This is a genomic window from Microcoleus sp. B9-D4, assembly GCF_036705105.1.
In the GTDB taxonomy this organism is placed as follows: domain Bacteria; phylum Cyanobacteriota; class Cyanobacteriia; order Cyanobacteriales; family Microcoleaceae; genus Microcoleus.
Genome location: NZ_JAUBTS010000062.1, coordinates 1 through 48,026, shown reverse-complemented (window position 1 = coordinate 48,026; position 48,026 = coordinate 1). Strand labels below are relative to the sequence as shown.

Genomic DNA, 48,026 nt, shown 5'->3' with positions numbered 1-48,026 from the left:
ATTAATAATTTATAACTCTGCAATTATACATTGCTCTGCCAATTTTAGCAATTTTTTCCTATCATTCAACACTTCTGGTTTTCTACTTTCATCTGGGATGCTTTCTGCATATGCTGCTGAATCCTGATTTGAGCGTTCATCTATCTCGCCAGTTTACACTATTTTTGGTGATGATTGGTTACAGAATAGCGAGCGCAATTAAGGCATTTTCGCGGCTGCGATTGGGTCACGGATACGTCATCAACTTGGTCTTTTGCCGAGCGCAATTTTAACTGGTATCAGATTTAACTCATGCCCTCACTTCTGTTGTCAGGAATTTTTAACGCTCGCGATCGCTCGCGCGGTCGCAATTATTGAGTATTTTTACTCACGCTTTGTCTCGGATGATTCACTTTTACCCCCTCAATCCGCGTATGTGCCAGTTGGGGGTGCGGAATGTGGGTTTAAACCTGGGAATCAGTAAAGACACGAGTGAATTTGCTTGTGAATCGATTAAATTATGGTGGGTTAATTACGGAAAATTTATCTACCCTCAAGCCAATTCAATTTTGATAAAATGCGACGGTGGTGGCAGTAATAATTCCAATCATCATATCTTTAAATCGGATTTACAAAAATTAGTTGAGGAGCTAGGAATAGAAATTAGAATCGCACACTATCCCCCCTATACATCGAAGTATAATCCGATTGAACATCGTTTGTTTCCTCACGTAACCAGAGCCTGTCAAGGAGTAATTTTTACTCCTCTTGAGTTAGTGAAAAAACTCATGGCAAAAACTCATACTAAAACCGGGCTTTCTGTGGTAGTAAATGTGATTGATAAAATTTATGAAACTGGTCGAAAAGTAGCTAAGGGATTTAAAGAAACAATGAAAATTATTTTTGATGAATATTTACCAAAATGGAATTATCGTGCAGTTCCGACTATTTAGCAGACGCTAAAGTTATTAAATTTTCATTCCTAAGTTAAACGGAAAAACTTTTTGACTCCAACTTTTCACAACTGATAAAAAAATTCCACACACATCTGCGGAATGTGGGTAACAAATTTCGGGCCGAACATCCAGCCCGCCCCACCTTCTCCAAAAGCCCCAAAACCATTCACTTCACCCAGGCAGGATGAGCCATCAAAGCTGCAAAAGGCTGCACTCCTCGCAACTGATTTGACAGCGGCAAATGCCCTTTCGGCGCGCTCAAATCCCAGATAAACTCTTGGGGGTATCGCGTCCAATTATTTCCCTTCTTCCAGCCAATTAGCGGCCACAACTTATCCCAATTCTTCCCCGAACCGAGCCAAATTTCCCGCTGCACCGAAAAGCCAAATTTGCCTTCGGAATGAACTTTCCACAGGGTATTAATTGTTTGCAAATCCGCGATCGGCAAACTCTCAACTTGCGTAAAATACAGCCACTTTCTCACCGAAGCTGTATCACCTGCCAATTCACAAAGCTTGTCTAAAGTCAAGCGATCGGCTTCTTGAAATTCCTGTAACGCCAATAATTGTTGCAGCGGAGTGTAATCAATGTTAGAGTCCGATCGCAGCGGCACAACCCCAGTGGGAAAATTCGCTTGCAAAAACTCCGCCGCTCTCGGAGAATTAGCAGTGTAAAGAATTTGGTAAGCCTTACCCATTACCGCAGTCGGTGCCTCTGACTTGCGCTCTAATAAAAATTCCATCAATACATCCCAACCGGAATCTGCTATTTGTTGTTGTAGCAGTTGCAGTTGAGCTTTTTCCGAACCCGACCTCAACTGAGAGCGGAGTTCGGCTGTATCGGCCGCCGAGTCTAGAGGAGAAGTAGAAATCGAGTCAGTCATGAGAAACTATCAGCTATCAGCTATCAGCTATCAGCGATTAGCTGAAGCCCTGGTTTTCCCCCATTGTACAATGGTACTGACTCCGATTCACTTCTCTGTACTCGGATGCCTGCGCGCAACGCCGCCTGGTTTAGCCGATCGCCCCCACCCTCTTCGCCAATGACAGCAATCGCAAATAAGTCTACCATCTGAAATTTACGATCGATGCCATGTCAAAGAGTTTTTCTTGAACCTAGTCGTCCACGATCGAAACCCATGCAGGGAAGGAAGGCGGAAAAAAGTTTATGTCATATTCCGAGTCTTCCCACTCTTTGACCCAAAGCGGCACGGCGCCGGGGCTAGGAGTTGCAGAAAAGGTGCGTTCTTTGACTTCGATCGAGTGAAATAGCTGTTTTAAAGTATCTCCCCGATCCAAAGCTTCGCTGAGGATGTCGTCCAAGTCAGGATCGACCCGTTTGACACGGTTTTTGTCGTCCTCCAGCCACAAAAGTTTCAAAGACTTCAGATCTCTGGGACTGAGGATGCTCTTGTAGTACACGCGCTTAAGGGTCGCTACGGGCTCCAATGAGCGTTCGATCCGGCGAATTTGCTGAACTCGCAGGTAGTGCCATTCCGCTAAACGCTTGCTTTCCGAAGGCGGGAGAGTACCCTTGCCCGCTGCGTGTTTGTAGTCGTATTTAATCAAACTGCAAGCCATATTGGCTAGCAGGTGAATCAACTGTTTTTCTTTGGGTGTCGCCTGACGCCGTTCCTGGGTTCTTGTCAATACGCGCTGTCTGCGGGTAGTTTCGAGAGTATTTTCCATTGGGTTTTTACGAGATGAAATACGATTGTGCCAGATCCAAATCCCGAACATCAGAAGGTAAGGAAGTTGATAGGCGGGGAAACTCCACCGACAGACTCGCCTTACCTGTTTATTTTCCCATTCACCGTTCTCTGAAACTGACCCCCTCCGGGATTAGGTAGACTGATATTGGGCTCTAGTTTTAACCGCCTCGATTAGAGGCCGTTGCGACAACAAACACCACCACAACTAAAACCACAACCACAACCGCACAAGAGCGAACCACACATGAGCGCCAATTATTTCCTGCCTTTACCGGTTTTTACCTCTTCTTGCTCCCCATCCTCATTCGTTCCAGTGTAGTTAAAGTCGGGACGACTCTCCCAAGCCGTCAAACTCCTGGCTGATGAAGGTTGTGGAGCGAGCGCCGAAGCGCTGGCGCTGCCTGCCTGGAAAAAGCCGAAGCCAGCCGAGGCAATTACCCCTAATACTAAGATGCTGTTTTTCATGTTCGATGACCCTGATTTGCGTAGATTGGCACTTTTTGGCTAACCCGATGTATCAGAAATGGGTTGATGCAATAACCCACTTGTCTTCTGATAAATCTGCCTGCCATAATCAATTCAGACAGGCACACCCGCTTGCGATCGGAAACGCCGGAAGTGACGTGTTACTAACGTCCACGATCATCCACCAACCTGATTTTTTTGGGTAGTGGAGCGAAAGCCATCAGGGCGTCGATCCATCAGGGAGTTATGCCATCAGGGTGCTAATCCATCGGGTAGTTAAGCCATCAGGGCGCATCTTCTACAATTAGCCACAGACTTAACTTTTATAGTTGAGTGAGTGGTTAGCCTGGTACTGACAAAGCCTTTAAGAATTAAACTTTTTGTGGATGCATCCTGAAAAGTTTGTTCTTAGGAATCCCCGAACGCGAAAGCCCGGGGAAAGTCAGCAGCATGGAATTCCATGCAATCTAAGTCAACTAAAAAAACGCAGATTAACGATATCTCCCACTCAAGCAGTCCTCAGCAAAACGCTGGGGTTTTTTATTGGCAGCCATTGCGATCACGTTTTTCTCCGGCATCCGGCAGGCGGAGCTGAAGGCAGAAGGTTGACGGCGCTGTGGTTAGGAGTTTCCCTGCCCACATCATACCACCGGGTGAATTTTAAAGTATTATTGTAAAAAAATGTGAAAAAAACGGCGTTTTAGCGTTTTAAATCCGATCGAGTGAAAATTCATCTAATTATGTGAACGAGTGTAAAAAATCCAGGGGCGGGCTACAATTGGGCCGATCGTAGGATTTGGGGCGAACGCTTGCAAAGATACGGTAAAGATTGACAAGGAGAAAGCTGAGCTAGTAGATAATAGAAAAAGAGGAACAAAAATTTTCCACCATAGTAAGCTGACAATAATTGCAATTTGTAACCTTTTGATCGCACAGCATAGGGGCGCAGCATCTTGATGAATTCCCAGATGACAGCAGAAGTCAACTCAACGTACCAATATCAAGTCGGAGGATATTTGCCGGCCGGTGCGCCCACCTATGTCAGACGATCGGCAGACAGCGAGCTCTACGAAGGACTCAAAGCCGGAGACTTCTGTTACGTGTTGAGTGCGCCGCAAATGGGAAAGTCCAGCCTGCTAGTGCAAACGGCCAAAAGGTTGCAAGCCGAAGGTACAGTTTTTGCCGCCATCAACTTGAGAAGCATCAGCAGCCCAGATATCTCCACCCAAAAGTGGTATGGCGCAATCATGTACCGCATGGCAAGCAGTTTACACATCACAAACAGGTTGGATGCCATCAAGTGGTGGAACGATCGCGAACTGCTATCTCCGGTGCAGCGATTGGAAATATTTATCGAAAAAGTTTTGCTCAAGTCACTTCAGCAAAATCTGGTAATTTTCCTAGATGACATTGACAGCATCAGCAGCCTAAATTTCAGTACCAGCGATTTTTTTGCTTTGATCCGGGCTTGTTACTCTAAGCGGGCAGAGCAACCGGAATACGAGCGCCTGACTTTTGCTGTTATGGGAGTAGCAGCCCCCTCAGAATTGATCCGAGATCCAAGATGCAACCCTTTTAATATTGGACGGCAGATTCATTTAAGTCGATTCCAACTGCATGAAAGTTTGCCGCTAGCAAAAGGATTAGCCCTGAAAGCTTTTCGCCCCCAAAAAGTGCTCCAAGAAATATTAGCTTGGACGGGCGGCCAACCGTTTCTAACTCAAAAAGTTTGCCAGTTGGTACTTGAATACGGGCCTTTCATTGGCAGAAATTCCGAAGCTCAGCAGGTTGAAAAACTGGTCAAACACAGAATTATTAAAAATTGGGAAGAAGAAGACGAACCCCAACATTTGACCGCCATACGCGATCGCATTTTCCATAACCACTGCGACCTCACGCGGCTGTTAACGCTGTACCAGCAAGCTTTGCAACCGCCCCAGGCAAAAAAATCCGGGGAATCGCAGGGAGTACCAGCAGATTACTCTCCCGAAAAAATCGAATTGCAACTGTCAGGACTGGTTGTTAAATCTCACGGTAAATTAGTAGTTGCCAACCTAATTTATCAGTCAGTTTTTAATCAATTTTGGGTAGAAAAAGAGCTGGGAAAATTGGCTCCGTACCGCTTGGCCCTAGCAGCATGGCTGGCTTCAGACCGCGAAGATGAATCGCTGTTATTGACAGGGGAAAGTTTGCAGTCAGCTTTGGATTGGGCGGAGGACAAACAATTAAGCCAAGAACACTATTGGTTCTTGAATCCTGATCGAACTTTTCGGGAAAAACCGACAGTCGTTGTCGCACAAGTTGCAGACAGCAGCGTAGACACAGATGCAGACAGCAGCATCCTCACCCCGCCCTCAGATAGTGTTCCAACTGCCAGCAACGAACAGAGATTGTACGATCACATCGTCTCCTGCGTGGAAACAGAATCCCCCGCACAGGTGATCGAGCGGTTCCGAAAGCTATTCATTGACGGCATGGGCTATCCCGATCGAGAGATTGAAGCAAGTTTGTACAGTATAGTCTCCGTCAAGCGATCGGATCAGGACTTTAAATATCTCCTCCACCGCTGCTGCTACATCCCGATCAACCGCTGGCAATTGCAATCACAAAATCAGTTCGCGATCGCCAAGTTGGTAGCTTTATTTAAGCAGACTTCTCCCCGATTCGGGATGGAATTTTACATAGTCAAGCGCTTGCAAGAACAAATAAATTTCTTTACTAAAAGTGAAGAATTCCAGACCATAGAGCGCTTAGTAAAAGCCTTAGATAGAGAGGCGGAACAGCAGAAACAAGATACAGATTCTCCTTTGGGCGAATTGATATGTCGGTATCCTTATTTGTACGGCTATTCTCTACTGAGCAAGGACAGCATTGAGGAAGACCAACAAACCATCCAAAAACTGGCATTTCAAAGACAGCGACAATTTGAAACACATTTGTCTAAATATTTGAATTATATGGTTGAACCGAGAAATACAGAAATAGGAATTGTGCAGCGGGCAGCTAATCCCACACTTTTGAACGATGCAGAACTGCACTTAGCGGTCAGGGAATTTGCGGGAAAAGTAGCAGGCGATCGCAGCTACAAAGAAGCGGCTCAATTTTTCTTGAGAGATTCCCGACAAACTCCATCTTACGCATCATTTAAAGGAGATTTATATGAATATTTAATATCCTCGGTAGAACCAGAATACGGGGGGCGTCAATTTAATGACCGTTTGTACAAACAAATCAAAAATACATTGCGAGAAAATGACTCGGTGAAATTCAATAATCGCTTGTTAGTTCGTACTTGCAGCCAGTTGTTCAACTTCTTAGTAGTGGAAAATTCTCAACATCCCAGCCACTACGTTTTTTACGACTTGGTGTACAACCTCGGCGCTAGTAGGACAATGGGTTTACTGCTGAAACTTGTGCTGCTTTCGGGCAAAGTCAAACCAGAGTTGGAAAAGCGATTTTCTATTTTGTTCAATCACTATGAAGGTAAAGCTTCTAATGAAATTATGTGGTTTGTCAAATCGTTGGAAAATTTCAATGTGGCTTTGGTTGTGAATTTTGGTAAGACGGATTTGTCTTTGGTTAAACAGCAGCTTATTTTGACTTGAGAATAACAAAATCGCTCGAACTCGAACAGGGTTATATAATAGTATTAATTTAAAAAAATTCAGGAGAAACAAATGAAAGCCTTTGAAGTCACAGGAACGATCGACGAAAAAGGTCAATTAATTCTCGATCGACCTTTAACCGCAGAAACTCCCGGCCGCGTGCGAATCATCGTTCTTCTTCCCGAACCTACAGATGAAGATGAAGACGACCCCGACGATACTCCAGTTGAAGAAGTAAAAGCCAGTCTCAGAAGAGCGTTGCAGCAAGCCAAAGCCGGACAAACCCGACCAATCTCGGAACTGTGGGAGAGAATCGATGCCGAATGAAGCCGAAGCAATCACAATCAGATTTGCGGATGACTTTGAAGCAAATTTGTATGCCCTCGCGAAAAGATATCGCAGTATCCGCAATGATGTCCAGCCCGTAATTGAACAAATACAGGCTGGCAATTTTATTGGCGATCGCATTCCCGGAATGGGCGAAGATTATATCATCTTAAAAGTCCGAGTGAAAAACAGCAACATCCAAAAAGGAAAAAGTGCAGGATATCGCATGATTTATCAGATTGAATCGCCCGTCAGCGTACTTTTGTTAACCATTTACTCAAAATCAGATCGAACAGATATCAGCCTCAACGAAATCCGCAACATCATCGCCGAGTTTGACGAAAACGAATAGCGGTGTATTATAAACTCTATGATTAGCTATCTCAAAGGCACAGTAGCCGATATCGCCAAAGGCAGCAACCGCGTCATATTGACTCTCGAAGTCAATCAAATTGGCTATGAAATCCAAATTTTGCCCCGCGTGACTGGTCAACTGCCAGCATCCGGCGAAGTCGCCCAAATTTTTACCCACCAGCAAGTTAAGGAAGACCAAATCGTATTGTACGGTTTTGGCAGCGCGGCAGAACGCGATTTGTTTCGGCAGTTGACGAGTGTCAGCGGTGTGGGTGCTCAACTGGCGATCGCACTTCTCGATACTTTAGGATTGCAAGATTTAGTCCAGGCGATCGTCGGCGGTAACACCCGCATCCTCGCCAAAACTCCGGGCGTGGGTACAAAAACCGCAGAACGTCTCGCCCTGGAACTCAAAAGCAAACTCTCGGAATGGAGACAGCAAGCAGGTTTGACAACTTCAGTCGCCGCCGGAGTCCCCCCAGCTATTCAAGAAGAAGTCGAGATGATCCTGCTGGCGATGGGATACACTGGGGCGGAAGTCTTGCAAGCGCTGCAAACCCTCAGTCAAGACAGCACTTTGTCCGCCAAAGGTGATGCGGATGATTGGATACGTGAGGCGATCGCCTATTTGAGCCGATAATGGTCTACAATGATCATCCCCTACAATATCTAGCCGCCGGGAATAAAAACCCAGGACGGGCGGGACGCCCATCCCACAATTTTTTTTCCTGTGGGATGGGCGTCTCGCCCGTCCTAAGTATGTTTACAATTCAAGTCTATTCTGCTCAAAAAACAAACCCATCCGTGGGAAAAATTTTATCGTTATTATGCTTCCCCTGTGATAACATAGGAGATTGTGACAATCGTACAAAAAAAACTAAAATCAATTCATGGCTCTTACACAACAGCGCAAACAAGAAATCATGGGCGACTTCCAAACCCATGAAACCGATACAGGCTCAGCAGATGTCCAAGTCGCCATGCTGACCGATCGCATCACCAAACTCAGCGCCCACCTGAAAATCAACCAAAAAGACTTCGCCTCCCGGCGCGGTTTGATGATGATGATCAGCCGCCGCAAGCGCCTGCTAGCATACATCCAAAAGGAAAATGTCGATCGCTACAAAGCATTGATTGCCCGTCTAGGCATTCGCGGCTAAACACCAAAGCCAAAATTTGCGACAATATTCTTTAATCTTGGACAAACACCAAGACTTATTGAAAAATGTTCGAGATTTCAGGTTAGAGATAAAATATGTCCTCCGAACCACCCCGCAAGCGCTTGCCCTTTGAACCGGCAACAAATCGTAAAAAAACGCCTAAAAAGCCCCCAGAACCCCAAGCAAGCCTAGCCTTAGAGTCGGATTCTGCCGACAAGCAGCCGAAAGCTAACAAAACCGGAAAAGAGTCGCAATCCATCCCAGAAGTAGTCAGCCAACGCATGATATCTCGCATAGCGGTATTCTGCGGCATACCGACAATGCTGGGAATTTGCACATTTTTTGTCAGCTATTTGGTAGTCAGCAAAGGCTTGTTTGATCTGCCCAACACAGCAGTATTGCTGGTAAGCATGGGCTGTTTTGGTCTAGGCGTTCTGGGATTAAGCTACGGAGTCCTCTCAGCTTCCTGGGATGAAGAAGTTTCAGGAAGCACTCTGGGGTGGGAAGAATTTAATACAAATTTTGGACGGATGCGAGAAGCGTGGCGCGCCGCGAAGCCAAAAAGTTAGTCATTAGTTATTAGTCAGCAGTCATTAGTCATTAGTCAGTAGTCATCGGTGTCAACTTAAGGTTAAACCCAGTCAGAGACTTCTGTTTGACGATTAGCCCCAGATCCCCCCTAGCCCCCCTTAAGAAGGGTGGGACAAGAACTTGCTCAAAGTCAACCCCTACTCCCCTTCTTAAGGGGGATTTAGGGGGATAGAGGCTTAGGTAAAAACGGGATTTTTCGCATTCCATCCGTGTCATAATCCGTAGTCTAGCCCAACAGAAAAGGCAAAAAAAATATGATTATAGTAATGAAAGCCGGCACTCCAGAAGCCGAGATCGATCGCATCGACGAAGAGCTCCGCACTAGCTGGGGTTTGATACCAGAAAAAATTGTCGGCCGTTACAAAACCGTCATGGGTTTGGTGGGCGACACCGTTGAACTCGAACCGATGCAACTGCGCGAAATGAGCACCTGGATTGAAGAAGTGCTGCGCGTGGAAAAACCCTACAAACGCGCTTCTCTGGAGTACCGCCAAGGAGAAGCCAGCGAAGTAGCGGTTGCTACTCCTTTAGGAACTGTAATGATCGGCTTGCATCACCCGATCGCGATCGTAGCAGGCCCTTGCTCAGTCGAAAACGAAGAAATGATTGTCGAAACGGCAATGCGCGTCAAAGCTGCTGGAGCTCATTTTCTCCGTGGTGGCGCGTACAAACCGAGAACTTCCCCCTACGCTTTCCAAGGTCACGGCGAGAGTGCCTTGGGATTGCTAGCAGCAGCCCGGGAAGCTAGCGGCTTGGGAATTATCACAGAAGTTATGGATGCGGCCGACTTAAGTGCGATCGTAGAAGTAGCCGACGTGATCCAAGTCGGGGCGAGAAATATGCAGAATTTCTCACTGTTGAAGAAAGTCGGAGCTCAAGACAAACCTGTTTTGCTGAAGCGCGGCATTTCCGCCACCATTGAAGAATGGTTGATGGCTGCTGAGTATATCATGGCTTCTGGCAATCCGAACGTGATTTTGTGCGAGCGCGGAATTCGCGGGTATGACAGGCAATATACACGCAATACGCTTGATTTGTCGGCGGTGCCAGTATTGCGGACTCTGACTCACTTACCGATTATGGTTGACCCCAGTCACGGCACCGGTTGGGCGCAGTTTGTACCGTCAATGGCGTTTGCTTCGATCGCCTCTGGTACTGATTCGCTGATGATTGAAGTGCACCCGAATCCGAAAAAAGCTTTGTCTGACGGGCCGCAATCTTTAACACCGGATCAGTTCGACAAGTTGATGGAAGAATTGGCAGTGATTGGTAAAGTCATGGGACGTTGGCCGCAGCCCGTGCCAGTTTTGGCATAGAAATCGCAGTCATAAGTAGGTCATTGCCAAAAAAACCATAGTATTCACAAGGTACTATGGTTTTTTTGTGCTTACCCGTTACTCATTGAATTAGCCAGCACTTTGATTTAAGATTGTTTGAATTTGATTTTGTACTTGTTCAAGTTCCCGACGTTTGTCAGCCAGCCAAACCTTTTCGGCTTCGCATTCTGCTTGATTTTGGTGATCGCGCTTTTCCTGCTGTTCTAACAAATTCTCCCACAGCGAGATAGCTTTTGACATCGCATCGCTATTCGCATCAGCGCGATCGTTAAATACTGCAATAACTCTTTCTTGTACCTTCTCAAAAATAGACTCTGCCGATTCACCAAATTTCTCAAAGCCTAATTCACAAACTTTTTCCTTAATCTGGTTATGAATTCCATCAACATCTAGCATTCCCAATCCAAATGCACCACCTCCACCAGCAGCTAAGGCACCCAAAATAATTGGAATAATACCAACTCCTCCAAACAGCAATCCCGCCGCTACTAATCCACCAAGGCCTAAACCGCCAAGATAACCTCCAGGACCTCCAATATCTGAGATCGATGAAGCGATACCGCTTCCACCGATCCCAATTCCGCCCAGATCACCTGCGATCGCCAAATTATTAAATTGACTGACAAGGTTACTACTCAGTTGCTTATCGAAATTTTGAAACTCCAGCCGAATTGCATAAATATCTTCATTGATTTGGTTATTTAAAACAGCCACATTTTGTTGTAAAATTGCTTTGACTTTTTGACTTGCCCAATCTTCTATTTCTTTGGTCATGTCTAGGACAAATTGATTAGAATAATCTTTAATCAATTTGTTTTGACTCCAAATATGGTTATGTCCGGAAGTCCAGCGATGACTTTTTGATCCCAAACGTTGTCCCAATCCTTCCGCCCATTTATGCCAAGATTCAATAGCTTCTTCTAAAGACTGCTCCATCAATTCATTAGCTAAAAATCTAATTTTAACCTCGCGACCGCTTACTTCCGCCATTTGTTCAAATATTTTCTGCTTATCTCCTTGATCAACTGTCAATTTTCCCTCTAACATTTCCTCCCATTGATTCAATTCCTCACAACCAGTGTCAATAATTTGCTTAATTCCGGCGGCGGACTGCCGAAGTGCGATCGCCCCCCGTTCAACTGTCAGAAATTTCTCAATCGAATCAGTAAAACCCTGAAAATATTTTAGATAATCATCATTTTCATTTCCTTCTAAAATCGCCTCCAATGCAGATTGAGCAGAAATAAAATGAATCCGGTTTTCACCAGCAATTAAATTTTGACTTTTAACAATTGTTTCCACCCTTTTTCGTACCTGCTGGCGACTCTCTTCCCGCCGCAGCAAATCGAAAAAATTAACTACCATAAAAATATTACCCGCGCCTTCCTTATTACCATAATTTAGTTCTTTTTTCAAGTACAAAAGCAGTTCTCGCTCTTTCTCGGTTAAAGCATTTTGAGCATGAGTTAAGAAAATAACGGCATCAGTTGTTTTGAGTACCTGTTGGGTGATTAATGTGCGTTCTGCTTGTTCGTTCAACCCAGGAGAATCAATAATTTCTACCCCATTGCGGCACAACTCTAATTCGGGATGCTCAAAAACAATTTCGGCAATTTCCGACTTGGCAATTTCCTCGGCATAAGAACCATAAGCCGCTTCTTCCGAAATCGAAGCTTTCTCTTGATATTGTGCAGGTGAAATTTCTTCCTCCAGTCCATTTTTGTAGCGACAAATAACCCGGCGCTGCGAACCATATTTCAAAATAGTCACATTACCGCTACAGGGAATATCCCGCACTGGTTGGATTTCCTCGCCGAGTAAGGCATTGAGTAAAGTTGATTTGCCTTTACTAAACTCGCCGACAACAGCAACGCGAAAACATGGAGATTGCAATCTCTGAGATACTTTCGTTACTTCTTCTGCTAAAGTAGGAGATAGCACATTGCGCTCGCTTCCATCTTGCAGAGTTAAATAAAGTTTTCCACAAACAGCATCCAGTTGTTGTCGGTACAGTTGAAATTTTTTCAACTCCTGATAGGACGAAACTGACAGTTTTTGATTTGTTTTGTATTTCGGTTTTGCTGGTAAGTGTCCGATAATGTGACTGGCAGCACGGACAAACATAGAATCGAGAGATTGAAATTGCGCTGGATCTAGTAACGAGTGGAGTTCTGTTAAAGCTGCTGTATCGCTTATTGCTTGACTGCTAAAACTGGCTTCCAAAACAGTCAAAAATCGCCCAGCGATTCCGAGTTTGTTGGCGACAATCGTCAAATACTCTTTTTCGCGTTTATCTATTGTCCCATCTGCCGCCGACATTTGATACCCAAAACTAATCAGCAGCAGTTTTTCCTCCTCAGAAAAACACGCTGTCAGCGCCAGCAACGCGGTCAATTTCTTGTAAACTTGCTGTTCCCGCACGCTCTTAACCATCGGCATTACCAATGGGCGCAAATTGTTGTTAGCGGGAATAAGTTCCGTAAAAGTTGTCCGCAATCGCTGCGTTTCCTCAGCACTTACCGTACCGTCGGCATGAATGACTCCCAGCAACACCGTTATCAGCCCCGCCAGGAAAAGCACAGGCGGAGTAATATCCTCTTTTCGGAGGTTTTGCCCTGTCAGTCGGGAAATAAGCTCAACCGTTTGTGAACTAATTAGTGAAGTGTCCATTTTCGGCGTCTATTTATAATTTTTTTTATTTAATCTATCATAAGAGATAAGTTATTCTTTGGTATGCTACCGGGGTAAAAAGTAATGATGAACTTTGTATTTCCCGCAGCGGTACAGGCTGCGATCGAGGCTGGCAAGTACGCACAAGTGTTTACATCCGCTGGAGTGCCGATCGGCATGGCCAGAGATGAAGCGACGGGACAGTTCGTAGCCCATGCCGTGGGCGCGGCCCTCAACAACAGCCCGCTATCGCCGTTAGTGTCGCCGTTGCAGTTTGCGATGCAAGGCTTGCAGATGCAGCAAATGCACATGGGCTTTCAAGCCGTCCAAGCGAGTTTGGGCGTGCTGCAAGCGACAACAGCCGTCATTGGTGTGGGAACTGTGGCTGGGGTAGCCTTGTCAGCAGTCAATTTGCACCAGACATTGAAACTCAAAAAAGCTGTAGAAAGGCTGGAAGTCAAAGTAGAAAACGGTTTCATCAATTTAGAACAACTTTTAAAATACCAAGGCGCGGAAATTAAGCAACAAATTTCGGAAGTTGTCGAAAAGATGACATTTGAGAATCATCGGCTAGTTTTAGTGCGGGCTTACGGGTTATTTACGCAAGCAATTCAACGAATGCGATCGGCTTTGCAACTGCAAGATATCAACCGCCGCAATGCTGAAATTGATGCAGCGCGGGGGATGTTGTTTCAGGCTTTAGCAGACTACAAAAATCCGCATTTATTAGAAGAAACTTGTGCGGCGGGACAGTTGCGCCGATTAGAGTGCAGTTGGGCGATCGAGCAAAGTATTATTGGCACGTATCAGGTGCAGAATGAATTTGGTGCTGCGGGCGATCGGCTTTCTCAGCTTCAAAAACAAATCCGTCAAGATGGCCTCGGTATTTTACAAGGCTGTGACTCTGACGAAGAGCTTGATTTTCTATTTCCTGAAATCACCCGAATTCACAATCACGATTTAGCTGCCTTAGACATTTGGCTTCATCAGATTGAATGGATTAAAGATTTGTCGCCAAGTGAGTTAAAGGAGTTGCAGAGTGCTGATTTGAGTAAATCAGACTTAGCTGTTATGGGGGATAAAAATTCAGCCACAACAGCTTTAGCGATACCGGATGAACAGTTGTTTTATGAAAATTTGCGGCCGAAGTCTCATTTTTATGCGCTTCGCACTCAACTGCAATTAATGCTCGATCCGCAGCAGCGTCCAGAGTATGAAAATTATATTATTAAGCAAGGGGAAATAGCGGGTCATAAAAGTTTAGTATCATCGAACTTGGAAAAAGCCTCAGATTTGGCTGTTGCTAATCTTTTTTACTACTTCCGAGTCCGGGATGAATCGGAAGACGAATCAGAATTAGATCCTGATGAAACTACCACTGATACCACTACTCCTAACGTTTTTGCTGAATCTTCCCCAAGTGGTAAGCTTAAGCAGCAAATCTATGAAAAACTCAAAGCGGTTATTGTCAAGCAGCTAGCAGTTGATGCAAGTGAAGTCACCATAAACGCTAATTTTGCCAATGATTTAGGAGCCGATTCTCTCGATGCAGTAGAGCTAATTATGGCAATCGAGGAGGAATTCGACATTGAAATTCCCGATGAAGCTGCCGAGACAATTACAACCGTTGAACAGACTGTTGATTATATTTACCAAAAAGTTGATGTTTAAAAACCCAAGACAGTAACCCAGTTCAAATTCCTGAAACAACAGAAGCTCAGATTCAAGATGATTCCCAAACTATGGAAGAATTTGGGTTGACTTCAGAGTCAGGAATATTTAATTGCGATGATAAATTCTCAGAAAGGTGCATCCTACTCAACTTTTCAGTGCACAAACTGACCTAAGTTGTAATTTGCTTTAATTTTATCCCTGTTTTGATTATCCATCAATTACTATCAAGAACTCAAAGACATTCATTCAGTTGTTTCATATCCCCTTGCGGCTGCACTTGCTTGTGCAAACTAATTTTGTCGCCCACTTCATACCCCGAATTAAAACCCGCCGCGCTGCTGACTTGAGAATCTGTTCTCGTTCTAATTTTAACCCCTCGGCCCTCTAGATAATCCGCGATCGCCTGTTGATTTTTCTCAAACATCGATCGCACTACAATCGCTGGAGTCGCCGCCACATCGCCCGAACCCGGAATCCCCGACTCTTCCATCTCCTGTTTTTGTTCCAACAATCTTTGTCTCAACCTCGTCGCGCATCCAACCCGAAAAGCATTCAGATACGCCAACCCCCTGCCGTTTCCTTTGCGGTATTTAGCCCTTTTTTCAATTGCAGAACTCAAATACTCGTACAGATGTTTGCAAACAATCAGGTTTGTAGAAGTTCCCACCAAAAACATACTGCCATTATAAGTGTTTCGCATGGCATTGCAACCGTTAGCGTCGGCAATTCCCGAAAGCAGCATCATTTTCCAAGTAACAAATTTCGATGTTGTTTCAACTGAGTCTTCGTCAATCTCTTCTTGGTGATTTGGCCCTAAATCCGCAAGGCTGAGATTGTACTGGGCTAGTAAAAGGGAAGCTTTTTCGGCTGCTGCAGTCGATTCGTTTTCATTTGATGAGGTGGCGAGGGCTAACAGCTTTTTGATTCTTTCGACAATACTTGTGTCTGCCATTTTTCAATCGGTTTTAGGGTGAGACTACGCGGTGGCAAGGATTTGGGTGAATTCCTATTTTAGTATAGCTGGGAATGTGCGAGGTTTTTTGAGGAGGATTTTTTTGAACCGCAGAGGGCGCAGAGGGCGCAGAGAGAGAAACAAAACAGTAGACTTATTTTTCTTTAAACTCTTGTGGGGTGGGCTTCTAGCCCGCCCTAAAACTTAATTTTCAATGCAGAATAACTTACTATTCGAGGACTTCTAGGACTGATTTGGGCAACAATTTATCTTTAAACCAGACTACTTTGGCTGGCACGTCATTTACATTCACCCCGGCTTTTTCTAAATTCAGCCGTTCGGAAATAGCTAAAATCAAGTTATCGCATTCAGACTTCTGTACTTGTGCAAATTTCTTTTGCAAATACTCCGGCCGCCAATAGCCAACTATTTCTAATAAAAATACTCGCCCGTCGGGATGCACCAACCGAAAGTCGGGAATCATCACACTACCTGGAATCGGAATTAAATCAACTTCTCGCTCTAGTTGCCACTCGGTTTTTGTGGAATTCCATCTTTCAGCAAATGCGGCTTCTAACATACTATCATAAGGCTTGCCAGGGGGATAGTGGCTGACTAAACCGCAGTCGGAATTGAGGGTGAATTTACCTGTTTTCAAAACGCCGCTAAAAGGGTCTTTTGTGTGCAGTGTCGAGTGCATACTCCATTTGGTGACGTGCAGCAGTGCGGGCAGCATTTTCGCCAGGGCTAAGCCGTAGCGGGTGCTGGGTTTGAATAAGCTTGTAGGCCCGTCTATTGTGAGTGTAAAACCGTGGTCTGCATCGCCTTCGATGTAAGTCATTAATTGAAATAGTTTCAGATAGCGAAATAAGAGCTTGTATTCTCCCGGATCGTTGCGGTGGGCGGTTAATTGGACTTGACTTGCTCGGTAAAATATGCCTTGAACTTGAGAAAGATTGTATTTGTGAAGCAAGTTTTCGGGAGTTGGTGCATTAAACTCAGTGAGGATTTTGTTTTCGTTTAAATCGGCGTATAAACCTGTAGTGATTTCGTGAGGCAAAACTTCTCTGTTTAACTCTTGGCTGAGTTCACTTGCTACTTTTTCCAGGGTTAATTGGGTGGATTGAGGGCTGGGAGTCGATCGCGCGGACAAGGCAAAAACCCGCTGTCTCAACTCTGAGGGTTCTAGGGGACTGATGACTTCCAAGGTGCAGAAACCGCCTTTCAGCAGGTGCGCTAATCCCCGTTTCAGCCGATAATCGGGGCTGTCGCCTTCTAATTCTAGCAAGCGTCCGTCGAGATCGCCTTGGGTTTTGCCGATCGACTCTTGAAAGCAGTTGATCATTTCCGTAGCTGCTTCTAAGTTTTTAGCATCTATCTTGAGGCGGAGAGGAATAATTGACTCTCCGTTTTGGCGGTGACTTAATAAATCAGTGGGTAGCATTTGTTAATAGTTTTTTATTTTTAACGAACCGCAAAGACGCGAACAACGCGAAGGGAAGAGAGAGAAAAAAGAGAGTGTTTAGAAATAGTTTAGGCTTGCTACCAGGGAATTTCATCATTGTCTTCTCCCCATTTTGCGGGTGATTCTGCTGCTTTTTTAGTCGCCTCTCGGTTGACTCCGTAAATGGGTGTTGGTTTGACAGTTTCTAGTTTATGATATTCGGGCTTTGGCGGTTCTATTTGTGTTTGTGGTTGGGGTTTGTGAGGCTGCATTCCTCCTCGGCGGCGTTGGGATGTTCTTTCTTCGCTGGTGTCTTCTGTGACGACTTCGTAGAGAATTGCTAACTTGTTTACATCGCTGCTTTTGCGGAGAACTCGACCCAATCGCTGGATGTATTCGCGTTCGCTGCCGGTACCTGACAATATGATAGCAATTCGGGCGTCGGGAACGTCCACTCCTTCGTTGAGGACGTGGGAGGCGACGAGGGTTTTGTATTCGCCGCTGCGAAAGCGATCGAGGATTTCGTGGCGTTCTTTTACTGGGGTTTGGTGGGTAATTGTGGGGATGAGAAATTCTTGGGAAATTCGGTAAACTGTGGCGTTGTCTCCGGTGAAAATTAGGGTGCGCTGGGGAGAGTGTTCTGCTAGTATGTTGGCTAAAATTCGCAGTTTTCCTTCGGTACAAAGGGCGATTTCTTTGGCTTGGCGGTGGGCTAGCATGGCGCGCCGTCCCAGGGGCGATCGCGCGCTTGCCATGATAAACTGTTTCCAACCTTCGAGGCTGGATATTTTGATGTTAGACTGTTTTAAGAAGTCGTTGCGAATGTTGATTAATTCGGCGTAGCGGTCGGTTTCTTCTGTTGACAGTTTTACCATAATTTGAACTATTTTATGGTCTGCTAAAGCATCGCCTGCCAAATCTTCGGGTCTTTTGCTAAATACTGTCGGGCCGATCAGGAAATGCAAATCACTGTGGCGGCCATCTGTGCGATCGGGTGTAGCTGTAAGTCCGAGTCGAAAAGGCGCGATCGCATATTCGGAAATTACTCGATAAAAGTCCGTTGGCAAATGGTGGCATTCGTCAAAAACCAGCAAACCGTATTTATTGCCCAAGGTTTCTGCATGAATACTTGCACTGTCGTAGGTTGCGACTAAAATTGGCGTTTTGTCCCGCGAACCTCCGCCCAACAATCCGATTTCGATGTCGGGAAAAGCTGCTTTTAAATTAGCATACCACTGGTGCATTAAATCGAGAGTTGGTACTACAATTAATGTACTGCGACCAGTGACTTGCATGGCTAATTGTGCCAGATAAGTTTTGCCGGAAGCGGTGGGGAGGACGACTACTCCTTGGCTTCCTGCTTCCTGCCAAGCTACGAGGGCCTGTTCTTGATGTGGGTAAGGCTGCATTTCCACGCTGGGTACGAGTTCGAGTAGTTCGTATGCCCTAGCTTCGTCGGTGAAGTGAATGCACTCGGCTTGGAGGCATTCTACCAGCGGGCGGTAGTGAATGGCTCGAATGCGGTATTTTTCCACGCGATCGTCCCAAGTCGCAAAGTCCACCCAGTCTCTGCCTTTGGGCGGCGGGTGTAGCAGCAGCGTTCCGCGATCGAATGTTAAGGTAGGTGTGCGTGGCATTTGTTTAGATAGGGGGGCGAGTTATGCCTGTTAAATTATAAGTGACAGATCAAATATATTGACTCTTCTTGAAATTATCTGCGTTACTCTGTGTTAATCAGCCCTACATATGTGGTGGATCTATCAATCAAAAAATTATGTAATTCAAGTCTAAATTGAGGAAATTGCGATCGCACTGGCTGAAAATCCCACAAAAATTCTCCTAGCCCACCCGGATTGCCAAATCTAAAATCTACAATGGTATTGTCCCGCTGGGGATTGTTTTTAGGTTAGATTCGATCTACGTATGCCTGAGATTAGAGGTTATAGATGGAAATAGGCGTCCCCAAGGAAATCAAGGATTTAGAGTTTAGAGTCGGGCTTAGCCCCACAAGTGTCCGGGCTTGTTCGGACAAAGGCCACACAGTTTTTGTGGAAACGAATGCTGGTGCTGGGGCCGGTTTTGCGGACGAGGACTACGTTGAAGCAGGGGCTAAGATTGTTTTAAAGGCTTCAGATGTCTGGAATCGCGAACTAATTGTTAAAGTTAAAGAACCGCTGCCTGCTGAGTATCCGCTGATTCAAAAAGAGCAGTTGCTGTTTACATATTTGCACTTGGCGGCCGATCGCACATTAACCGAGCATTTAATTAGCAGCGGAGTCCAGGCCATCGCCTACGAAACCGTCGAACTCCCGGACAGAAAATTGCCACTGCTGACGCCGATGAGTATTATTGCAGGGCGTTTGGCCGTGCAGTTCGGAGCTCGGTTTCTGGAACGACAGCAAGGTGGCAGAGGAGTGCTTTTGGGTGGTGTACCGGGGGTAAGACCCGGTAAAGTTGTGATTTTGGGCGGCGGGATTGTCGGCACAGAAGCAGCCCGAATTGCTGTAGGAATGGGCGCGAGAGTGCAGATTTTAGACGTAAATGTCGATCGCTTAGCCTACTTGGAAACTCTGTTTGGTTCCAGAGTAGAATACCTCTACAGCAGTCCTTTGCAAATTGAAGCAGTTGTTCCCGATGCTGATTTGTTAATCGGTGCGGTTTTGGTTCCGGGCAAAAAAGCTCCGGTGCTGGTTTCTCGCGAATTTGTTGCGAAGATGCACCCCGGTTCTGTGATTGTTGACGTAGCCGTTGACCAAGGCGGCTGCGTGGAAACTTTGCGGGTAACTTCTCACACAAATCCTACTTATGTTGAGGAAGGAGTTGTGCATTACGGCGTGCCAAATATGCCCGGTGCCGTGCCTTGGACTGCGACTCAAGCTTTGAATAACAGCACTTTGCCTTATGTTTTGCAGTTGGCAAATAACGGGATTAAAGCTTTGGAAATGAATCCGAGTTTGGCGAAGGGATTGAACGTGCAGAAGCACCGATTGGTGCATCCGGCCGTGCGCGAAGTTTTCCCCGATTTGGCTGATTAGATTTCCACTTTTTTTAAAGTAAGCTATCCCGCATCTAAATTGTATTTTGGTGCGGGTAGGAGCAACAGTCTCGATCCCCCTAAATCCCTCTTAAGAAGGGGGACTTTGAGTGAGGATAGTTGAATGGCTTGCTCGATGCGATCGAGGTCATGAGATAAAATATTAGGCAGCATAGTTCAGTCGTTGCGCTAGTTGCTGATGCAGCCCTTGGTTGAGAAAAAGGAGTAAAGGGATCTCGCCCTTTCATGCCAAAAAAAGCGATCGCCCTTCTCCCTAATTCACAAGATAATCACTCAGAGTTTTTAGTAAGCGTTGATGTCGCTCTGAGGAAATAGCTCCAATAGAACCGATAATTTGATTGCGAGGCAATACAGCTAGGAAACCTAACCGAATTAACGATTGAGACCGTAAACCACTGGCAGCAAAGTCTGAGTCTGAAGGGGAAATAATATCGTCAAAATCTGGAACCTGTTGATGTAGTTGGGTGCTAACACCACAAACTAAAAAATCTCCATAAGGAGGTAGTTCCCTCAGAAGGATGAGTGGACGATTCTTAATTGTCCCGTCAGCTTGAGGAATTGGGGTGAGAACAACATCAGCTTCCTGCATAGTCAGGATTTGGTGTTTTAATTGCATCGAGCGGGTAATCGTCGTTCTGATTGTAGGCATTGTTTAGTTGATGCCTTGACAACCGCAACCAGGCTTCGCGTTCTGCTAATTGTTCCGGGAGGACTGTGACAATGAGTTTTATGTTTGGTTCAAGCTTATAGGGTTCATCTAGCTGAATAGATTGCCCATCAAAATGTGCTGACAAAGAAATAAGCTTCATGGCTTGGATATCTTGAAGGCGAGTGCTTTTAGTAAGTTTATCATATTTTGACGCTCTAGGGACACAGGCTTTGACCCGTTTTTCTACCATTAATTTGCTCCATTCCTCAGAACAACGATCGCCCCTCCTCGAACCAAAAAGCGAGATTCCTCGATCGAGAAAAGCGATCGACCTTTCCATACCAAAAAGAGCGATCGCTAACCCACTGGACGCGAATAGTTGTATAATAGACAAACTAGGCAAGCGCAAAAAGTGAAAACCTATGTCACAGGCAATCCTCAAACAAATTGTTAATCAGCTTGAAATGCTGGAAGTTTTAGAGTTACAGGAACTCGAGCGCGTAATCTGGAAATATCTGGCTGACAAACAGCAAGCTACTCAAAAATATCTACTTCAAAAATCTGCTAATAAAAAACAATTATTTCGAGAATGGGATGACATTTCTGATGAAGAAGCTGCGATACTAAAAGCTGAGTTTGCCGCCGAGGATTTAGCTTTTGCAGAAGTCGCCTTAAGTGATTATCTGCCTCGACTTCAGCAACAGGATAAAATCTGATGCTAGGAGATATTTATTTGGCAGATTTGAATCCTTCTAGAGGGTCAGAACAAACAGGAATTAGACCAGTCATTATTGTACAGCGAGATACATTAGACCGCTTTACTACAACAGTAGTCGTAATTCCGGTAACAAGTAATCTGCGACGTGCTAAAATACCAGGGACAATTATTTTACCGACTGGTGAAGGTGGTTTAACACAAGATTCTGTCGTGCTTTGCTATCAAATAGTAGCGGTAGATAGAGAGCGATTAATCAAAAAATTGGGCACTCTTTCAGCCGATTATGTATCAAGATTACAGGTAGCATTGCAGTATACACTGCAAATGGATGAATTTGAGAATGTAGAATAATATAAAGAGCGATCGCTCTTTTTGACTTATTCCAAAAGGGCGATTGCTCTTATTTGAGAAAGAGGAATTAAGGGATCTCGCACTTTTTGACTTATTCCAAAAGGGATCTCGCACTTTTTGACTTATTCCAAAAGGGATCTCGCTCTAGTTGTCGAGTAGACATGGTTTGGGATAAACTAATATTGTCTCCTTGGCTCGGCTATAATAGTCCTCGTATCATTCTTTAAAAAACCTTTATGCCAGAAGTTGCACGATTTTACGGAATAATCATCAAAATTTTCTTTGGGGATCACCCACCTCCTCATTTTCACGCAGTTTACGGTGAGTACAACGCTTTGATCGGTATTGAGTCTTTAGAAATTATAGAAGGAGATTTACCGAATCGGGCCCAAAAGCTGGTAATAGAATGGGCTACGTTGTACCAGAAAGAACTGCTGGATATGTGGAATAGCCAAGAATTTAGTAAACTTCCACCATTAAAATAACTCCGATATGTTTATGATACCTGAACGCATTGTTTCTGCTAAAGCTATTGACGATCGCACATTGATGGTTAAGTTTACCAATCTAGAATATAAAAAATACGACATCTCTAAGTTATTAGATAATCCGATGTTTACGACCTTAAGTAATCCTGTGTTTTTCAGAAATTTTACAGTTGAACCTGGTGGTTATGCACTGGTTTGGAATGATGAGATAGATATCAGTGAATATGAACTTTGGCAGAATGGAATTAGTTGCACAGAGGAGGAAATTGAGCGATATATTGAATCTATTCATCATGTTGCTCGCTGAGAAATAATGCCCGATTTTTCTGAGCGATCGCCCTTTCGATGCCAAAAGGGCGATCGCCCTCCCCATCCCAAACAAGCGATCGCTCCTTCTACTATAATTTCCATTAACATCTTGTCCCCCCCTTCTTAAGGGGGGTTAGGGGGGATCGTACCAGAATCATGCCACAATTAAACGACTCCACATTCCACCTACCATACAATCCAAAACTCATCCCCATCGCCAAGGAACTGCGGAAAAATCCAACTCCTGCGGAAAAGAAACTTTGGCAGGATTTTCTGAGAAATTTCCCTTTGCGAGTTTTGAGACAGCGCCCGATCGACAATTTTATCGTAGACTTTTATTGTGCGGCTTTACTGTTAGTAATTGAGATTGATGGGGAGAGTCATTTTACGGAACAAGGGAAACTATATGATGCAGAAAGAACCTGGATTTTAGAGGGGTATGGATTGAAGGTTGTCAGGTTTACGAATGTTGAGGTGTTGCAGAGTTTTGAGGGGGTTTGTGGGGAGTTGTTGGGTTTGATTGAGGGTGATTGTTGAGGCTAGATCCCCCCTAGCCCCCCTTAAGAAGGGGGGGACATGAGGGAGGAGAGTTGAATGGATGGCTGGAGGCGATCGAGGCGATCGGATAAAATATTAGGCTGCATAATTTAATTGTACTATGGAAAAGTTGACTCTATATCGATCGATCGCGCGATTCGTAAAAAAAGTGATCGACCTTTCCATGCCAAAAGAGCGATCGACCTTTCGCAAACCCTATCTCATAAAAGCGATCGCTGCTGAATAGGAATGGACGAGCGACTTCCAAGAATTAATTGTTCTGGGAATTTGCTTGTAAATATTGGTCTAGAATAGCTTTTTCGTCCTCGTCAGATGCAGTTTTTGTGTAGGTAGCGTTCTTAGCAATTGCATCTATGATATGGTCTGGTAAACTTTTTGATAATGCTGCATCCTGAACTTTTTCTTCGTTCCACAGATATGTGATATCTGCCCATGCTTTTGCCAGGTTTTTAGAAGAATCTTCGGCAAACTTTTTAGAATAACCTTCTCTAATAATTCGTGCAATGTCATCACCTAGCATACAATCAGTTAAAAGCTTAAATACGTCAACAAGCAAACCAGGGGTCTTTGCTCCTGCTTCACCTAAAACTCTTCCCGCTTCTTCAAGCTCTTGGAAAGTTATTGCTTTGTTTGTTTGATTAATAAAATCAATAACGTGATTAATAATTTCAATCAAATCATAAACAGACTTTCTTGCCTCTAGTATTCTTTTTATTTTAACGGAAACCAGTGCAGCTTGTGCCAAAAATACCACCCATCTACTTTCTCTAGCAACAGGGATAGCTTGAATACCTGCTTCAATTGCTAATCCCAATAGTATATCAACTGCATAATTAACAATTTCCTTCGCAAACTCTGTAGCAAATAAGCCCGGAAAATTTTTGTTTGCGAACCTAATTGCATAGTCGAATTTGCTATAAGAATCGCTAAAGTTTATAGATTGTGGCAATGGCTCATATGTACTTATAACTACTAGCCCCAATTGACCCAATTTGACATTGATATTATTTGGGCTTGCAAAAGTTTGAGTTAGACCAGCTTGATTTGCAGCATCTATCTTAAGTGGATAGGTTCCTGGCGGGAAGTTATTAGGAATTTGAATGCTGACAATATACTTTTCACCCGTATCTGTTATATATGCTTTAACCTGCATATCATTAAGATAGAACGACATATCCTTCAAATTTGTGTTGGATTCCAACGAAAACTCAATCAACCCTCCAGGGAGAACATTGGTGCTGCGATCTTCGGCATTGCTAACTGTGCCGATAGTGACAACAGGAGGTTGTATCACACCTGGAATAGGTGAATAAGAGTTATTTGCACTATTAGGTTGCTGATTTCCAAATAGTCCTTCAGGGTTGCCATAAATTACACCACTCGGCACCCAGTCATCTGTTCCTGCAATTCTGAACCAGCGTTTATCGGAAGTTCCTAATTTGTAATCCTTTACTGATTCTCCATAAGTCCAAGCATCAAAGTTAATCCTATCCCCATATTTCTTAATTAGCGAAACATTTCCCAAAGAGCCAAAAGTCGGCTCTTGGCGTGGGAGAATCCCATCAGGGTGCATCACCGAACCTATGAAATTAACCAGATTAATTGCTGGGTTATTATTTGACTGAGATTGATTATTAGCAGGAGGATTAACATTACTTCCGGCACTGCTGCTAGAAGAGTCAGGAAATAATGGGTTATTATAGCTGTAGGTAACATTTCCAGTATTAACTATCCCCGGTGCTGTTAGATTCACCACCAAGCGGTAGTTCGTATCATTCCCACTCCCCGGAACCACTTTCACATAATAATCACCAGCGGCTAAGTCTGCCTTGTATATAGGGTTATTCTCTGTAAAAGTCACCAATTGCTTATTGGCATCATACAACTCTACTTTTACACCAGCCGGATTATCACTCTCGAATAACCGAGGAGCAAGCTGTAAAACGCGAGAGTCTTTAATCGTAAACTTGTAATAGTCAGAACCATCGCGGGTTGCTCCTACAAAGTCCTCATATTCTTTTCGCTGACCCGTCAAATCACCTAAATTACGAACCCTGTTCCAATCTTCACCTGCTTGGTCAAGCTGTACCGCAAGATTGTAAGGAGTATCGCCTTGAACCTGTTCCACTCCGACAAAATAAAGCCCTTCTGCTAATCCATTAATTTCAAGGGGACTATTTTGAGTAGAATTAAATAGCTGCTCTTTGACTGGTTGATTGTTTACATCATACACAACTACTTTAGCTGTGGCATTAGGAGCTAAATCATTCAAGCCGAGCCGTAAAATGTTAGGAGACTGACTGCCCAGATTATTAATATTCAAGCGGTAGCGGTCATTGTCATACGCATTGGTACTTGATTTTTTAGCTGGATTGCTACTGCTTAAGTTTCCACTAATCACAGTCCGACCCGTGAAAGTTCCCAAAAACGGATTAGACTCACCTTTAAAATTATTCGGATTGGCATCATTCAAAGTCTTCGCCAGATTTAGTACCATTGTGTAATCAGTATCCGCAGTGGCACTTCCCTTGTTCACTTCCACATAATAGTTGCCAGTGTCGAGAGTTTCTGACCATAATTTGTCAAATCCTTGACCCGCTGCTGGGGCTTCTCTTATCAAGGACTTGCTTGCATTTGGGTTTACTTTATAAAGTTTTAAACTAGCATCGGCACCCAAATTTCTAAGAGCCAAATTTAGCAAACTGCGGTCTTTAACTGCGAAATAGTAGCCGTCAGTATTATCTCCTGTACGCAGGCGACCTTTGTATTCATATCTGCCAATAAATTCACCCAACTGCCGATTTGCATCAGGTATAACTTGAGTCGGCTTTCCAAGTGTTTCAACTGTAGCAACTGAAGAGCTAGAACCCTTACCATACCAAGTCTTATACCCAGTCGGTTGAATAGTCAGATAGCCATTGGTGTAGTAGTGGGTTGTGACACCATTACTTATGGCTGTGTATTGGAAATTTCCCGCATTCAGAGGTACTCCTCCTTGACCCGGCTGAGGTGCAACTGGCGGCTCAACAGGAGACGCACCAATATTGACAGATCCGCCACCTGTATTGGGTACAGGAGACGCGCCAATACTCACAGATCCGCCACCTGTATTAGTTACAGGAGATGAGCCAATACTCACAGATGAACCCCCAGACTGAGGCGTTCCAGAAGTAGCAACTGGAGTCGCGTCTAGTTTCAGTTCGTAGTTAGCATTCGCATTGTTGCTGGAAAAAACCTGTACATAGTATGTGCCAGGATTGACCGTATTAAATATAACGTCAGACAGATTTGTACCACTGGGATTGTATGTCTTATCAATTTCCTTGCCTTGAGCATCCAGTAGTTTAATATCCGAATTGCCTTGTAACCTCTTAAGGTAAAGAGCTACTTCGCTCGGTTGACTAACATCAAATCGGTAGAAATCGCTTTTATCAATCCCGCCAATTGAATCAGAAAACTTTATCTGATTACTGCTTAACTTACCAATATTTCGAGCTGTAGCTAGACTTCCATCGGGGTCAGTGACAAGTGGAGTAACGGAACCTTTTAATGGTACTGTTGTCTTGACATAAATCTTATATCGTCCTTTGTTCAAATTTAGATTTAGGTCGATCGGCTGACTTCCATCTGTTGAGTATGTGGTAATTGACTCCGACTGGTCTCCTGAACCCAAAAGTTTCCTAATTTCTATATCGGCATAACCGATATTTGATTGCGAGTTTAACGTGAACTTAACAGGCTCATTTACCTCGATTCCATATTGATAAGACTGATTATTACTGACTACTGGTACATTCAATTCTGGAGAAGTGGGTGCAGACGTAAACATCCCACTGATATTATTTTGAAGTGAGATTCTAAACTGAGCAGAACCCGAAAATGCAGAAGAGCGATCGGGAATCAATTCAGTAGTTAAGCCATAATTCTTAATGCTAGTATCCTGTCCAGAAGCCACCTTAACTGCATAAGTTCCTGCATCAAGAAATACGGCTGCTGTCTTAGAAGTAGGAGTTTGCACTTTCGTTGAACCGAAAGTTTCATCGCCAATAGTAACACCCACGGAGTTAAAAACGCCTGAAGGCTCGCCCGGTATAAATTCAAAACCACCCGGCTTGCCATCAGGTTTGACTACACTGATAAGAGGTAATTGGGTACTGCCATTTGTTCGATTAACCGTGTAGCGGAAATACCCAGGCTCAGTCACAGTAAATGTATGATAGAGTGCCGGTTGAGCCGGACTAACTATGCCACTATCTGTGAAATTAGGTGACAGTTGCAAGGGTGCTGTATTAAACGATGTTCCTCCTTGCGCCGCCCGTTCCTCCGGCGTCACTATCCCTTCCCCACTCCAAGTATCAGGCGTCACCCACGGAGTTGGCTGATAAACTTCCGGCTGCGTCTTCTTCGCCAAATCCACCGCCGCCAGCGTATTCAAAAACCCAAAACCCGTCTCATCATCCCATCCAATCGGTCCCAAATCCCTCGCCGTTTTCTCCAAAATTTCCATCACTTGGCGATAGTTCAAAGCAGGATTTGCCGCCCAAACCAAAGAAGCCGCACCCGCAACTTTAGCAGTCGCTACCGAAGTTCCGGCCATCGTGCCCAAATCATTTCCCACAGTCGATAAACCGGGGTGTTCAGTCGTGCCGCCATCCGCCAAAATATCCAAACCGCGACCGTAACTAGAATAGATCGATCGCCCGTTAATATCCCCAGCCCCAACTGTAAAAATATTGTCAAATTCCTGAGAAGCTTGACCCAAAACAGACATCACACCGCCGTCGTTACCCGCCGCCACTACCAGCATTACCCCATTTTGCCGCGCATATTCGATCGCACTTCTTTCTTGCGGAGTCAACTCATAGCGCGTTGTCACACTCCCGTCAGCATTCTTCTGAGTCAAATCCAAACTGAGATTCGCGATCGCATTTTTCTGTCCAGAAGCCTTCGCAGCATCCACAAACTCTACCAAAGAATCAGCCCATCTCCCAGAATCGATCGCCCTTCCCACCCACTTCGGCGCAGTCTTATTAATTGCATCAATAATCCCCAACATAAAAGTACCGTGCTCGCTACCTTCCCCAGGCTTCAGCAACGGATTGTCATCCCCGCCCACATAATCGCGGCCCTTCTTAATATTCGCGTAATTCAAATAAGGACTATCCGCACTCACACCAGTATCAATCGACCCCAACAACGGCTGATCAGCCAAAGGAAAATCTAGCAATTGACGGATTGCATTCGGATTGTTAGGATTCGGCGAATGCGGATCGACAGGAATTACAGCAACCGGCAAAGTCTCAAACGCACCGCCCGGATTGTAAGGAGTTTGAGTGGCAATCCCATCATGGTACAGACCCAGCGGGTCAAAATCAATCAGCGGCGGTAAATTGTTAGTTGGTGCTCCATTCGGGTCGATCGGGCAAACACCGCTATCAGCCAAGAAATTAGGTAAATCTAAATCAGACAGCGACAAAGAACCCAATAACTGATGCAGCGCGTCAAAATCTTGCAGCCAACCCCCAACACCCGCACTCGGAGTCACAATTGTTTCTAATCTAAAACTTTTCGGTCGTTTCCGACTCTTTGTTTTACTTGAATTGCCAAAACCTTGAGCCTGTTTGCGTTTTTTGCCACCAAAATTTAGCCAGCCCATAACTTTTGCACCCTGATTAATATGAATTCGATCGCAAGAACTTAATTAAATGCCTTCAGACATTCAACCAAAATCCTTTGTTGACAAAGATTTTTCAATAATCGTCAAAAATTTCTGTTTATTTGAGAATTTACGCAAACTTAACAAATTTTCTGTATAGGCGATCGCTTCACATCTGCCGCGCTTTGCTAACGGTCAGGCGGGCGATCGGACAAATACTTTGTTAATGCGTAATTTCTATAATTTTTTGCTTCTTCACACGATTATCACACACCCAAGTTCTATTTGCGATCGTAAAGTTTGTGTAATTTTTTTCCGGCAACTTAATTATGACTTACGCCTTGCAAAGGGATAGCAATTCCCGCCTCAACCAGAAACATCCGCTACACCCTCCTTTCCCACGCAATGACAGGTTGAAAATGCGTAATTCCTAAAATAGTTAGAATTTACACTTGCTTTTTTTCTGCTTTCTGATAATATAATAACAACGTGAAATTTGGATTAAAGTCTAAAGCTCAAACAAATATCACTAAAGCTTCTTCACAAAATACTTTAATACTTCCCTGCTTCATTAAAACAGGGGCAAACTTAGCCTTAAAACTTTCCATTTTCAGAAAGACTTAGGGCGACTTGAAAATCTCAAAAACCCAGCGGAGAAAACATACAAACACAATTGGGCGATCGATTCAACACAATTCAATAAAAACACCCACTTTGAGTGAAAACTCTTGTCCCCCCCTTCTTAAGGGGGGCTAGGGGGGATCGAGTTTCCGCCTAAAATGCGTAATTCCTAAATTAGTGAAAACTCTTGTCCCCCCGTTCTTAAGGGGGGCTAGGGGGGATCTAGCTTCGGCCTAAAATGCGTAATTCCTAAATTGGGGCTAGGAGAGATAAGTTTTTCCTTCTTCCAACTTCAGTCCATGTGTTACATCCCGTACATTTCTCGTTGCCGAACTTTCTTCTTCCTTCTGCCAAACCATGCAACTAAAATCAGCGGTGCAGTGGATACCTCATCCCGACGGTTATTGGATACTTCGCAATCCCGAAGACATTACCTGTATTCAAGTTGACGACTTTGACAAACAGGTAATTTTGCAATTAAGCCAACAGCCAATAACTAATATTCTCGATGAATACAACCTCGATTTAGAAGACGTGCAAAATCTTTTGAAAGACTTAGCACAAGCAGGAATGCTAGAAGGAACCAAGCCGCCGAAAGCTAAATTCAACCTGCTATCCTTCACAATTCCCCTAGTCAATCCCGATGTTTGGTTATCGCGGCACATCGACAAATTCCGCTGGATTTGGACGTGGGAATTTGGCTTTTTTCTGTGCGCTTTCATCTCTTCATCCGTAGCAGTGTGGTTGGCTTCTGCTGCGGAAGTCGCCGCCTCGCACCAGCAGTTATTGACAGCCGGAAAAATTGACAATGCGATCGAAGTTGTCTTAATGACAATGCTAGTAATAGCGTTGCATGAACTCGGTCACGCTTTCACACTCAAACACTACGGTGGCATAGTTAAAGAAATTGGATTGTTGTTTATGTGTCTCATCCCAGGATGCTATACAGATACAACCGACCAATACAGTTTAGTCCGGCGGAAACAGCGAGTTTTAGTAGTAGCTGCGGGAGTATTGATCCAAGTAACAATTTGGGCAGTTGCTGTTTGGATATGGCTGTTATCTCAAGGAAATTTAGTTTGGCATCAAATTAGTTACTTGTTGATGGTGGCGGCATTGCTGACAGTGGCAATTAACTTGAATCCCTTGAATAGATTTGACGGTTATTATTTCTTAGTGGCAGCAACAGGAATTAACAATCTGCGACAAAGGTCGTTTGATTTTTATGGGAACTTGTTGCGAAGGGAGGAAATTGAGGAAGCAGCGGAAACGCAATGGGTTTTGGCGGCTTACGCGCCTTTGAGTATAGTTTATACTGTTTGGGCGTTTAGTTACTTAATGTCCTTGATTGGAAATTGGGTTTTGTTAAATGTTCCGAGTTTTTAACCACAGATGAATCACACGCAGACACCCGTGCCAAGATTGCTGCGGTAGAAGATTATCTACTCCTTCCTTGTTATTTATTCTTCTTCCTTTGTGACAAAAGCGCTTACGCATCGAAGCGGTTAAACAATACTAATTATTCAAAATGTAACTTTATTCTTGTAGGAGTTGAGCGAAATGAATGTTTATCACAAGTTGGGAATTGTTGGCGGAAGTTTGAGTTGTGCAGTTGTTAGTCAATGTTTTTCTGTACAAGCTGCCACTCTAACTCAAACTTATACTGTGGATCTGGGTTCCCAGCCATTAAATAGTAGCACTAATGTGGTTTTGCCAAAGTTTAATTCGCTTTTAGGAACGCTATTAAGGGCTTATGTTACGGTTAAATCAACTGTTAATAACAGTGTTAGCATTACTCCTTTGACGGGAGATTTTATGGGAACGGCGGCGAGTAATGCAAGTATTGCTCTGAATATTCCGCTGTTAAAAGTTGACCCTAATTTGACTTTAAGTGTGTTAGCCAGTCCGCCGGAAACGAGGATTGCTAATGGCGTTACGGGAAGTGTTAGCGGTTCTGCTTCCGGTACTGTGTCAAAGAGTTATGATTCTCAGCAGTCTCTGAGTGCCTTAAGTGGATGCGATGGAGATACTTTTATCGCAGGTTTGGTGACAACGGGTTTTACTCAAATTCAGGGGACTCCTGTTAGGGGAAGTTTCGACGGTAAGGTTGCGGCTAACACTACAGTTAGTGCAATTTATGAGTATGAACCTGTACCGGAACCGATGACTGCAGTTGGTACGTTTGTGGCTGCTGGAATGGGTTTTTGGTGGAAAAGAAGGGCTTCAAAAAAGGTGTAATATTAATTTGGAGCTCCCCCTAGCCCCCCTTAATTAAGCAGGGTGGATAGGGGGGATATCAAAGTTCTCCCTATTACTCGCAGCCCATAAAAAAATAAATTACCCAAAACACTTGACAGATTCGCGGAGGTATGGCAGAGTAGTAAGTCGTGACCGATGCGGAACTGGCGGAATTGGTAGACGCGCATGATTCAGGTTCATGTGGTGCAAGCCTTCCGGGTTCAAGTCCCGGGTTCCGCATTCCAAAGGCAGACAGAAGTTTGGGGTTAACCCGGTAAAGGCAATAACCCCATTCGCTCTGCTGAATTAAAAAATGTTGACAAGTATTCAAAACCCCCTAGTTAAAGAAATTCGCAAGCTGCACAGCTCGAAAGGACGCAGGGAACAACAATTATTTTTACTCGAAGGGACGCACTTGCTCGAAGAAGCTTGCGCGGCCAAATACCCGCTAGCAACGGTTTGCTGCACTCCCGAATGGCTGGATCAGCACGGGGAACTTTGGGAGCAAGTTGGTAATTTAGCCGATCGCACAGAATTAGTAAGTGCAAAAGTCTTAGAGTCGATCGCCACTACAGTCCAACCCGACGGCATTGTCGCCACCGCACCCCGCACTGCAACAGAGCCCGCAAAATTGTCAACTTTAGGAATAGCCCTAGAAACAATCCAAGATCCCGGCAACTTGGGGGCGATCGTCCGCACGGCTGCGGCTGCTAATGCCGACGGTTTGCTGCTGAGCGCAGACAGCGCCGATTTAGACCATCCCAAAGTGCTGCGCGCCTCAGCAGGAGCTTGGTTTAAGCTGCCAATGGCAGTCAGTCCAGATTTAACCGCCGAAGTCTCCGCGTATAAAAATCGAGGAATGCAAATTTTAGCAACTGTCGCCGGGGCCAGTTTAAGTTATTGGGAAGTAGATTTGCGAGTGCCGACTCTGATAGTTTTGGGGAACGAAGGCTCTGGTTTGTCGGAAGAATTGAGGAGTTTGGCCGATCGACAAATCCAAATTCCCCTGAGTCGTGGCGTAGAATCTTTAAATGTGTCGATCGCCGGAGCCCTCATCTTGTACGAAGCTCAAAGGCAAAGAAGTCAGTCGATTTGAAATTTACTCGCCGTCAGGAATCTGGGACATTGAACCAGGGCTGTTTCATTCTCTGATCCGATCGGCAAAAGTAAAAGCGATCGCGCTATCTGATAAGATTTTTAGCGATCGCTCAAAAAAACATATATGCTGACTCTAATCACTTCTTGTTATCTCCTGATTTTTTTCCTCTTCTGGAAGATACAATTTGCTCAGTTTGAAATGAAAATTGTCCTTCCTAAAATTATGACAACCGTTGATTTAGCACTGGCAGATAATCCTCCAGTCAAACCTATACGTCGGGGATTAACTTCAGGAGTTTCTGCGGTAAGTCTCCTTAAAAATGGTGAGCATTTTGTCACTAATTCTACTGTTCAGTTAACTTCTAGTTTAGTTGAACTCTATTAAAATGCTCATTCACCAACTTTAGCACTTCTTGAGCGATTAATTTGTTGGCTTTTGGGGTAAAGTGTCCATCACCAATAAAGTTACTGAGATCATTAGCAGGAACAATATTATGGTTACTGACATAGGGAATTGAACCATTTTCTAAGGTTGGTTTGAGTGCTTGGAACAAATGATCTTCATATCCACGATCATTAAGAATAAGCACAATTGGCATTTTACCGTCAGCTTTCGCTGTGGCTGCGAAATCGTTAACTATTGCCCTTAAAACTGAAATTTCTGATTCGGCCTTAAACCCTGTTGGACTATGAATTTGATTTGTAAGTGTGAGCTGATGACGTTGTGCTAAAGCTCTGCGAATCAATCGGATAATTACCGAATTATCCAGCCATTTTTTCTGGAATATAAATCCATTAAAAAATTGATCGTGTTCTTTAAGTTGATTAACAAATGCGTTCCACTGTGGCTTATTTTGGAGGGTCGCCCGAAGTTGAGCTAAAGACATGACATTGGGCGATATCGCCTTCAGCTTTCCATCTTCCAAAAAGTATCGTGGGTAGGTGTAAGGTGCTGGTCCTTCAAATTGCCAAGTCATGCCGTTAAGAGTTCTGAGTCCTTTAACGCTAGAAGCTAACAGTCCCAAAATTACTATATCCGCTTGATGCTTACCTCGATCTAAATTGTAGGCAGCGAAGGAGTAATTAGGCGGAGCAGCAGGTCCGGCGATCGCTCTAATCATCAGCCTCGAATCCATTTCCTCCATGGCGGTGCCGACCTGATTGGAAAATGACATACCGTAAATGGCAATTAGCAAATCTTTATCGGAAGTTCGGCTAACGGGTATATTTAACTTCTTCCATAGTTCTGGATCTAACCAGCCAGCAATTGCTATAGGTGAACTTAATTCATCCGTAGAACCGACCATCCGTGAAAGCTTGCCCTCAATAGATCGCCCATATTCAAAATATGTATTGAGTTGCCCTGGAGAAGTTGCTAAAGGATCTGACGGATATGGAAACATAAAATTGATCGAAAAATCGAACATCAATAGGAAGAAAATGATCCACAGTCCGGTGACGAATTTTTTACGCATGGCATTGCTGATAGCTGGTTTAAAATTGAGAATAGATGAACTGTGCAGGGGCATTGCTTTCTCCCATCAATAAAATAATAATGAGTGCTGCATAAAAAGCTGCACGGGCTGGGGTTGGATAACGACGGTAAAAATCGGGATTATCAGTTTGGTAAGCCCACAATTCATAGCCGATCAGTAGTGGAATGCCCAAGATAGCAGGTAATGGGGGTGTAGGCAGACTGAGCGCCAAGTTTCCGAAATCTCCAAACAGAATTTTTGTAAAGGAGATAATCTGACTCAGGGAAGTGGCTTTAAACAACAGCCATCCATAGCAAGTCAGCATAAAAAAGAATAGAGTTGCGACTAATCCTTCTAGAAGTTTGAACTTATTTTTGCTCGGTAGTTGTTTGTTAGTAGTCTTAGGGGTAAAAGCTCGATACACAGACAAAAGCATCCCCTGATAAAATCCCCACAGGATAAAGTTCCATGCTGCCCCATGCCAAAGTCCGCCCAGTACCATTGTTGTCATCAGATTTTGATAAGTTTGGCGCTCGCCTTGACGGTTTCCCCCAAGTGGTATATATACATAATCCCGTAGCCAAGTAGAGAGGCTAATGTGCCAGCGACGCCAAAACTCGCTGGGATCTTTAGAAAAATAGGGCAGATTGAAATTGAGTATTAGTTCTATACCCAACAATTTGGATACACCTCTAGCGATGTCTGAATAACCACTAAAATCGCAATAGATTTGAATGGCGTAGAGGAAAGTTGCTAAAATGATATCAATCCAAGAAACATTTCCGTTAGTCCCATAAATTGCATTGACTGAACCAGCTAATCCATCCGCGATCGCTACTTTCTTCACCAATCCAAATAATATCAGAAACAAACCTTGAACAGATTGCTCAAAACTGATCTTTCGCGGATTTGAAATTTGAGGAAGTAACTGTGAAGCTCGATCTATAGGGCCAGCAAACAAGGGGGGAAAATAAGCCAAGAAGAGAGCAAAGTCTAAAAATTGGTGTGATGCTTTCAGTTTGCCTCGATAAATGTCGCAAGCGTAGCTGATGGCTTTAAAAGTGTAAAACGAGATGCCTAGAGGCAGAATGATGTTTAAATGCAATAAGTTGCTATGAATCCCCAGGGTATGAATTACTCTTTCAGCACTGGTAATAAAGAAATTGAAGTATTTAAAGAAGCCTAAAAGTGCCAAGTTACTGCCTACACAGAGCCACAGGAACAAATGGCGGCGCTGTTTTTCCTCAAGAGCGGTGAATTGGGGATACAGCAGGTTAGCAATTGCTACAACTACCAGGGCCGCCATTAATATCAACCAGCCGGAAAAAGAAGCAGGTAATAGTTGTGTCCATTGTACTGACACCGCTATGGGTGCTATACTTACCTGAAGGGCATTCCATTGAACTGTATTAAATAACAACGCCCCTAATACAACTGACAAAGAAACAATCCTGCGGTTAGAAGATTCTAATCGACCAGTATCAATCATTGCCCCGCAGTAGAAGTCAATTGCGGTGGAAAGAAGCATTAAAAACAGGAAATTAACATTCCACCAGCCGTAGAATACATAGCTACCAATCAGCAACACCAAGTTTTGACTGCGGAAAGGAAGGATGCGGTACAAGATATACGTAACTAGAAAAAAGACTAGGAATTCAATTGAGTTAAATGTCACTTATTCTCCACCTGAGTATTTGCAAAAAGTAGCTACTTTTATCTCTTGTGTATGTTAGTCGAGATGAGCGATAAATTATCCTATAAACCGGGGTAATAGGAGAAGGAAGAAATCACTCGCTAAACCTAAGAGGGTGTTTGAAAAGTCGGACAGGGTGTTTAAAAAAACTAACCTGGCTTGGGAAGAAGCGGCGATCGCCTCTAACCTAGATAGTGGCCGATCGGGATGGCGCGAATCAGCGGGGAGGGCGATCGCTCCCGCATACAAACACAAAAAAAAACCGCCATAAATTATAATCCAGAATGTGAAATCTTTCTAGGGTATTAGGCTTGCGATTACAGGAATAGATGTCAAATGCGTTCTCTTGTACCGATCGCCCGCAACCGATCTAAGCGTGCTGGTAATTTACTGGAGTTGTCCCACCCCTGAATTGTTTTGACCCAAACACCTACTTTTGCAGCAAACTCACTAATTTTGTACATGAACAATAAGTATTTTTATTCTTATTGTCTACAAATGTCTAGGCTTCTTGATACTCCCTAGCCTGAAAAGGCGAGGGGATTCTTGAGGAAGCCAGATTCGGATTTTCACTTTTGGCTATCTTGTCGCCGCTACTCACTCAGCTTGAATTTCTTCAAATATTGCGTATACTTTGGTTTTTTGCGCTATCGCGAGTCCATCACTACGCAAAATATCTGGTAAGCTGTTCGGCATTTAAAAGACGATAGTATGGTGCGGAGCGTAAAGAAGTGTTTACCTTGTAAGCTGTTCGGCATTTAAAAGAGGATAGTAGGGTGCGGAGCGTAAATAAGCGTTTCCCAAGTATAGTAAGTATTCGCTTCTGACCCACCTTACCTGGATCGTTAATAGTTTAAATGTGTAACAGCTTAAGCTCTACCTCCTGTTATTATTTGCCCTTTAACTATTCCGAATCTTGCGTCGGATCAGTCCGTTGCCGGAATTACTTGGCAACGCCGGGCGTTTCAACACGTAGATGGTTATTCTTACTTGATCTTTTGGATCATAACATCAGCTTTTGACTAACTATGTAAAGTATCTGTAAAGAAATATTCAAGGTGGTTGAAACCACTACCGACTTTTCCCCTAGTCGATCGCCCCTGGCGCAGGTCTGGTTCTTCGGTCAACCTCCCCATCTCCCCATCTCCCCCTCACCCCATCTCCCCCTATACCAATCTACCCCTCTGAGATGTGGCGGATTTTGTTTATCTTGATGCAAACTGTAAAGCCAGGAAAGCGGATACTTTCGTATCAACAGTCCAGGCTGGCATGAAATAAATATGAAGAAGTGTAGCCAAGTGCTCTCACAAATGTTAAGATTCTTAACATAACGTAGTATTGTGCACGCCCCAACCAAAACCTAACCTGAGACGGTGCTGACTGGGAGTAGTAGCTAGCTACCATAAAATTAAGCCTCTTTAAATGGAAGGAAAGCGCAAGTCCCCGCCCGCTTTCCTTCCCAGCTAAAGCTAGGGGTTTGCGACTACCGCAAACCTTTAGAGGCACAGATCCTCAGCGGGAAAAGCTCATGAAAACTCTTAAGTCCTCAGATACAGATTCTGTTCGCGCTTACTTGCGGGAAATCGGCCGCGTTCCCTTGTTGACCCATGAGCAAGAAATACTCTATGGAAAACAGGTACAGCGCTCAACCGCACTGCATCAGGAGAAAAATATTTTAGCCGAAGAGTTAGGCCGCGACCCGACGGCGGCTGAATGGGCACAGGCAGTTGGGCTGTCTGAGGCACAGTTGCAGCGGACGATCGAGCAGGGGGAAAGGGCAAAGCGCCAAATGGTGGAAGCGAATCTCCGCCTGGTAGTGTCTGTTGCCAAAAAATATATCAAGCGCAACGTAGATTTACTGGATCTAATTCAGGAAGGCACGATCGGGATGCAGCGGGGAGTAGAAAAATTTGACCCGACTAAGGGCTACAGATTTTCTACTTATGCTTATTGGTGGATTCGTCAGGCAATTACTCGGGCGATCGCCGAAAAAGGCCGCACCATCCGCTTGCCGATCCACATCACCGAAAAGCTCAACAAAATTAAAAAGGCTCAGCGCCAACTTGCTCAACAGCTTGGTCGCGCGGCCACGGCTGCTGAATTGGCATCAGAGCTAGAATTGACTCCCAAACAGATTCGCGAATATCTCGATCGGGCGCGCCTGCCACTTTCCCTGGACTTGCGCGTGGGAGACAATCAAGATACAGAGTTGGGCGATTTGTTGGAAGATACGGGTACTACCCCGGAAGATTTTGCTTTGCAATCTTCCCTGCGGACTGACTTAGACCACCTAATGGCGGAACTGACTCAGCAACAGCGAGAAGTTCTCGCCTTGCGGTTCGGTTTAGAAGACGGGCAAACCCTAACTTTGGCCAAAATAGGCGATCGTCTCAACATCAGTCGGGAACGAGTGCGGCAAATAGAACGGGAAGCTTTGACCAAACTCCGCAAGCGCAAGCAAGATATCAACGATTATCTAGCCAGCTAGCTAGATTGGGGATTGGCGATCGGGTCCCCCCCACTTGCAATCCCCAATCTAAAATCGTAAAAACCGCCGATTTTAATTCGGTTGTGCCCACTTGGTTGCTATGATTGTCCTGCTACATTAGTAATTACTTAGTAATAAAGATCAGCAGCGATCAGATAAGGGTTATTTAATTTAACCGCCCGCGTCTAACATAACAAGCTGTCTCTGAAACGGAGGTACTCGTGAGCAACTCATCTAATAAATCCCCAGAATTCTTTGAAGAAGACGGAGAAAATGCCAACTTATTATGGCAATACGTGCAGTCAATGGCTCCCGACACAGTTTCTCAGTTGTCTAAGCCGACTTCTCACGAAGTGTTTCAAGTAATGGAGCGAAATATTGTTGGACTTTTGGGCAATTTGCCTTCGGAACACTTCGGGGTGACAGTTACTACCAGTCGCGAACATTTGGGTAGATTGCTCGCCTCGGCTATGATTAGCGGTTATTTTCTGAAAAATGCCGAACAGCGAATGACTTTTGAAAAGTCCATACAAGCCAGTGAGAGACACGGCTCGGACGATTAGTAGATTCTTAACATTTAAGTAATCCAAGTGTCAAGCCCCCCCTCGCAAGATGGGGGCTTAATATTTTAGATTTTAGATTTTAGATTTTAGATTTTAGAGGGTTGATTTTAGATTAAATAATTGAATAATTATTGATATTATTCTTACATTCCCAATTCCCAATTCCCAATTCCCAATTCCTAATTAATATGTCTGTTTCTCCTGTTGCCCACAAAGTTATCGGCGTTGCTGCAATCTGGAACGATCGCCAACAAATTTTGATTGACAAGCGCCGACAACATGGACTGCACGGGGGTTTCTGGGAGTTTCCGGGCGGAAAAATAGAGCCTGGGGAAACAATCGAAGCTTGCATAAAACGGGAAATTATGGAGGAGTTGGGGATTGTCGTAGAAGTTGGCGATCGCTTGATTACAATTGACCACGACTACACTAAATTTACAGTTAGACTATACGTCCACCACTGCCGCCACGTCAGCGGGGAACCGCAAACGATCGAATGCGATGAAATTCGCTGGGTGACACTCGACGAAATTGACCAATTTACTTTTCCCAAGGCCAACGCACAGATTATTGCTGCACTGCGTTCAAGTTGAGCTGTAATATAAAATTCGGTTGGTACTGAACAACTGACAACTGTTAACTTTATTTTTGTACGGGCAGAGTAAAGTGAAAACAACTGCCTCGATCGACTACGGAGTCTACCCAAATTTGACCGTAGTGGGCGCGGATGATGCCTTGACACAGAGACAGTCCAATGCCGTAACCGTCGGTTGATTTATCTCGCTGCAACCGAAAGCTGTCTTCAAAAATGCTCGCGCAATCTTCTTCAGGAATTCCCGGGCCGCTGTTGCAAATGCTGACTTGAACTTTGTAAGCGGTGCGGTGGAGAATTGAAAGATTAACAGTTCCTCGGTCTGGCGTGTACTTGCTGGCGTTGTCCAGCAGGTTGACTATGACTTGTTTGATGCGATCGGGATCGGCATAAACTAAGGGCAAATCGGCGGGAATGTCTGTTTCTAAGTTCAGACTTTTCGCCTGAAATTTGTCTTGAAACTGCAAGATTACATCTTGACAAATCGGGCCCAGTTCGATTCTTTTTGGTTCAATGTGGAGTTGAGCGTTTGTACCCCGGGCTGCTTGCAGGATATCTGTAATCATACGATCGACTATTCGGATTTGGCGGCGGGCTTGTTTCATCAAATGAGCCGCCAGACTCGGTGTCAAACGCGACTTTTCCCCCTCTTTCACCTTCTGACTTGACTCCAAAGTCTCCAAAGCCAAAGATGCGGCTGTCAAGGGATTACGCAAGTCGTGGGCTAGCATCGCAATAATCCGGTCTTTCAACTGCAACTGCTCTTGCAGGTGTTCTTTTTCCTGTTTGAGGCGAAAAACTTCATCGGAAAGCTGCACAAGTTCGGCCGCGCAAGCAACGGAATAGATTGGTTTTGGGTCAGTCAGGCTTTCAGCAAGAGCTGGGGCCGACTGTTGTTGAGCTGCGTATTCCTCTACAGAACGCTTCCAGCGGGGCCACCAGTGTTCGAGTTGGGCGATTAAATTGCTGCCGGCGAGAGTTTGTCGCGGATCGGGATGAATTTTGAGCAGCGAGGGAGTGGCTACAAGTTTAAAGTGTTCGGCTAAATCCGGCTGTTCTCCTACATCGATGATTTGAAGCTCAAAGTCGCACTCTGCCTTCAAATCCTTTAGGGACTTGCGGATGTGTCTGGTCTGTTCCCTGGAAGAGGGACGCTTGTCTACAAACAGCAAAAGCTGTAAAAGCGGTGCGGGATTTACCGGCTGTTCGGGAGAACAGTCAGTGCCGCTGGTGCCTGGTGTTGGATGGACGCTGTTGAGCTTTTCGATCGGGTGAAAATAATTGAGCATTGCCGAGCCGAGTTATTTCACTTCTACTTTAATTTAATACTTACTTTAGATTTATGCTATTGTCCGATAATTTCATTACAAGCGGGCAAATGATATTTTTGAGATGGAAGAAAAATGAGTCGCTGCGGGTGGTGGTTCAAGTGGCGGCCGCCTTTTTTGTGCTGTGCCTGTTGCTGACGCTGCACCGCTACTACAGCTTTTACGCTACTTACGACCAAGGCATTTTCAATCAACTTTTTTGGAACGGCACTCGGGGTCACTTGTTTGAGAGTTCCCTCTCTTCGGCTTTGTCCACTAATGTGGTTCACCAAAACCAGCTCCCGGAGGTATCTTACTACCGGTTGGGGCAGCATTTCACCCCGGCGCTAATGCTGTGGCTGCCAATTTACTCTCTGTTTCCCTCTCCCGTCACTTTGACGGTGTTGCAGGTGACTTTAATTACCGCGGCGGGAGGAGTGCTCTATGCTCTCGCCAGACACTATCTGGAACCAAAGCTGTCGGCGACAATTGTTGTGAGCTATTACTGCGCTAACGCGGTCATCGGCCCGACTATGGGCAATTTTCACGATATTTGTCAAATGCCACTGTATGTCTTTGGCTTGCTGCTGGCTATGGAGAAGCGCTGGTGGCCCTTGTTTGGGATTCTGGCAACTTTAATTTTGGCCGTGCGAGAAGATGGGGGAGTTGTTTTATTTGGCGTCGGAGTTTACCTGATTTTGAGCCGGCGCTACCCTCGGACTGGTTTGGCTGTCTGCATACTCAGTTTTGGTTATATGATCGTCCTGACCAATCTGATTATGCCTTTGTTTTCTGCTGATATATCCCAGCGGTTTATGATGGAGCGCTTCGGTCAATATGCCGAGGGAGATGAAGCTTCTACTCTAGAAATTATTTGGGGAATGGTGAGCAATCCCGGCCGATTGGTGGCTCAGTTATTTACGCCGTTTTTTGCTAAGATTAGATACCTGCTTGGCCAGTGGTTGCCATTAGCTTTAGTTCCTGCTTTCGCACCTGCGTCTTGGATGATAGCTGGATTTCCGCTGCTGAAGCTATTTTTAGCGAAAGGAGAGTCTGTGCTGGCGATTAATATTCGCTATGCGATGACTGTGGTTCCAGGGCTTTTTTATGGGGCGATTCTGTGGTGGGCCCAGCGTCAAAAGGAAGAAGATAGAATGGTGAGAGAGGAAAGAATGTTTTTGCGTTTTCCTTCTGCTTTATTTCCTCTGCCTTCTTCTTCAAAATTTCGCCGCTTTTGGGCGTTTTGCATCTGTTTGTCGCTATTTTTTACCTTCACTTCTAACCCAAATCGGACTTTTTCTTTGATTTTGCCCGATGCGATCGATCCTTGGGTGCAGGTTCCTCTCGTCAGACAATGGCAGCACGTTTTGCAAGTGCGGCCGCTATTGGCTCAAATTCCTGCTGATGCTAGCGTGGCAGCAACGAATACTATTGTGCCGATTTTGTCAAGCAGGCGGGAAATTCTCAGGTTTCCGATGTTGGAACTCCGCAATGATGCAGGGAAGGCAGTGAAGATGCAATATGTAATTGCCGATATGTGGCAGTTACAGCAGTATCAGGCTGCGTTTCGCACGGAACGGGGACAGTTGCGGGAAATCGTACCGGCGATCGATCGAATGTCCAAATCTGGAGATTACGGAATTGTTGGCTTTGAAGACGGCGCGATTTTGATGCGTCAGGGTGCTGTTTCTAATTCTGCATCGGTTGCTGCTTGGACCCGTTTTCGCGGCGAATTGGAGCCGATTTTGAAGAAACGGTAAGCGGGTAGCTACGATCGCCATTGCTTTTCTCAGTGGCTCAAATCTTGAGGAAACCTGTTTTTTTCAGGTAATGGCGATCGAGCAATTTCCTGCAAAAACCAGGTTGAGGCATGATTTTCTGTCTTTGTTGCTGCCAAAAGTCAGGCATTGGGCATCAACTTGCGTTCAACTCAAAATTAAGGTTGATAATTATACAATAAATCTGTTAATCCTAAACATTAAGATATATAAAAGCTTTGGAGGGGAGAAAGATGAAAATTTTGGTATTGGCATGGGAGTTTCCTCCCAGAATCGTAGGCGGTATCGCCCGCCACGTATCGGAACTATATCCAGAATTGGTGAAGTTGGGGCACGAAATTCACTTAATTACAGTAGAGTTCGGCCACGCGCCGATGTACGAAGTGGTGGAAGGAATACGTGTGCATCGGGTGGTGGTGGGGCACGCCAGGGACTTTTTTCACTGGGTGGCGAACCTCAACCAAAGCATGGGCCACCAGGGCGGGAAACTGATGCTTGAGGAAGGCCCCTTTGATATCATCCACGCTCACGATTGGTTAGTGGGAGATGCGGCGATCGCCCTCAAGCATACCTTTAAAGTACCGCTAATTGCCACCATCCACGCCACCGAATACGGGCGCTTCAACGGCATCCACAATGAGGGGCAGCGCTACATTAACGCCAAGGAAAACGACCTCGCTTACAACGCTTGGCGGGTAATTGTTTGCAGTGATTATATGCGGCGGGAAGCCGAACGGGTACTATCGACTCCGTGGAACAAAATAGAGGTAATTTACAACGGAATTAGACCGGATAAAAAGCCCCGCTGGCACGAATTTGACGCGATGGATTTCCGCCGCCGTTTTGCTGCTGATGATGAGAAAATTGTCTATTATGTAGGAAGAATTAGCTATGAAAAAGGCATTGGTGTATTTCTAAATGCTGCACCTAAAGTAATTTGGGAAATGGGGGGTAAAGCGAAAATAGTAATTGTTGGCGGCGGCAATACAGACCATCTCAAACATTTAGCTTGGCATTTAGGAATTTGGAATAAGTGTTATTTTACTGGGTTCATGTTTGAGGAACATCTCGACAAATTCCAGACGGTTGCTGACTGCGCGGTTTTCCCCAGTCTTTACGAACCTTTTGGGATTGTAGCGTTAGAAAGCTTTGCTGCAAGAGTGCCTGTGGTGGTTTCGGATGCGGGCGGACTTCCAGAGGTGGTGTTGCACACTAAAACAGGCGTTGTTACTGAGGCAAACAATCGGGATTCTTTGGCATGGGGAATTTTGGAGGTTTTGAAAAATCCGGGTTACGCGCAGTGGTTGGTTGACAATGCTTATCAGGATTTGGAACGCCGGTTTAGTTGGCCGAAGTTGGCGATAGAAACCCAGTGGGTTTATGAACGGGTGGTAGAGGAAAGGGCTGAGGTTGATTGGTAAGAATGTTGACGGTTGACTGTTGACTGTTCGCGGTTGACAGTGAGTCGAATATCAACTTTTTTAGTTGCAATTCTTAAGAAATTGCAACACAATGATATAGATACACTCGACGTTATACTAATTCTCAAAACTCATCCAACAGTAGCTGTAGGGTGCGTCGCTACCCTTAAATCCCAAAAAAGAGCGACAATCTCACAGCGACGCACCGGTGCATACAGTCTTTCAGGAAACAAACTTAACACTCAGGATTGTTGCTTTCTGGAGGCGAGAATTGGTATTAGCTTGAGTGCACTCATAAGATTTAAAGGGAATTCGCATCTTGAATATTTTTAGGGAAATCGATCCCCAACCCAGACGCAGCTTACTGATTTTATTCACCGCAGGCCTGCTATTCTGGTCGAGTTTGGCTTCCCTACTGCCAACTTTGCCGCTGTACGTTCAATTTGTGGGCGGTACAAAACAGCAAATTGGCTTTGTGATGGGTGCATTTGCGATCGGACTTTTGCTATCGAGGCCGCAGTTGGGTAAAATAGCCGACAGCAGGGGGCGAAAACAAGTTTTGCTTCTAGGCGCGTCAGTTGCTGCGATCGCCCCTTTGGGCTACCTGTTAGCTCAATCTATCCCCTTACTGTTACTTCTTCGCGCTTTTCACGGTATTAGCATCGCCGCTTTTACCACAGCTTACAGCGCTTTGGTAACAGATTTGTCGCCACCAGGAAAGCGGGGCGAATTAATCGGTTACATGAGTTTGGTGAGTCCTGTTGGTCTAGCATTTGGCCCGGCTATTGGCGGATTTGTGCAAGCTGGGGTTGGTTATACTCCTTTGTTTGCGATGTCGGCAGTTTTCGCTGCAATAAGTGTATTTTTTACCTGCCAAATTGCGGAACCTAATTTTGCCGATTTAACAAAATCGGACTCGCTATCGGAGGACAAAAATAGCCAAAAATACTGGAAAATGCTGTGGAATCCTAGAGTGCGGATTCCGGCTTTAGTGTTATTGGTGGTTGGTTTGGTATTCGGAACTTTGAGCACTTTTATGCCTTTGTTTATCCAAGAAACTAAGGCTAATTTGAATCCTGGATTATTTTATTCTACGGCGGCTATCGCCAGTTTCGGTATGCGGTTAGTCACGGGACGGGCTTCTGACAAATACGGCCGCGGCTTGTTTATTTCTGGCGGCTTAATCTGTTATGCCGTATCTATGTTATTGTTGTATTTTGCTAACAACACCAGTGCTTTTTTAATAGCAGCTTTGGTTGAAGGTTGCGCGGGCGGTACGGTTTTGCCGATGATGGTAACGCTGATGTCGGACAGGTGCGAACCTCATGAAAGGGGCCGCTTGTTTTCGCTTTGTATTGGCGGATTTGATTTGGGGATTGCGGTTGCGGGGCCGACTTTAGGCTTTGTGGCTGAACAAGTTGGCTACAGAAATATGTTTGGTTTTGCGGCTGGCCTCGCTGGCTTGGCTTTGCTGATTTTTATTACTCAGTCTAGCAAGGGCTTGTCTAATTCGATGAAATTTGCGATCGGTCGAGGCAAAGATATTTATGCCTTGAATCGATGATATTACAGAAGCAAGAAGGAAGAGGCAATCAGGGGACTTACCAAAAAACCCGGTTTCTCCCAAAAATCGTGAATCTATGCGACAGATATTGAGGCAGAAACCGGGTTTTTGTCCCCGCGCACCATTCTTACAAACAGGCAAGATGCCTGTTCCACAAAGAGTGGGTTTTATGTAAAACGTACAAATTAAAAAAGTTATGAGTCTTGAAGGTTGAGTTGGATTAATTTCTTAATTCAAAACTCAAAACTCAAAATTCATAACTTTTAGTAGTGGGCTTGGAGGGATTCGAACCCCCGACCTCATGGTTCGTAGCCATGCACTCTATCCAACTAAGCTACAAGCCCCTGTTGAGTTCAGATTTAATCTAAAATTGATTAAGTTCTTTTCTCACAGAATCTAACAGTAACACCATTACCAAAATAATGCAAGACCTTCCGCAAAATTTTTCTAAATTGCCTGATCGCACACAGCTAACTCACCTCGACAACAGCGGGGAAGCCCAAATGGTGGACGTTTCAGCGAAGGTGCCCACTGTGCGGCAAGCTGTGGCTGCGGGCCGGGTGCGGATGCTGCCGGAGACGTTTGTGGCGATTGAAGCGGGGAATGCGCCGAAAGGTGATGTGTTGGGCACTGCAAGGCTGGCTGGAATTATGGCGGCGAAACAGACTGCACATTTGATTCCTCTGTGTCACCCTCTGCCGCTGAGTAGCGTGGAGGTGCAGGTGATGCCGGATGCTGAGTTGCCGGGGTATCAAATTCGGGCGACGGTGAAAATTAAGGCGGAAACAGGGGTGGAAATGGAGGCGCTGACGGCGGTTTCGGTGGCGGCGCTGACTTTGTATGATATGGCGAAAGGGTTGGAAAAGTCGATCGCCATTGAATCGATTCGACTGGTGAGTAAAAGTGGCGGCAAGTCGGGAGACTATGAAAATGTAGAGGCATAAGTTTCCTGCCGAAAGAGGGATGCAGCATTCAAAAAGCTGCACTTAAGATTAAAATAGGCACAGAACTACTAATATCAAGTGAAAAACTATGCCTCCTCGTTGGCCCCGCAAACCCGATCGCAATGATCCAGAGTATCGCCGCTTAGATGACCGGATGAATTTTGCTATCCACGTCGGTCTTTTTTCTGCTACCAATTCTGGTTTGTGGTTTGTTCACAATTTGCAAAAGGCTGATTGGCCTTGGGCAATTTCGGTAACGGGTGGATGGGCTCTAGTAGTTTTGGCCCACGCGATTTACCATTTTGCGATCGCCGATTATTCGCCCCTCACTAAAGATTCGGGCTGAAGGCAGTTGGCGGCGATTTGTTAAGTCTTTTGATTGATAACAAATAACTTTCGGCTTTTTTGATATGGCTAATACTACACAGGCGATCGAATCCTTAGCAGCCGAAATCGGCGAAAATGTCTACATTGACATTGCCAAATGGCATTTGTATCTCAATGATGCCCACCTGCATACAGTTGTTGCCCAACAACTTTATTCGATGCTGGAAGATGGCGATTTAGATGCTGACAAAGTTGGACAAGTTTTGCAAGGAATTCCAGTCAAGTTTGGCGGCGGCAAGCGGGAAGTGCCGCTTGCCGATTTGATTCCGATGCAGTGTCAAGTTCAGTTGATGGATGTGCTTGAGGAATTTCAGCGGAAGATGTGATACAGCAGATTTCACGTTTATAAAGTACACCCCCAGATAAATCCCCGTAGGGACACTCCAAGAGCCCAAGGAGTGTCAACTTAAGCTGTGAGTCCGCCAGTCCTCTCGCCAGTCCGCCAGTCCGCCAGGGAATGAATTCCCTGTCTAATAGCTAAAGTCCTCTGAAAGAGGACTGATGAGTTTAAAAATTCTTCTTCTGAGTCCTCTTGAGAGGACTTTCGCTTTGAGGCAGGGGTTTCAACCCTTGCCGGACTATGGGTTGTACTTAAGTTGACACCTATGGGCATTGCTGTGTCCTACACTTCCTAAACCTGGAATACGCTGTATCAATTGTTGATTTGGATTTAAGTGCGATCGCCTTTTTTGGTCTTTTTGTACCGAAGGGCGATCGCGCTTTTCTCTCCTTCCCTAAACCAGCATGAAATTAGCCGATGTTATCGCATCCGCACTCACTCCAACCATCACACCTAACTGCTCCCCTGTCAAGAGATTCTTAATAATAGTTCCCTGAGTATTTTGAGT

Annotated in this window: 46 protein-coding genes and 2 tRNA genes; 32 read left to right on the top strand and 16 right to left on the bottom strand. The window is 44.9% G+C overall.

Annotation, left to right across the window (positions count from 1 at the left end; all coding sequences use genetic code 11):
• Positions 1 to 437: 437 nt before the first annotated feature.
• Positions 438 to 932 (top strand): ISAzo13 family transposase, encoded by a 495-nt coding sequence (locus QUB24_RS27035; RefSeq protein WP_333156688.1) that lies wholly within the window; start codon positions 438 to 440, stop codon positions 930 to 932.
• A gap of 169 nt (positions 933 to 1,101) precedes the next feature.
• Here the strand turns inward: QUB24_RS27035 and QUB24_RS27030 are convergent, their stop codons facing one another.
• On the bottom strand, positions 1,102 to 1,818 hold the full coding sequence (locus QUB24_RS27030; RefSeq protein WP_333156687.1) for a GUN4 N-terminal ARM-like repeat domain-containing protein: 717 nt from the start codon (positions 1,816 to 1,818) through the stop codon (positions 1,102 to 1,104).
• On the opposite strand from QUB24_RS27030, the gene QUB24_RS27025 reads away from it, so the two are divergent.
• Positions 1,817 to 1,981: a hypothetical protein gene (locus tag QUB24_RS27025; protein ID WP_333156686.1), complete on the top strand. Its 165-nt coding sequence runs from the start codon at positions 1,817 to 1,819 to the stop codon at positions 1,979 to 1,981. The genes QUB24_RS27030 and QUB24_RS27025 overlap by 2 nt on opposite strands.
• Positions 1,982 to 2,050: 69 nt before the next feature.
• Here QUB24_RS27025 and QUB24_RS27020 read toward each other — a convergent pair whose 3' ends face one another.
• Positions 2,051 to 2,623, bottom strand: coding sequence for a hypothetical protein (locus tag QUB24_RS27020; RefSeq protein WP_333156685.1), 573 nt, complete (start codon positions 2,621 to 2,623; stop codon positions 2,051 to 2,053).
• Between the two features lie 278 nt (positions 2,624 to 2,901).
• Complete coding sequence (locus QUB24_RS27015) at positions 2,902 to 3,111, bottom strand: hypothetical protein (protein WP_333156684.1); 210 nt, start codon at positions 3,109 to 3,111, stop codon at positions 2,902 to 2,904.
• Positions 3,112 to 4,079: 968 nt separating this feature from the next.
• Here QUB24_RS27015 and QUB24_RS27010 point away from each other — a divergent pair.
• The 7 genes from QUB24_RS27010 to aroF all read left to right on the top strand — a co-directional run bounded on the left by QUB24_RS27010 (position 4,080) and on the right by aroF (position 10,464).
• Positions 4,080 to 6,716, top strand: coding sequence for an AAA-like domain-containing protein (locus QUB24_RS27010; RefSeq protein WP_333156683.1), 2,637 nt, complete (start codon positions 4,080 to 4,082; stop codon positions 6,714 to 6,716).
• Between the two features lie 72 nt (positions 6,717 to 6,788).
• On the top strand, positions 6,789 to 7,043 hold the full coding sequence (locus tag QUB24_RS27005) for a type II toxin-antitoxin system RelN family antitoxin (RefSeq protein ID WP_333156682.1): 255 nt from the start codon (positions 6,789 to 6,791) through the stop codon (positions 7,041 to 7,043).
• The gene (locus tag QUB24_RS27000; protein ID WP_333156681.1) at positions 7,033 to 7,395 is read left to right on the top strand and encodes a type II toxin-antitoxin system RelE/ParE family toxin; all 363 of its coding nucleotides are present in this window, start codon (positions 7,033 to 7,035) and stop codon (positions 7,393 to 7,395) included. Before QUB24_RS27005 ends, QUB24_RS27000 begins: the two co-directional genes overlap by 11 nt.
• 18 nt (positions 7,396 to 7,413) lie before the next feature.
• A complete protein-coding gene (ruvA, locus tag QUB24_RS26995; protein WP_333156680.1) occupies positions 7,414 to 8,037 on the top strand; it encodes a Holliday junction branch migration protein RuvA in 624 nt (207 codons plus the stop codon).
• Positions 8,038 to 8,287: 250 nt separating this feature from the next.
• Positions 8,288 to 8,557, top strand: coding sequence for a 30S ribosomal protein S15 (rpsO, locus tag QUB24_RS26990; protein WP_190742031.1), 270 nt, complete (start codon positions 8,288 to 8,290; stop codon positions 8,555 to 8,557).
• 95 nt (positions 8,558 to 8,652) lie between these two features.
• Entirely contained in the window at positions 8,653 to 9,126 is a 474-nt protein-coding gene (locus QUB24_RS26985; RefSeq protein ID WP_333156679.1) for a PAM68 family protein, read from the top strand.
• A gap of 276 nt (positions 9,127 to 9,402) precedes the next feature.
• Positions 9,403 to 10,464: a 3-deoxy-7-phosphoheptulonate synthase gene (gene aroF, locus QUB24_RS26980; RefSeq protein WP_333156678.1), complete on the top strand. Its 1,062-nt coding sequence runs from the start codon at positions 9,403 to 9,405 to the stop codon at positions 10,462 to 10,464.
• A gap of 90 nt (positions 10,465 to 10,554) precedes the next feature.
• Here the strand turns inward: aroF and QUB24_RS26975 are convergent, their stop codons facing one another.
• On the bottom strand, positions 10,555 to 13,155 hold the full coding sequence (locus QUB24_RS26975) for a dynamin family protein (protein WP_333156677.1): 2,601 nt from the start codon (positions 13,153 to 13,155) through the stop codon (positions 10,555 to 10,557).
• A gap of 1,440 nt (positions 13,156 to 14,595) precedes the next feature.
• On the opposite strand from QUB24_RS26975, the gene acpP reads away from it, so the two are divergent.
• Positions 14,596 to 14,826: an acyl carrier protein gene (gene acpP, locus QUB24_RS26970; protein WP_333156689.1), complete on the top strand. Its 231-nt coding sequence runs from the start codon at positions 14,596 to 14,598 to the stop codon at positions 14,824 to 14,826.
• A gap of 235 nt (positions 14,827 to 15,061) precedes the next feature.
• Here acpP and QUB24_RS26965 read toward each other — a convergent pair whose 3' ends face one another.
• From QUB24_RS26965 to QUB24_RS26955, 3 genes are all read right to left on the bottom strand, one after another.
• Positions 15,062 to 15,781, bottom strand: coding sequence for a DUF2786 domain-containing protein (locus QUB24_RS26965; protein WP_333156676.1), 720 nt, complete (start codon positions 15,779 to 15,781; stop codon positions 15,062 to 15,064).
• 229 nt (positions 15,782 to 16,010) lie between these two features.
• The gene (locus QUB24_RS26960; protein WP_333156675.1) at positions 16,011 to 17,225 is read right to left on the bottom strand and encodes a DUF790 family protein; all 1,215 of its coding nucleotides are present in this window, start codon (positions 17,223 to 17,225) and stop codon (positions 16,011 to 16,013) included.
• Between the two features lie 98 nt (positions 17,226 to 17,323).
• Positions 17,324 to 18,862: a DEAD/DEAH box helicase family protein gene (locus QUB24_RS26955; RefSeq protein ID WP_333156674.1), complete on the bottom strand. Its 1,539-nt coding sequence runs from the start codon at positions 18,860 to 18,862 to the stop codon at positions 17,324 to 17,326.
• A gap of 309 nt (positions 18,863 to 19,171) precedes the next feature.
• Between QUB24_RS26955 and ald the strand changes: the two genes are divergently transcribed.
• Complete coding sequence (gene ald, locus QUB24_RS26950) at positions 19,172 to 20,260, top strand: alanine dehydrogenase (RefSeq protein ID WP_333156673.1); 1,089 nt, start codon at positions 19,172 to 19,174, stop codon at positions 20,258 to 20,260.
• A gap of 23 nt (positions 20,261 to 20,283) precedes the next feature.
• On the opposite strand, the gene QUB24_RS26945 is transcribed toward ald, so the two are convergent.
• From QUB24_RS26945 to QUB24_RS26935, 3 genes are all read right to left on the bottom strand, one after another.
• On the bottom strand, positions 20,284 to 20,433 hold the full coding sequence (locus QUB24_RS26945) for a hypothetical protein (protein WP_333156672.1): 150 nt from the start codon (positions 20,431 to 20,433) through the stop codon (positions 20,284 to 20,286).
• Positions 20,434 to 20,533: 100 nt separating this feature from the next.
• Positions 20,534 to 20,869 (bottom strand): type II toxin-antitoxin system PemK/MazF family toxin, encoded by a 336-nt coding sequence (locus QUB24_RS26940; RefSeq protein ID WP_333156671.1) that lies wholly within the window; start codon positions 20,867 to 20,869, stop codon positions 20,534 to 20,536.
• The gene (locus QUB24_RS26935) at positions 20,856 to 21,323 is read right to left on the bottom strand and encodes a hypothetical protein (RefSeq protein WP_333156670.1); all 468 of its coding nucleotides are present in this window, start codon (positions 21,321 to 21,323) and stop codon (positions 20,856 to 20,858) included. Before QUB24_RS26935 ends, QUB24_RS26940 begins: the two co-directional genes overlap by 14 nt.
• 28 nt (positions 21,324 to 21,351) lie before the next feature.
• Here QUB24_RS26935 and QUB24_RS26930 point away from each other — a divergent pair, with 28 nt between their 5' ends.
• The 6 genes from QUB24_RS26930 to QUB24_RS26905 all read left to right on the top strand — a co-directional run bounded on the left by QUB24_RS26930 (position 21,352) and on the right by QUB24_RS26905 (position 23,579).
• Positions 21,352 to 21,645: a hypothetical protein gene (locus QUB24_RS26930; RefSeq protein ID WP_333058269.1), complete on the top strand. Its 294-nt coding sequence runs from the start codon at positions 21,352 to 21,354 to the stop codon at positions 21,643 to 21,645.
• Entirely contained in the window at positions 21,645 to 21,998 is a 354-nt protein-coding gene (locus tag QUB24_RS26925; RefSeq protein ID WP_333156669.1) for a type II toxin-antitoxin system PemK/MazF family toxin, read from the top strand. The genes QUB24_RS26930 and QUB24_RS26925 overlap by 1 nt, the downstream gene beginning before the upstream one ends.
• A 236-nt stretch (positions 21,999 to 22,234) precedes the next feature.
• Entirely contained in the window at positions 22,235 to 22,483 is a 249-nt protein-coding gene (locus QUB24_RS26920) for a DUF4160 domain-containing protein (protein WP_106332426.1), read from the top strand.
• 7 nt (positions 22,484 to 22,490) lie between these two features.
• Positions 22,491 to 22,793 (top strand): DUF2442 domain-containing protein, encoded by a 303-nt coding sequence (locus tag QUB24_RS26915; protein ID WP_333156668.1) that lies wholly within the window; start codon positions 22,491 to 22,493, stop codon positions 22,791 to 22,793.
• Positions 22,794 to 22,951: 158 nt separating this feature from the next.
• The gene (locus QUB24_RS26910; RefSeq protein WP_333156667.1) at positions 22,952 to 23,332 is read left to right on the top strand and encodes an endonuclease domain-containing protein; all 381 of its coding nucleotides are present in this window, start codon (positions 22,952 to 22,954) and stop codon (positions 23,330 to 23,332) included.
• A gap of 121 nt (positions 23,333 to 23,453) precedes the next feature.
• Entirely contained in the window at positions 23,454 to 23,579 is a 126-nt protein-coding gene (locus QUB24_RS26905; protein ID WP_333156666.1) for a hypothetical protein, read from the top strand.
• Positions 23,580 to 23,603: 24 nt separating this feature from the next.
• Here QUB24_RS26905 and QUB24_RS26900 read toward each other — a convergent pair whose 3' ends face one another.
• Positions 23,604 to 29,009 carry a S8 family serine peptidase gene (locus QUB24_RS26900; RefSeq protein ID WP_333156665.1) on the bottom strand — a complete coding sequence of 1,802 codons (5,406 nt, stop codon included), beginning with the start codon at positions 29,007 to 29,009 and terminating at the stop codon, positions 23,604 to 23,606.
• Positions 29,010 to 29,987: 978 nt separating this feature from the next.
• Between QUB24_RS26900 and QUB24_RS26895 the strand changes: the two genes are divergently transcribed.
• From QUB24_RS26895 to QUB24_RS26875, 5 genes are all read left to right on the top strand, one after another.
• Positions 29,988 to 31,016: a site-2 protease family protein gene (locus tag QUB24_RS26895; RefSeq protein ID WP_333156664.1), complete on the top strand. Its 1,029-nt coding sequence runs from the start codon at positions 29,988 to 29,990 to the stop codon at positions 31,014 to 31,016.
• Positions 31,017 to 31,190: 174 nt separating this feature from the next.
• Positions 31,191 to 31,868 (top strand): PEP-CTERM sorting domain-containing protein, encoded by a 678-nt coding sequence (locus tag QUB24_RS26890; RefSeq protein WP_333156663.1) that lies wholly within the window; start codon positions 31,191 to 31,193, stop codon positions 31,866 to 31,868.
• Positions 31,869 to 32,026: 158 nt separating this feature from the next.
• A tRNA-Leu gene (locus tag QUB24_RS26885) sits at positions 32,027 to 32,108 on the top strand.
• A gap of 73 nt (positions 32,109 to 32,181) precedes the next feature.
• A complete protein-coding gene (locus QUB24_RS26880) occupies positions 32,182 to 32,964 on the top strand; it encodes an RNA methyltransferase (RefSeq protein WP_333156662.1) in 783 nt (260 codons plus the stop codon).
• A 126-nt stretch (positions 32,965 to 33,090) separates the two neighbouring features.
• The gene (locus QUB24_RS26875) at positions 33,091 to 33,351 is read left to right on the top strand and encodes a hypothetical protein (protein WP_333156661.1); all 261 of its coding nucleotides are present in this window, start codon (positions 33,091 to 33,093) and stop codon (positions 33,349 to 33,351) included.
• Here the strand turns inward: QUB24_RS26875 and QUB24_RS26870 are convergent.
• Together QUB24_RS26870 and QUB24_RS26865 are read right to left on the bottom strand one after the other, a co-directional pair.
• Positions 33,329 to 34,495: a hypothetical protein gene (locus QUB24_RS26870; protein ID WP_333156660.1), complete on the bottom strand. Its 1,167-nt coding sequence runs from the start codon at positions 34,493 to 34,495 to the stop codon at positions 33,329 to 33,331. The genes QUB24_RS26875 and QUB24_RS26870 overlap by 23 nt on opposite strands.
• A complete protein-coding gene (locus tag QUB24_RS26865) occupies positions 34,461 to 36,116 on the bottom strand; it encodes an MBOAT family O-acyltransferase (protein WP_333156659.1) in 1,656 nt (551 codons plus the stop codon). The genes QUB24_RS26870 and QUB24_RS26865 overlap by 35 nt, the downstream gene beginning before the upstream one ends.
• A gap of 154 nt (positions 36,117 to 36,270) precedes the next feature.
• Here QUB24_RS26865 and QUB24_RS26860 point away from each other — a divergent pair, with 154 nt between their 5' ends.
• Positions 36,271 to 36,405, top strand: coding sequence for a hypothetical protein (locus tag QUB24_RS26860; RefSeq protein ID WP_333156658.1), 135 nt, complete (start codon positions 36,271 to 36,273; stop codon positions 36,403 to 36,405).
• 61 nt (positions 36,406 to 36,466) lie between these two features.
• Here QUB24_RS26860 and QUB24_RS26855 read toward each other — a convergent pair whose 3' ends face one another.
• Positions 36,467 to 36,598 (bottom strand): hypothetical protein, encoded by a 132-nt coding sequence (locus QUB24_RS26855; protein ID WP_333097346.1) that lies wholly within the window; start codon positions 36,596 to 36,598, stop codon positions 36,467 to 36,469.
• Between the two features lie 1,064 nt (positions 36,599 to 37,662).
• Here QUB24_RS26855 and QUB24_RS26850 point away from each other — a divergent pair.
• The 3 genes from QUB24_RS26850 (at position 37,663) to mutT (ending at position 39,778) form a co-directional block, all read left to right on the top strand.
• On the top strand, positions 37,663 to 38,622 hold the full coding sequence (locus tag QUB24_RS26850) for an RNA polymerase sigma factor, RpoD/SigA family (protein ID WP_333106022.1): 960 nt from the start codon (positions 37,663 to 37,665) through the stop codon (positions 38,620 to 38,622).
• Between the two features lie 221 nt (positions 38,623 to 38,843).
• Positions 38,844 to 39,185, top strand: a complete 342-nt coding sequence (locus QUB24_RS26845) for a DUF760 domain-containing protein (RefSeq protein WP_172187001.1) — start codon at positions 38,844 to 38,846, stop codon at positions 39,183 to 39,185.
• 188 nt (positions 39,186 to 39,373) lie between these two features.
• Positions 39,374 to 39,778: an 8-oxo-dGTP diphosphatase MutT gene (mutT, locus tag QUB24_RS26840; protein ID WP_333156657.1), complete on the top strand. Its 405-nt coding sequence runs from the start codon at positions 39,374 to 39,376 to the stop codon at positions 39,776 to 39,778.
• Between the two features lie 49 nt (positions 39,779 to 39,827).
• Here the strand turns inward: mutT and QUB24_RS26835 are convergent, their stop codons facing one another.
• Positions 39,828 to 41,066, bottom strand: coding sequence for a histidine kinase (locus tag QUB24_RS26835; RefSeq protein WP_333156656.1), 1,239 nt, complete (start codon positions 41,064 to 41,066; stop codon positions 39,828 to 39,830).
• 53 nt (positions 41,067 to 41,119) lie between these two features.
• Between QUB24_RS26835 and QUB24_RS26830 the strand changes: the two genes are divergently transcribed.
• From QUB24_RS26830 to QUB24_RS26820, 3 genes are all read left to right on the top strand, one after another.
• A complete protein-coding gene (locus QUB24_RS26830; protein WP_333156655.1) occupies positions 41,120 to 42,844 on the top strand; it encodes a DUF2079 domain-containing protein in 1,725 nt (574 codons plus the stop codon).
• A 251-nt stretch (positions 42,845 to 43,095) separates the two neighbouring features.
• Positions 43,096 to 44,283 (top strand): glycosyltransferase family 4 protein, encoded by a 1,188-nt coding sequence (locus QUB24_RS26825; protein WP_333156654.1) that lies wholly within the window; start codon positions 43,096 to 43,098, stop codon positions 44,281 to 44,283.
• Positions 44,284 to 44,602: 319 nt separating this feature from the next.
• Positions 44,603 to 45,847 (top strand): MFS transporter, encoded by a 1,245-nt coding sequence (locus QUB24_RS26820; RefSeq protein WP_333156653.1) that lies wholly within the window; start codon positions 44,603 to 44,605, stop codon positions 45,845 to 45,847.
• A 270-nt stretch (positions 45,848 to 46,117) separates the two neighbouring features.
• Here the strand turns inward: QUB24_RS26820 and QUB24_RS26815 are convergent.
• Positions 46,118 to 46,191: transfer RNA gene (locus tag QUB24_RS26815), tRNA-Arg, on the bottom strand.
• 78 nt (positions 46,192 to 46,269) lie between these two features.
• On the opposite strand from QUB24_RS26815, the gene moaC reads away from it, so the two are divergent.
• The 3 genes from moaC (at position 46,270) to QUB24_RS26800 (ending at position 47,504) form a co-directional block, all read left to right on the top strand.
• Positions 46,270 to 46,791: a cyclic pyranopterin monophosphate synthase MoaC gene (moaC, locus tag QUB24_RS26810; protein WP_333156652.1), complete on the top strand. Its 522-nt coding sequence runs from the start codon at positions 46,270 to 46,272 to the stop codon at positions 46,789 to 46,791.
• 88 nt (positions 46,792 to 46,879) lie between these two features.
• On the top strand, positions 46,880 to 47,137 hold the full coding sequence (locus tag QUB24_RS26805; protein WP_006633890.1) for a 2TM domain-containing protein: 258 nt from the start codon (positions 46,880 to 46,882) through the stop codon (positions 47,135 to 47,137).
• A 64-nt stretch (positions 47,138 to 47,201) separates the two neighbouring features.
• A complete protein-coding gene (locus QUB24_RS26800) occupies positions 47,202 to 47,504 on the top strand; it encodes a DUF3181 family protein (protein ID WP_333156651.1) in 303 nt (100 codons plus the stop codon).
• The last annotated feature ends 522 nt before the right edge of the window (positions 47,505 to 48,026 follow it).

Excerpts from the sequence above, each read along its gene's own strand:
- QUB24_RS27025 (WP_333156686.1), top strand. The coding sequence starts at position 1,817 with ATGAGAAACTATCAGCTATCAGCTATCAGCTATCAGCGATTAGCTGAA.
- QUB24_RS27030 (WP_333156687.1), bottom strand. The coding sequence starts at position 1,818 with ATGACTGACTCGATTTCTACTTCTCCTCTAGACTCGGCGGCCGATACA.
- QUB24_RS27020 (WP_333156685.1), bottom strand. The coding sequence starts at position 2,623 with ATGGAAAATACTCTCGAAACTACCCGCAGACAGCGCGTATTGACAAGA.
- QUB24_RS27015 (WP_333156684.1), bottom strand. The coding sequence starts at position 3,111 with ATGAAAAACAGCATCTTAGTATTAGGGGTAATTGCCTCGGCTGGCTTC.
- QUB24_RS27010 (WP_333156683.1), top strand. The coding sequence starts at position 4,080 with ATGACAGCAGAAGTCAACTCAACGTACCAATATCAAGTCGGAGGATAT.
- QUB24_RS27005 (WP_333156682.1), top strand. The coding sequence starts at position 6,789 with ATGAAAGCCTTTGAAGTCACAGGAACGATCGACGAAAAAGGTCAATTA.
- QUB24_RS27000 (WP_333156681.1), top strand. The coding sequence starts at position 7,033 with ATGCCGAATGAAGCCGAAGCAATCACAATCAGATTTGCGGATGACTTT.
- ruvA (WP_333156680.1), top strand. The coding sequence starts at position 7,414 with ATGATTAGCTATCTCAAAGGCACAGTAGCCGATATCGCCAAAGGCAGC.
- rpsO (WP_190742031.1), top strand. The coding sequence starts at position 8,288 with ATGGCTCTTACACAACAGCGCAAACAAGAAATCATGGGCGACTTCCAA.
- QUB24_RS26985 (WP_333156679.1), top strand. The coding sequence starts at position 8,653 with ATGTCCTCCGAACCACCCCGCAAGCGCTTGCCCTTTGAACCGGCAACA.
- aroF (WP_333156678.1), top strand. The coding sequence starts at position 9,403 with ATGATTATAGTAATGAAAGCCGGCACTCCAGAAGCCGAGATCGATCGC.
- QUB24_RS26975 (WP_333156677.1), bottom strand. The coding sequence starts at position 13,155 with ATGGACACTTCACTAATTAGTTCACAAACGGTTGAGCTTATTTCCCGA.
- QUB24_RS26965 (WP_333156676.1), bottom strand. The coding sequence starts at position 15,781 with ATGGCAGACACAAGTATTGTCGAAAGAATCAAAAAGCTGTTAGCCCTC.
- QUB24_RS26960 (WP_333156675.1), bottom strand. The coding sequence starts at position 17,225 with ATGCTACCCACTGATTTATTAAGTCACCGCCAAAACGGAGAGTCAATT.
- QUB24_RS26955 (WP_333156674.1), bottom strand. The coding sequence starts at position 18,862 with ATGCCACGCACACCTACCTTAACATTCGATCGCGGAACGCTGCTGCTA.
- ald (WP_333156673.1), top strand. The coding sequence starts at position 19,172 with ATGGAAATAGGCGTCCCCAAGGAAATCAAGGATTTAGAGTTTAGAGTC.
- QUB24_RS26945 (WP_333156672.1), bottom strand. The coding sequence starts at position 20,433 with ATGCTGCCTAATATTTTATCTCATGACCTCGATCGCATCGAGCAAGCC.
- QUB24_RS26940 (WP_333156671.1), bottom strand. The coding sequence starts at position 20,869 with ATGCAGGAAGCTGATGTTGTTCTCACCCCAATTCCTCAAGCTGACGGG.
- QUB24_RS26930 (WP_333058269.1), top strand. The coding sequence starts at position 21,352 with ATGTCACAGGCAATCCTCAAACAAATTGTTAATCAGCTTGAAATGCTG.
- QUB24_RS26925 (WP_333156669.1), top strand. The coding sequence starts at position 21,645 with ATGCTAGGAGATATTTATTTGGCAGATTTGAATCCTTCTAGAGGGTCA.
- QUB24_RS26920 (WP_106332426.1), top strand. The coding sequence starts at position 22,235 with ATGCCAGAAGTTGCACGATTTTACGGAATAATCATCAAAATTTTCTTT.
- QUB24_RS26915 (WP_333156668.1), top strand. The coding sequence starts at position 22,491 with ATGTTTATGATACCTGAACGCATTGTTTCTGCTAAAGCTATTGACGAT.
- QUB24_RS26910 (WP_333156667.1), top strand. The coding sequence starts at position 22,952 with ATGCCACAATTAAACGACTCCACATTCCACCTACCATACAATCCAAAA.
- QUB24_RS26905 (WP_333156666.1), top strand. The coding sequence starts at position 23,454 with ATGGAAAAGTTGACTCTATATCGATCGATCGCGCGATTCGTAAAAAAA.
- QUB24_RS26900 (WP_333156665.1), bottom strand. The coding sequence starts at position 29,009 with ATGGGCTGGCTAAATTTTGGTGGCAAAAAACGCAAACAGGCTCAAGGT.
- QUB24_RS26895 (WP_333156664.1), top strand. The coding sequence starts at position 29,988 with ATGCAACTAAAATCAGCGGTGCAGTGGATACCTCATCCCGACGGTTAT.
- QUB24_RS26890 (WP_333156663.1), top strand. The coding sequence starts at position 31,191 with ATGAATGTTTATCACAAGTTGGGAATTGTTGGCGGAAGTTTGAGTTGT.
- QUB24_RS26880 (WP_333156662.1), top strand. The coding sequence starts at position 32,182 with ATGTTGACAAGTATTCAAAACCCCCTAGTTAAAGAAATTCGCAAGCTG.
- QUB24_RS26875 (WP_333156661.1), top strand. The coding sequence starts at position 33,091 with ATGCTGACTCTAATCACTTCTTGTTATCTCCTGATTTTTTTCCTCTTC.
- QUB24_RS26870 (WP_333156660.1), bottom strand. The coding sequence starts at position 34,495 with ATGCCCCTGCACAGTTCATCTATTCTCAATTTTAAACCAGCTATCAGC.
- QUB24_RS26855 (WP_333097346.1), bottom strand. The coding sequence starts at position 36,598 with ATGTACAAAATTAGTGAGTTTGCTGCAAAAGTAGGTGTTTGGGTCAAA.
- QUB24_RS26850 (WP_333106022.1), top strand. The coding sequence starts at position 37,663 with ATGAAAACTCTTAAGTCCTCAGATACAGATTCTGTTCGCGCTTACTTG.
- mutT (WP_333156657.1), top strand. The coding sequence starts at position 39,374 with ATGTCTGTTTCTCCTGTTGCCCACAAAGTTATCGGCGTTGCTGCAATC.
- QUB24_RS26835 (WP_333156656.1), bottom strand. The coding sequence starts at position 41,066 with ATGCTCAATTATTTTCACCCGATCGAAAAGCTCAACAGCGTCCATCCA.
- QUB24_RS26830 (WP_333156655.1), top strand. The coding sequence starts at position 41,120 with ATGCTATTGTCCGATAATTTCATTACAAGCGGGCAAATGATATTTTTG.
- QUB24_RS26825 (WP_333156654.1), top strand. The coding sequence starts at position 43,096 with ATGAAAATTTTGGTATTGGCATGGGAGTTTCCTCCCAGAATCGTAGGC.
- moaC (WP_333156652.1), top strand. The coding sequence starts at position 46,270 with ATGCAAGACCTTCCGCAAAATTTTTCTAAATTGCCTGATCGCACACAG.
- QUB24_RS26805 (WP_006633890.1), top strand. The coding sequence starts at position 46,880 with ATGCCTCCTCGTTGGCCCCGCAAACCCGATCGCAATGATCCAGAGTAT.
- QUB24_RS26800 (WP_333156651.1), top strand. The coding sequence starts at position 47,202 with ATGGCTAATACTACACAGGCGATCGAATCCTTAGCAGCCGAAATCGGC.